The 56,604-nt window shown below is 65.2% G+C and carries 53 protein-coding genes and 1 pseudogene (1 of these 54 running past the window's edge); 22 read left to right on the forward strand and 32 right to left on the reverse strand.

Annotation, left to right across the window (positions count from 1 at the left end; all coding sequences use genetic code 11):
• Positions 1 to 136 precede the first annotated feature (136 nt).
• From THSYN_RS08535 to THSYN_RS33565, 5 genes and pseudogenes are all read left to right on the forward strand, one after another.
• Positions 137 to 427, forward strand: a complete 291-nt coding sequence (locus tag THSYN_RS08535) for a lytic murein transglycosylase (RefSeq protein ID WP_100918756.1) — start codon at positions 137 to 139, stop codon at positions 425 to 427.
• 80 nt (positions 428 to 507) lie between these two features.
• A complete protein-coding gene (locus tag THSYN_RS08540) occupies positions 508 to 786 on the forward strand; it encodes a type II toxin-antitoxin system ParD family antitoxin (protein WP_100918757.1) in 279 nt (92 codons plus the stop codon).
• Positions 787 to 808: 22 nt separating this feature from the next.
• On the forward strand, positions 809 to 1,096 hold the full coding sequence (locus THSYN_RS08545) for a type II toxin-antitoxin system RelE/ParE family toxin (RefSeq protein WP_100918758.1): 288 nt from the start codon (positions 809 to 811) through the stop codon (positions 1,094 to 1,096).
• A gap of 972 nt (positions 1,097 to 2,068) precedes the next feature.
• Positions 2,069 to 6,210: pseudogene (rpoB, locus tag THSYN_RS08550) on the forward strand (DNA-directed RNA polymerase subunit beta).
• A 111-nt stretch (positions 6,211 to 6,321) separates the two neighbouring features.
• Complete coding sequence (locus THSYN_RS33565; RefSeq protein ID WP_157817532.1) at positions 6,322 to 8,064, forward strand: hypothetical protein; 1,743 nt, start codon at positions 6,322 to 6,324, stop codon at positions 8,062 to 8,064.
• Positions 8,065 to 8,379: 315 nt separating this feature from the next.
• On the opposite strand, the gene THSYN_RS35760 is transcribed toward THSYN_RS33565, so the two are convergent.
• The 3 genes from THSYN_RS35760 to THSYN_RS08565 all read right to left on the reverse strand — a co-directional run bounded on the left by THSYN_RS35760 (position 8,380) and on the right by THSYN_RS08565 (position 10,259).
• Positions 8,380 to 8,892 (reverse strand): DUF6088 family protein, encoded by a 513-nt coding sequence (locus THSYN_RS35760; protein ID WP_236848828.1) that lies wholly within the window; start codon positions 8,890 to 8,892, stop codon positions 8,380 to 8,382.
• Between the two features lie 171 nt (positions 8,893 to 9,063).
• Positions 9,064 to 9,828, reverse strand: a complete 765-nt coding sequence (locus tag THSYN_RS08560; protein ID WP_100918759.1) for a DUF1294 domain-containing protein — start codon at positions 9,826 to 9,828, stop codon at positions 9,064 to 9,066.
• A gap of 5 nt (positions 9,829 to 9,833) precedes the next feature.
• A complete protein-coding gene (locus THSYN_RS08565; protein ID WP_100918760.1) occupies positions 9,834 to 10,259 on the reverse strand; it encodes a hypothetical protein in 426 nt (141 codons plus the stop codon).
• A 140-nt stretch (positions 10,260 to 10,399) separates the two neighbouring features.
• Here THSYN_RS08565 and THSYN_RS08570 point away from each other — a divergent pair, with 140 nt between their 5' ends.
• Positions 10,400 to 11,356, forward strand: coding sequence for an acetyl-CoA carboxylase carboxyl transferase subunit alpha (locus THSYN_RS08570; RefSeq protein WP_100918761.1), 957 nt, complete (start codon positions 10,400 to 10,402; stop codon positions 11,354 to 11,356).
• Positions 11,356 to 12,741: a tRNA lysidine(34) synthetase TilS gene (tilS, locus tag THSYN_RS08575; protein WP_100918762.1), complete on the forward strand. Its 1,386-nt coding sequence runs from the start codon at positions 11,356 to 11,358 to the stop codon at positions 12,739 to 12,741. Before THSYN_RS08570 ends, tilS begins: the two co-directional genes overlap by 1 nt.
• 1 nt (position 12,742) lies before the next feature.
• On the opposite strand, the gene trxA is transcribed toward tilS, so the two are convergent.
• Positions 12,743 to 13,606 carry a thioredoxin gene (trxA, locus tag THSYN_RS08580; RefSeq protein ID WP_100918763.1) on the reverse strand — a complete coding sequence of 288 codons (864 nt, stop codon included), beginning with the start codon at positions 13,604 to 13,606 and terminating at the stop codon, positions 12,743 to 12,745.
• Between the two features lie 122 nt (positions 13,607 to 13,728).
• Between trxA and trxC the strand changes: the two genes are divergently transcribed.
• From trxC to THSYN_RS08595, 3 genes are read left to right on the forward strand one after another with little or no spacing between them, the layout of a single operon-like run.
• Positions 13,729 to 14,163 carry a thioredoxin TrxC gene (trxC, locus tag THSYN_RS08585; RefSeq protein WP_100918764.1) on the forward strand — a complete coding sequence of 145 codons (435 nt, stop codon included), beginning with the start codon at positions 13,729 to 13,731 and terminating at the stop codon, positions 14,161 to 14,163.
• Positions 14,164 to 14,209: 46 nt separating this feature from the next.
• On the forward strand, positions 14,210 to 14,437 hold the full coding sequence (locus THSYN_RS08590) for a hypothetical protein (RefSeq protein ID WP_100918765.1): 228 nt from the start codon (positions 14,210 to 14,212) through the stop codon (positions 14,435 to 14,437).
• Complete coding sequence (locus THSYN_RS08595; RefSeq protein ID WP_100918766.1) at positions 14,437 to 14,829, forward strand: type II toxin-antitoxin system VapC family toxin; 393 nt, start codon at positions 14,437 to 14,439, stop codon at positions 14,827 to 14,829. The genes THSYN_RS08590 and THSYN_RS08595 overlap by 1 nt, the downstream gene beginning before the upstream one ends.
• Before the next feature lie 54 nt (positions 14,830 to 14,883).
• Here the strand turns inward: THSYN_RS08595 and THSYN_RS08600 are convergent, their stop codons facing one another.
• From THSYN_RS08600 to THSYN_RS08650, 10 genes are all read right to left on the reverse strand, one after another.
• A complete protein-coding gene (locus THSYN_RS08600; RefSeq protein WP_100918767.1) occupies positions 14,884 to 15,501 on the reverse strand; it encodes a Uma2 family endonuclease in 618 nt (205 codons plus the stop codon).
• 56 nt (positions 15,502 to 15,557) lie between these two features.
• On the reverse strand, positions 15,558 to 18,209 hold the full coding sequence (metH, locus tag THSYN_RS08605) for a methionine synthase (RefSeq protein ID WP_100918768.1): 2,652 nt from the start codon (positions 18,207 to 18,209) through the stop codon (positions 15,558 to 15,560).
• Entirely contained in the window at positions 18,206 to 18,634 is a 429-nt protein-coding gene (locus tag THSYN_RS08610; protein WP_100918769.1) for a PIN domain-containing protein, read from the reverse strand. Before THSYN_RS08610 ends, metH begins: the two co-directional genes overlap by 4 nt.
• A complete protein-coding gene (locus tag THSYN_RS08615) occupies positions 18,609 to 18,857 on the reverse strand; it encodes a hypothetical protein (protein ID WP_100918770.1) in 249 nt (82 codons plus the stop codon). The genes THSYN_RS08610 and THSYN_RS08615 overlap by 26 nt, the downstream gene beginning before the upstream one ends.
• A gap of 79 nt (positions 18,858 to 18,936) precedes the next feature.
• Entirely contained in the window at positions 18,937 to 19,602 is a 666-nt protein-coding gene (hflD, locus tag THSYN_RS08620) for a high frequency lysogenization protein HflD (RefSeq protein ID WP_100918771.1), read from the reverse strand.
• 423 nt (positions 19,603 to 20,025) lie between these two features.
• Positions 20,026 to 20,310, reverse strand: coding sequence for a hypothetical protein (locus THSYN_RS08630; RefSeq protein WP_100918773.1), 285 nt, complete (start codon positions 20,308 to 20,310; stop codon positions 20,026 to 20,028).
• Complete coding sequence (locus THSYN_RS08635) at positions 20,297 to 20,596, reverse strand: BrnT family toxin (protein WP_100918774.1); 300 nt, start codon at positions 20,594 to 20,596, stop codon at positions 20,297 to 20,299. The genes THSYN_RS08630 and THSYN_RS08635 overlap by 14 nt, the downstream gene beginning before the upstream one ends.
• 268 nt (positions 20,597 to 20,864) lie before the next feature.
• On the reverse strand, positions 20,865 to 21,941 hold the full coding sequence (mnmA, locus tag THSYN_RS08640) for a tRNA 2-thiouridine(34) synthase MnmA (protein ID WP_236848829.1): 1,077 nt from the start codon (positions 21,939 to 21,941) through the stop codon (positions 20,865 to 20,867).
• 118 nt (positions 21,942 to 22,059) lie between these two features.
• A complete protein-coding gene (locus THSYN_RS08645; RefSeq protein ID WP_100918776.1) occupies positions 22,060 to 22,974 on the reverse strand; it encodes a GIDE domain-containing protein in 915 nt (304 codons plus the stop codon).
• Positions 22,975 to 22,995: 21 nt separating this feature from the next.
• A complete protein-coding gene (locus tag THSYN_RS08650) occupies positions 22,996 to 23,565 on the reverse strand; it encodes a LemA family protein (protein WP_100918777.1) in 570 nt (189 codons plus the stop codon).
• 352 nt (positions 23,566 to 23,917) lie between these two features.
• On the opposite strand from THSYN_RS08650, the gene THSYN_RS08655 reads away from it, so the two are divergent.
• Positions 23,918 to 24,718 (forward strand): PEP-CTERM sorting domain-containing protein, encoded by an 801-nt coding sequence (locus THSYN_RS08655; protein WP_157817533.1) that lies wholly within the window; start codon positions 23,918 to 23,920, stop codon positions 24,716 to 24,718.
• 174 nt (positions 24,719 to 24,892) lie between these two features.
• On the opposite strand, the gene THSYN_RS08660 is transcribed toward THSYN_RS08655, so the two are convergent.
• The 10 genes from THSYN_RS08660 to bfr (THSYN_RS08700) all read right to left on the reverse strand — a co-directional run bounded on the left by THSYN_RS08660 (position 24,893) and on the right by bfr (THSYN_RS08700) (position 33,525).
• Positions 24,893 to 26,251 (reverse strand): DegQ family serine endoprotease, encoded by a 1,359-nt coding sequence (locus THSYN_RS08660; protein WP_100918779.1) that lies wholly within the window; start codon positions 26,249 to 26,251, stop codon positions 24,893 to 24,895.
• 108 nt (positions 26,252 to 26,359) lie between these two features.
• Complete coding sequence (locus tag THSYN_RS08665; protein WP_100918780.1) at positions 26,360 to 26,791, reverse strand: DUF29 domain-containing protein; 432 nt, start codon at positions 26,789 to 26,791, stop codon at positions 26,360 to 26,362.
• A 347-nt stretch (positions 26,792 to 27,138) separates the two neighbouring features.
• On the reverse strand, positions 27,139 to 28,740 hold the full coding sequence (gene tnpC, locus THSYN_RS08670) for an IS66 family transposase (RefSeq protein ID WP_100918781.1): 1,602 nt from the start codon (positions 28,738 to 28,740) through the stop codon (positions 27,139 to 27,141).
• Positions 28,741 to 29,015: 275 nt separating this feature from the next.
• Positions 29,016 to 30,407, reverse strand: a complete 1,392-nt coding sequence (locus tag THSYN_RS08675) for a sugar phosphate nucleotidyltransferase (protein ID WP_157818008.1) — start codon at positions 30,405 to 30,407, stop codon at positions 29,016 to 29,018.
• Between the two features lie 274 nt (positions 30,408 to 30,681).
• A complete protein-coding gene (locus THSYN_RS37210) occupies positions 30,682 to 30,861 on the reverse strand; it encodes a sugar phosphate nucleotidyltransferase (protein ID WP_157817534.1) in 180 nt (59 codons plus the stop codon).
• Positions 30,862 to 31,013: 152 nt separating this feature from the next.
• Complete coding sequence (locus THSYN_RS08680; RefSeq protein ID WP_472297475.1) at positions 31,014 to 31,424, reverse strand: helix-turn-helix domain-containing protein; 411 nt, start codon at positions 31,422 to 31,424, stop codon at positions 31,014 to 31,016.
• A complete protein-coding gene (locus tag THSYN_RS08685; RefSeq protein ID WP_100918784.1) occupies positions 31,396 to 31,701 on the reverse strand; it encodes a type II toxin-antitoxin system HigB family toxin in 306 nt (101 codons plus the stop codon). The genes THSYN_RS08680 and THSYN_RS08685 overlap by 29 nt, the downstream gene beginning before the upstream one ends.
• 148 nt (positions 31,702 to 31,849) lie before the next feature.
• On the reverse strand, positions 31,850 to 32,323 hold the full coding sequence (locus THSYN_RS08690) for an Hsp20 family protein (RefSeq protein ID WP_100918785.1): 474 nt from the start codon (positions 32,321 to 32,323) through the stop codon (positions 31,850 to 31,852).
• A gap of 231 nt (positions 32,324 to 32,554) precedes the next feature.
• Positions 32,555 to 33,028 (reverse strand): bacterioferritin, encoded by a 474-nt coding sequence (bfr, locus tag THSYN_RS08695; protein ID WP_100918786.1) that lies wholly within the window; start codon positions 33,026 to 33,028, stop codon positions 32,555 to 32,557.
• 32 nt (positions 33,029 to 33,060) lie between these two features.
• The gene (gene bfr / locus THSYN_RS08700; protein ID WP_100918787.1) at positions 33,061 to 33,525 is read right to left on the reverse strand and encodes a bacterioferritin; all 465 of its coding nucleotides are present in this window, start codon (positions 33,523 to 33,525) and stop codon (positions 33,061 to 33,063) included.
• Positions 33,526 to 33,701: 176 nt separating this feature from the next.
• Here bfr (THSYN_RS08700) and THSYN_RS08705 point away from each other — a divergent pair, with 176 nt between their 5' ends.
• Positions 33,702 to 33,923 carry a (2Fe-2S)-binding protein gene (locus tag THSYN_RS08705; RefSeq protein ID WP_100918788.1) on the forward strand — a complete coding sequence of 74 codons (222 nt, stop codon included), beginning with the start codon at positions 33,702 to 33,704 and terminating at the stop codon, positions 33,921 to 33,923.
• 188 nt (positions 33,924 to 34,111) lie between these two features.
• Here the strand turns inward: THSYN_RS08705 and THSYN_RS08710 are convergent, their stop codons facing one another.
• A complete protein-coding gene (locus THSYN_RS08710) occupies positions 34,112 to 34,714 on the reverse strand; it encodes a histidine phosphatase family protein (protein ID WP_100918789.1) in 603 nt (200 codons plus the stop codon).
• Between the two features lie 447 nt (positions 34,715 to 35,161).
• Here THSYN_RS08710 and THSYN_RS08715 point away from each other — a divergent pair, with 447 nt between their 5' ends.
• On the forward strand, positions 35,162 to 37,168 hold the full coding sequence (locus THSYN_RS08715; protein WP_100918790.1) for an EAL domain-containing response regulator: 2,007 nt from the start codon (positions 35,162 to 35,164) through the stop codon (positions 37,166 to 37,168).
• A 53-nt stretch (positions 37,169 to 37,221) separates the two neighbouring features.
• On the opposite strand, the gene THSYN_RS08720 is transcribed toward THSYN_RS08715, so the two are convergent.
• From THSYN_RS08720 to THSYN_RS08740, 5 genes are all read right to left on the reverse strand, one after another.
• Positions 37,222 to 38,325 (reverse strand): nucleotidyltransferase domain-containing protein, encoded by a 1,104-nt coding sequence (locus THSYN_RS08720; protein ID WP_100918791.1) that lies wholly within the window; start codon positions 38,323 to 38,325, stop codon positions 37,222 to 37,224.
• Positions 38,322 to 39,233 (reverse strand): HprK-related kinase A, encoded by a 912-nt coding sequence (locus THSYN_RS08725; RefSeq protein ID WP_100918792.1) that lies wholly within the window; start codon positions 39,231 to 39,233, stop codon positions 38,322 to 38,324. The genes THSYN_RS08720 and THSYN_RS08725 overlap by 4 nt, the downstream gene beginning before the upstream one ends.
• Entirely contained in the window at positions 39,223 to 39,534 is a 312-nt protein-coding gene (locus tag THSYN_RS08730; RefSeq protein ID WP_100918793.1) for an HPr-rel-A system PqqD family peptide chaperone, read from the reverse strand. Before THSYN_RS08730 ends, THSYN_RS08725 begins: the two co-directional genes overlap by 11 nt.
• Before the next feature lie 48 nt (positions 39,535 to 39,582).
• Positions 39,583 to 40,272 carry a hypothetical protein gene (locus tag THSYN_RS08735; protein ID WP_100918794.1) on the reverse strand — a complete coding sequence of 230 codons (690 nt, stop codon included), beginning with the start codon at positions 40,270 to 40,272 and terminating at the stop codon, positions 39,583 to 39,585.
• A gap of 450 nt (positions 40,273 to 40,722) precedes the next feature.
• Positions 40,723 to 43,311: a beta strand repeat-containing protein gene (locus THSYN_RS08740; protein WP_157817535.1), complete on the reverse strand. Its 2,589-nt coding sequence runs from the start codon at positions 43,309 to 43,311 to the stop codon at positions 40,723 to 40,725.
• A 531-nt stretch (positions 43,312 to 43,842) separates the two neighbouring features.
• Here THSYN_RS08740 and clpB point away from each other — a divergent pair.
• On the forward strand, positions 43,843 to 46,443 hold the full coding sequence (gene clpB, locus THSYN_RS08745) for an ATP-dependent chaperone ClpB (protein ID WP_100918796.1): 2,601 nt from the start codon (positions 43,843 to 43,845) through the stop codon (positions 46,441 to 46,443).
• Positions 46,444 to 46,468: 25 nt separating this feature from the next.
• Here clpB and THSYN_RS08750 read toward each other — a convergent pair whose 3' ends face one another.
• Complete coding sequence (locus THSYN_RS08750) at positions 46,469 to 47,140, reverse strand: prolipoprotein diacylglyceryl transferase (RefSeq protein WP_157817536.1); 672 nt, start codon at positions 47,138 to 47,140, stop codon at positions 46,469 to 46,471.
• A gap of 65 nt (positions 47,141 to 47,205) precedes the next feature.
• Entirely contained in the window at positions 47,206 to 47,922 is a 717-nt protein-coding gene (locus THSYN_RS08755) for a transposase (RefSeq protein WP_100922349.1), read from the reverse strand.
• A gap of 240 nt (positions 47,923 to 48,162) precedes the next feature.
• Here THSYN_RS08755 and THSYN_RS08760 point away from each other — a divergent pair, with 240 nt between their 5' ends.
• From THSYN_RS08760 to lysS, 8 genes are all read left to right on the forward strand, one after another.
• On the forward strand, positions 48,163 to 49,053 hold the full coding sequence (locus THSYN_RS08760; RefSeq protein WP_157817396.1) for a Druantia anti-phage system protein DruA: 891 nt from the start codon (positions 48,163 to 48,165) through the stop codon (positions 49,051 to 49,053).
• On the forward strand, positions 49,050 to 50,684 hold the full coding sequence (locus THSYN_RS08765) for a transposase family protein (protein ID WP_157817537.1): 1,635 nt from the start codon (positions 49,050 to 49,052) through the stop codon (positions 50,682 to 50,684). Before THSYN_RS08760 ends, THSYN_RS08765 begins: the two co-directional genes overlap by 4 nt.
• Positions 50,685 to 51,288: 604 nt before the next feature.
• Positions 51,289 to 51,654, forward strand: coding sequence for a hypothetical protein (locus tag THSYN_RS08770; protein ID WP_100918454.1), 366 nt, complete (start codon positions 51,289 to 51,291; stop codon positions 51,652 to 51,654).
• Complete coding sequence (gene istA, locus THSYN_RS08775) at positions 51,651 to 53,105, forward strand: IS21 family transposase (RefSeq protein WP_100918453.1); 1,455 nt, start codon at positions 51,651 to 51,653, stop codon at positions 53,103 to 53,105. Before THSYN_RS08770 ends, istA begins: the two co-directional genes overlap by 4 nt.
• A gap of 5 nt (positions 53,106 to 53,110) precedes the next feature.
• On the forward strand, positions 53,111 to 53,857 hold the full coding sequence (gene istB, locus THSYN_RS08780; RefSeq protein WP_100918452.1) for an IS21-like element helper ATPase IstB: 747 nt from the start codon (positions 53,111 to 53,113) through the stop codon (positions 53,855 to 53,857).
• A 504-nt stretch (positions 53,858 to 54,361) separates the two neighbouring features.
• A protein-coding gene (prfB, locus tag THSYN_RS08785; protein WP_100918799.1) for a peptide chain release factor 2 occupies positions 54,362 to 55,460 on the forward strand; the annotation gives its coding sequence in 2 pieces (ribosomal slippage) (positions 54,362 to 54,436 and positions 54,438 to 55,460; 1,098 coding nt in all).
• A 217-nt stretch (positions 55,461 to 55,677) separates the two neighbouring features.
• Entirely contained in the window at positions 55,678 to 55,896 is a 219-nt protein-coding gene (locus THSYN_RS08790; protein WP_100918800.1) for a hypothetical protein, read from the forward strand.
• 9 nt (positions 55,897 to 55,905) lie between these two features.
• Positions 55,906 to 56,604: the 5' end (the start) of a lysine--tRNA ligase gene (gene lysS, locus THSYN_RS08795; protein WP_100918801.1), read on the forward strand. 801 nt of this gene lie beyond the right edge of the window; only the first 699 of its 1,500 coding nucleotides appear in the window; the start codon lies at positions 55,906 to 55,908; its stop codon lies off the right edge, out of view.

The raw sequence follows: 56,604 nt of genomic DNA on the forward strand, positions 1-56,604 counted from the left end.
GACTCCGTAGGGTGCGCCGTGCGCACCTTGAGAGGCTGCGGCTGATCGCCGCGGCCAGGGTTTCGGTCGGCGCCTATTCTTGCGGAAAAGAACCCGAGCCTGGCCCCTTAACTGCTAACCTTAAACTGCTCAGTATTTGAGTGCCGCTGGCTGGAAGCCGGATGAAGGCTGGGGCCGGGAGGTCTTGCTGCCGCCGAATTTCCCGCTCTCCCAGGCGCGTCTGGGTCTCACCAAGGACATCGTTGAGTGGGACCTGCTGGGCGTCCTGGGTGCCGCCGGGGAGCCGCTGGCCGGCGGCGAAACCTTGGGCTCCATCGTCCTACCCGCCGGCGCCCGCGGGCCGGCCTTCCTGGTCCTGCCGAACTTCCAGGTCATCTATGCCTGGAGTCGTTCCCTCGTTAGCGTGGAATTTTTGGGTGATTCGTGATTTGGCCCCGCAGATCACGGGACGGTTTGATGGAAAAGAGCAGCAATATTTACTACCATCGGACCAGGAGGTACTGACCCATGGCAAACGTCGAGAAACTTAGCATCGCCCTCACCCCGGAGATGGCTGTCCTGGTCCGGGGCGCCGTCGAGAGCGGAGAGTATGCGACCACCAGCGAGGTGGTTCGCGAGGCACTGCGCGAGTGGAAACAACGGCGCATCCTCCAGCAAGGTGATATCGAGGAACTGCGGCGGTTGTGGGCCGAGGGGCTCGCCAGTGGTCCCGGCCGCTTCCTGGACATGGACGCGATCAAGGCGGAGGCCCGGCGCCGGTGGGACGAACAGCGGTGGCCTGGGTAGCCCTCTGGCATAGCCACGCACGATGCCTGTCATTCGTCGCACCGCCAGGGCAGAGGATGATCTGGTCGATATCTGGATCTACATCGCCCGCGACAATCCCGATGCCGCGGACCGACTCCTTGAAGAGATTGACCGCAAATGCGTCCTCCTTGCCGAAAATCCCCGGCTCGGACGCGCTCGTCCCGACATCGCCCCGGAGTTCCGCCACTGGCCCATTGGCAGTTACCTGATCCTCTACCGGTTGCTGCCAGATGGAATTGAGGTCGTGCGGGTCGTGCATGGCGCCCGACGACTCGACCGCCTACTGTGACACAGAGAATGATCGAAGTCGGAGTGCTCTCCCTATCTGGTATCGCTGTCGCGCTTATCCTGGTCTGGCTGAATCACGTCCTCACGAACACACGCGAGAAGGCAAAGGAGCGGCGAGCGGCTGGATTGGCTGTTGTCGCAGCGTTCCGACCAGAGCTAGACGCCCTCCGCCAAACGGGCGGGGATTGCCGCCTGATTCTCAATGACGACGCCTATCGGCGCCATGAGTCTGCCGTGCGTAATTTCTCGCCGCACTTATCGTGGTTCAAGCGCATACTGGTACGCTGCGCCTGGCATCAGTTGGCACACCATCCTAAGGACAAGGAGGGCCACATCCCGCTCTATGCACAATATGCAGACTATGGTTCGCTCACGACGAGGCGCCAGGTGCGACCAATCGTCATTGGGAGAATCGAGAAAATTACTTCATTCGCACGGAGATAGCAAGACACCGGACAAACTATATCGCTGAAGTCTGCGCTGAGCCCGTCTTTCAGGATGCGGTGCGCGGCTCTATTCTCGGTTTCTTGGCTGCCTTTTCAGACGTTAATGGCTGCCCGACGATGCGCGATGGCATTGCCGGAAAAGTTCAAAACGGACGACAAGACGGCGAATAGGGAGAAGGCCATTGGTGAATTTTATTGTTGTGGTTTGCCCGCACTGCGGGCGACATTATCCCGAGGTATCCGAGCGATACCTGGGGCAAACTGTCACTTGCTGGAAATGCGAACAGAGTTTCACCGTAGGACCTCAGCCGACCCCAAGTGAACCGCGTATTGCACAGTGCCCCACCTGTAAGAAACTCTACCGGATTCGCCTGGAGCACCTCGGTCGCCGCACGCAATGCAAGAACTGTGGTGAAAATTTCGTTATAAGGGAATTCGACGTTGCCGATCCGGATCACGACCAAGATGCCTGCGCAGTCCGACCCAAAGTCAGAGATCGGGCTTATTGCTTAAGCGAAAAGAAGCGCATCCGCAAAGATTTCAGTAAGCGCCGGGCGATCTTGGATCTGCCCTTCCTCTTGGCGCCCCAGATCGAGTCCTACCGTGAGTTCCTGCAGGCCGATGCGGCGCCTAAAAAGCGGCTGGACGAGGGCCTGCACGCGGCCTTCAAGACCGTGTTCCCGATCGAGAGCTACTCGGGCTACGCGGTGCTGGAGTACGTCAGCTACCGTCTGGGCGAGCCGCCCTTCGATGTGCGCGAATGTCACCTGCGCGGGGCGACCTATGCGGCGCCGCTGCGCGTACTGCTGCGCCTCGTAATCTATGACAAGGAGGCTCCGGCCGGCGCCAAAGTGTTGAAGGACCTCAAGGAGCAGGAGGTCTACATGGGCGAACTGCCGCTCATGACCGAGACCGGCACCTTCATCATCAACGGCACCGAGCGGGTCATCGTCTCCCAACTCCACCGCTCCCCGGGCGTCTTCTTCGACCACGACAAGGGCAAGACCCACTCCTCGGGCAAACTCCTGTTCTCGGCGCGGGTGATCCCCTATCGCGGGTCCTGGCTGGACTTTGAGTTCGACCCTAATGACAACGTCTTCCTGCGGATCGACCGGCGGCGCAAACTCCCCGCGACCATCCTCCTGCGCGCCCTGGGCTACGGGGTCGAGGACATCCTCGGGCACTTCTACCATACTGACACCTTTCACCTTTCGGACGGCATCGTATTCCTGGATCTGGTTCCTGAGCGCCTTCTTGGCGAGACCCTGGGCTTCGACCTGAGGATCGGCAATCAAGTGATCGCCGAGGCCGGTCGACGCGTCACCGCAGGCCACATGCACGAACTCCAGAAGGCCCGGGTGGCACGACTGAAGGTCCCCGCTGAGGTCCTGATTGGTCGCATCCTCGCGCGTACCGTAGTAAATATAGAAACCCGAGTAGTCATCGCCGGGGCCCACACTGTGCTGACCCGAGAACTGACAGCGCACCTGATCGGCCAGGGCGTCAATCGTGTGGAGACGCTGTTCGTCAATGACCTGAATCGGGGACCTTACATCTCCGAGACCCTGCGCATCGACCCGACCACGACCGAGCTCGAGGCGATGGTCGAGATCTACCGGATGATGCGCCCCGGGGAGCCGCCGACCAAGGACGCGGCCCAGAACCTCTTCCACAACCTGTTCTTTACCCCGGACCGCTATGACCTGTCCGCGGTCGGACGCATGAAGGTCAACCGCCGGTTTGGGCGTTCATCCGAGGAGGGCCCGGGCGTGCTCTACGACGGGCGCTACTTCAGCGGACGCACCGACGCCTTCTCCGTCGCCGTGCGCGCGGAGAACGGCGAGACCTCCGACATCATCGACGCGCTCAAGGTCCTGGTGGAACTGCGCAACGGCCGCGGTACCGTGGACGACATCGATCACCTGGGCAACCGGCGTATCCGCTGCGTGGGTGAGATGGCGGAAAACCAGTTCCGGGTTGGTCTGGTACGGGTCGAGCGCGCGGTCAAGGAGCGCCTGTCGCTCGCCGAGTCCGAGGGTCTGATGCCCCAGGAGTTGATCAACGCCAAGCCGGTGTCGGCCGCGATCAAGGAGTTCTTCGGCTCCAGCCAGCTCTCCCAGTTCATGGACCAGAACAACCCGCTCTCGGAGGTCACCCACAAGCGGCGCGTCTCGGCGCTTGGCCCCGGGGGGATCGCCACCGAGCGGGCTGGTTTCGAGGTACGGGACGTACACGCGACCCACTACGGGCGGCTGTGCCCCATCGAGACCCCTGAAGGCCCAAACGTCGGCCTGATCAATTCAATGGCGTTATACGCGCGGACCAATCGCTACGGCTTCCTGGAGACCCCCTACCGCAAGGTCGAAGGCGGTCGGGCCGGGATGGAGATCGATTATCTCTCCGCCATCGAGGAGGGCAACTTCGTCATCGCCCAGGCCAACGCGACCCTGGATCCGGACGGTCTACTGACGGATGCCCTGATGCTCTGTCGCTATAAGAATCACTTTACCCTGAAGCTCCCGCATTTAGTACAATATATGGACATCTCGCCGCTTCAGGTCTTCTCGGTGTCTGCGTCACTGATCCCCTTCCTGGAGCACAACGACGCCATGCGCGCGCTCATGGGCGCCAACATGCAGCGCCAGGCGGTGCCGACCGTGCGCCCCGAAAGGCCGCTGGTCGGTACCGGCATGGAGCGCCTGGTTGCCAGAGACTCAGGCACCTGTATCCTTGCGAGGCGAGGCGGCACCATCGAATCCGTGGATGCCGGGCGCATCGTGGTGCGAGTCAACGACACGGAGCCCGAACCGGGGGTGCCCGGTGTCGACATCTACACCCTAATCAAGTACACCCGTTCCAATCAGAACACCTGCATAGACCAGCGTCCACTGGTATGGCCGGGGAATGTCGTCGAGCGGGGCGATTGGCTTGCGGACGGCTCCGCTACGGATATGGGTGAATTGGCCTTGGGCCAGAATCTGCGCGTCGCCTTCATGTCCTGGAACGGCTATAATTTTGAGGACTCGATCCTGATCTCCGAGCGGGTTGTCCAAGAGGACCGCTTTACCAGCATCCATATAGAGGAACTGACCTGTCTCGCCCGGGACACCAAGCTTGGGCCGGAGGAAATCACGAGCGACAACCCCAACGTGGACGAGTGGGCACTTGACAAGCTCGACGAGTGCGGCATCGTCTACATCGGTGCCCAGGTGCGCGCTGGCGACATCCTGGTGGGCAAGGTGACGCCCATGGGTGAGACCCAACTCACCGCCGAAGAGAAATTACTGCGCGCGATATTTGGCGAGAAGGCGTCCGACGTGAAGGACACCTCGTTGCGGCTGCCAAGGGATATGAACGGCACCGTGATCGACGTGCAGGTCTTCACCCGCGACGGGGTGGAGCGCGACAAGCGTGCCCAGCAAATCCAGGACCAGGAACTCGACCGAGTACGCAAGGACTTCGCGTACCAGGCGCGCATCATGGAGAACGACACCTTCCAGCGCGTGGAGCGCATGCTCATCGGCAAGGTCGCCGACGGCGGCCCCGGCATCTCAAGCCCGGCTCCAAGATCACCAAGACCTACCTGCAGGAGATCACCGAGCGGGGGTCACGCGACCGCTGGTTCGAGATCCGGATGCACAGCGAGGAAGCGGCCGTGCAGCTCGCGGTGCTCGGCAACCAGATCAAGCTGCAGCGCGAGGATTTCCGCGACCGCTACGAGGTCAAGAAGCGCAAGATTGCGAGCGGCGACGACCTGGCCCCGGGCGTGCTCAAGATGGTCAAGGTCTATGTCGCCGTCAAGCGGCGCATCCAGCCGGGCGACAAGTTGGCCGGGCGCCACGGCAACAAGGGCGTTATCTCCAAGGTCGTGCCGGTGGAAGACATGCCCTTCTCCGCCGACGGTGAGCCGGTGGACATCGTGCTCAACCCGCTGGGTGTGCCTTCTCGTATGAACCTGGGCCAGATCCTGGAGACTCATTTAGGCTGGGCGGCCAATGGTCTGGGGGTGAAGATCGAGCGCATGTTGCATTCCCGGACCGCCGTTACAGAATTGCGGGAATTTCTGGAAAAGGTCTATAACAGTAGCGGTACGCGGGAGGACCTCGCGAGTTTCACCGACGATGAGATCCTGGAACTGAGCAGCAACCTGGTGAAAGGCGTACCGCTGGCAAGCCCCGTCTTCGACGGTGCCACCGCAGATGACATCGGTTACCTGACGGCGCTCGCTGATTGCGACAACAGCGGCCAAGGCATCCCGACCGGCCAGGCCATTCTCTACGATGGGCGGACCGGCGACCGCTTCGAGTGCCCGGTGACGATGGGCTACATTTACATGCTTAAGCTTAACCACTTGGTCGATGACAAGATGCACGCCCGCTCGACCGGCCCCTACAGCCTGATTACCGAGCAGCCCCTGGGCGGCAAGGCCCAGTTCGGCGGTCAACGCTTCGGCGAGATGGAGGTCTGGGCCTTGGAGGCTTACGGTGCTGCATTCACCCTTCAGGAGATGCTCACGGTCAAATCCGACGACGTGAACGGTCGCACGAAAACGTACAAGAACATCGTCGATGGTGACCACCGGATGGAGGCGGGAATGCCCGAGTCTTTCAATGTCTTGATCAAGGAGATTCGCTCGCTCGGGATCAACATCGAGCTAGAGCAAGACTGATGTCGTGCTGGAAAATTCCGTGTATGCTCGAACAAAGAGGCAGAGAAAATGACAACAGGCAGATTCAGGAAGTCGTGGATTGAACCGCGGATTGATTGGGACGCGCCAGGCATGCGCTTGATTGTCACGGTGAAACCTGAGAGCAGCGGATTGCTTGAAATGCTTGATGAACAAAGTATTGCGATCGATTATTGTCCTCAGGATATATGCGCTAGTTGGGCTTTCATAAGAAATATAGACCAAGAGTATGTGGAATATCGCTTGCTCGAAGGGGTCCAGCATCTGAATCCTCTGAAAGACTCGTGGGGTCCCGGAAAACCAATCAGACTATTCCTTTATCAAGTCCATTATCTCATCGATGATGACGCAATCGCTTTAGTTGCATCCCTAAATGAGCCTTCCGAATTCTCTCAGTGTCTTCCTCCCGAAGTCCTTGATGCTTGGAAGAAGAGCATGGCAAAGCGCAAGAGTGAGGAGAAAATACCCGGAGATAAATATCCGGAAAAACCTGGTCTCCTGCCTATCGAGGCAAAAAGCTTACGTGATTTATTGCCCAAGGCAAGGTATATGAAGTTTCTTCCACAGGACCAGAAAGCTAAGGAGCAAGCGATACAGCGTAGCATCGATTCCTCCGAGATGGGTCCATCGCGAGATGGGGCATACGCCGTCAGTCTTGGCTTGGATGTCGCGGGACAAGAGGTTGCTGTGATCGCCTGGGAGCCCGAGTCCGATCTGCCCGGCTATCCGGAACTGCGGGAGTGCCTGAGCAAAAGCCTTCCGTCCGCGTTTAAACGTCCGCGGCATAGCTCGGTAGCGCCGCCGATTCTTTTGGACACGGATTCAAGCGCTACCCTCAGCAATGCTGACCTATCCCCAGCCGATAACATCCTTGATCAAGATGAGTTTATAAGCGCGAGTGACTATCGACTGAGCGATAACAGCGAAACCGCGGCTAGGGTAAGGGCACTCATCCAGCAGGGCGGTTTTGAGGCGCTTGGGTGGTACCAAGGATTCCATTCTTGGGGTGAGCGCCATTGGGGAATCTATCTGCACGCCGACCGCATCTATGATTTCGCATGCGCCTTACACAAAGACCTGTCGCAGACAGGCAACCCTAACCCGGCTCTGGGTATCTTTCTGGCTGCTGGACTCGTATACCAACATGAACGCTTTCACGCTCGCGTTGAGGCAGCGGCAACCTGGATCGAAACGCTACGCAGAAAGCCACTTTACCGCCCCTACCACAAGAATGTTTATCAACGGGTAGAATCATCCGCGGACTGGCGTGAAGAAGCCTTGGCCAACTGGACAGCGATAGATTGGATGAGGCGTCGTTTGCCGGACTGGCACAAGCAGGGCCTAGCGCGTAATCCGGATGACATCGAACAGGTCGTTGCGGCATGGCTCGATCTCTCGCCGGCCGGATATCGAGATTGGAGAAAAGGCCAAGAACAGCAGACATGGCGAACGCTTGCGAGCGAACTTGTCACGGCGAAACAGGGAGGAGGCGTCCGGGGGAGGGCGCTCCCGGTAGAAGCACTGCTGCGAGGGCCTTTGCCATTTGACTGGCGCAGCGGTGATATCCCGACGCGGTTCATCGGCAGTTCGCTCGTATCGGATATCTTTTTCTCCAGTCCTTCTCGACGAGAGGCGATAAAAGTCCTAGCTCTCTATGAATATCAAGTGGATACCAAGCGAGGAAAAGGAAGTCACGAATTTTGGGAGGGTAAGGATGGACGTGGATTCCCTCTGCCCATGCGAGATCCCTTGTCCATCAAGGTATTCAGCAATCTACTGGATCATTTCGGTTTAACGAAGAAGGAGTATGTTAATAAAATTCGGCCGCGACTATAGCTTGTTCATCCCAAATCCAATTTTCGGAAAACGCCTGCATCAACTTTCTGGGCTTGACGGGCGCCGCGCAGTCTTGTGAATCATGATCCATTCCTTCAGCTTTCTGTGTCCCCAGCAAACCAACGTGCCGGGATTCTACGGGCCTGGCGGCCCTACTCCTACCCTGGGGTGGGTCAAAACTGTTGGCCGTAGGTGGGTCAGTTTACGTGGTCGCTAACAATCATCCTCCCGGCAAATTTGACGAATGGCCTCGTAAATCCATCCGGTTGCCGTTCGGGTATCGGCGAGGACCTTGAGACGCAGGGCGGGCGGCAGTCAATCGCGGATTCTCGCTATGACCGCGGCGCTGATTGTATCCTGCCCTATCGATTTCAGCCCTTGGACGATGGTGCGGCTCTCAGGCAGGTTGAATCCGGCCTCTTTTAGGGCTGTTCGCTTAAAGACGAGCTCCGTGGCTCCGACCCGATAGGATCGATCCGGCCCGTCGGACAGGTAGAGATACTGGGCCGGCACCTGGGTGGAAAGCCCCATCAGGTTCGGCGCGGAAGGGCCGTTCGGCAGGATGCGCCAACCGAGTTTGCGGGCGAGCGCCTGCGCGACCCGGTCGATGTCCGGACTCAAGGGCTCGCCCAAGAGGAGGCTGTACCGCGGGTAGTCGTAGATCCCCCTCAGGACGCGGCGAATGGCGCCCTGTGTCCACAGACGATGCAGGGCCACATCGAGTGCCGAACGGGTCCCCAGATCCGCCAGATCTGTCTGCGAGAAGGCCCAACCCCTGCCTTTGCCGTAGAGCCTGCTAAGGATTCTTTTGTCAGTCGGTTGAGACATGCAGATAGGTTAGAGCTTGTAAGAAAGAATGGCTATTTTTTCTTACAAAGTCGAGACCGACGCCAAAAAGCCGCGCGGAGGTGGCTGTTTTTCTCTAGGCCAGACGCGAAGCCGCGTACGACCCGCAGAGGGCTCACCGGCCAGCCCGCCCAGGACTGCCCGCGCGAGCCGTCAACGCCCAATCACCACCAGCACCCAGCTACGAAGCAACTCGGGGTCGAAGACCCACAGACCCCAAACGCCCGCATGGATCGCGATGATCAGCCAGAAGGTGATCTGATAGCTTTCCTTCACCGTCTTATGGCGCATGGTCTGTTGCGCGACATAGGCCCCAGGCCAGCCGCCGATCGCCTCGAGTACATGCAGGGATGACTCGGGTATCCGCCAGGTCCCATGGATGGCGCTGTATTTGTCTCGTGCGTAGGCCAGGAAGGCGACCAGGCTGAACAGCGGGTAGGCAAGCAGCGGGATCGGGGTGACCGGCAGGGCGGTCAGGGCGCCCCACAGGCAGAACAGGGTGATGGCGCCGACCGCCAGGGTGAGCGCGTTGAAGGGCAGCGTGCGCAGCGTCTCGTCGCGCCGCCTGGACCGGCCCGCGGTGGATCCTGGGTTTGATCCGGGGGCCGGCTCGGTCGAGCGGGTCGCCTGGCGTCTGGTGGGCCTCGGTGTCCTTGCGGGTTGCGGTGGGGCGGTGCCTGCCGCCCCATCATCAATGATCGCCTTGAGCGCGCGCTGTCCACGGCCCTGTGGATCGTCCACCGCGCTGAAGACGATGCGGGTCCCAATCTCCGGTGCCCAGCCCGGGGGGAGCGCGCTGATGTGCACGAAGACATCCTTGCCGCCCTCAGCCGGCCGGATGAAGCCGAATCCCTTGGCGGCGTCCCAACGGACCAACTGCCCCTCGCGTAACCGCGTCCGGTCGGTTTGAATGGCCATAATTCCTACCAGCAAGGCGTCATCACACTCGACATGATCCCCATGGCGTCCCCCGGCATGGGCATCGGCATCCCGCCCCAGCCGCCGCCCGCCTTGACCCGGATCAGGTACTCGGCCCACTGGAGCGGCCGCGGCAGGTAGCCGGTCTGGGCGGCGATGAGGTGCAGTTCATCGACGAAGGCGCGGTCGCAGGGGGTCTCGGACCAGGCGCCGGCGATGCAGAGGTCGTGACGCATGCAGGCGGCGTCGAAGGCGTCCACCGGCGGGAGTGCCACCGCGGACGGGTGGCCGGGGCCGCACCAGTTGCCGTAGAGGGGCACACATTTGAAGGCCTGGGCCGGGCCAGCCGGCAGCAGCAGGGCGGCGAGGACGCCGATCAGGGCGATGGCAGGGGCGCGCGCGGGCGCGGGAACCTTCTGTTGTTTGCACATGGGTCTGTATCCTGGGGATGGGTTCGGCTATTGTGCCCCACCGGGGCGCCGCGGCAAGTCTGCGGTGTCCTGCACACGGCGCCCCCCGGCGGTCCGAATCTCACCGGTATGCCCCTGATTTCGATGATGTGATTGCGGCTATGGATCTGAACTTTCTCGATTTTGAACAACCGATCGCCGAGCTCGAGGCGAAGATCGAAGAGTTGCGCCTGGTCGGGCACGACAATGAGATCAACATCGCCGAGGAGATCGAGCGCCTGGAGAAGAAGAGTCGGACCCTGACCGAGTCGGTGTTCGCGGGCCTCTCTCCCTGGCAGATATCCCAGCTCTCGCGCCACCCCCAGCGGCCCTATCTGCTGGACTACACCCGGCGCCTGTTCGACGAGTTCCACGAACTGCACGGGGATCGCGCCTACGCGGATGATCCGGCCATCGTCGGCGGTCTGGCGCGCATGGATGGGCGCCCGCTGATGGTGATCGGGCACCAGAAGGGGCGCGACACCAAGGAGAAGATCGTGCGCAACTTCGGGATGCCGCGTCCCGAGGGTTATCGCAAGGCCCTGCGCCTGATGCAGATGGCGGAGCGCTTCCGACTGCCGATCCTGACCTTCATCGACACCCCGGGGGCCTATCCGGGCGTGGGCGCGGAGGAGCGGGGCCAGAGCGAGGCGATTGCCCGCAACCTCCAGGTCATGTCGCGGCTGCGCACCCCCATCCTGTGCACGGTGGTGGGGGAGGGCGGCTCCGGCGGGGCCCTGGCCGTCGGCGTGGGCGACCGCCTGCTGATGCTGCAATACAGTACCTATTCGGTGATCTCCCCGGAGGGCTGCGCGTCCATCCTGTGGAAGAGCGCGGACAAGGCCCAGCTGGCGGCGGACGCCATGGCCATCACCTCCACCCGGCTCAAGGAGCAGGGCCTGGTGGACCTGATCATCCCGGAGCCCTTGGGCGGTGCCCATCGCGACCCGGACGCGGTGGCCCTGTCGCTCAAGCGCGCCCTGTCGGGGCAGTTGGACATGCTCCAGGAGATCGACCTGGATACGCTCATCGCCGAGCGCTACGCGCGCCTGATGGGCTACGGCAAGTTCAAAGAGTAATGCCCGGTTTCGATCCGCAATCCCTCGTTGCGACGCTGGCCCCCTTCGAGGCGGCGGGCCGGGTCTGGATCGCCTACAGCGGTGGGCTCGACTCCACCGTCCTTTTGCGCGCCGCCGCGGCGGTGCGTGAGCGCCTGCCCGGGCCGCTCTGGGCGGTGCATGTCGACCACGCGCTGCATCCGGATTCCGGACGCTGGGCCGAGCACTGCCGGGTGACCTGTGAGGACCTCGCCATTCCGCTGCGCGAGTGCCGTGCCGAGGTGAAGCCGGGGCGCGGCGAGAGTCTGGAGGCGGTGGCGCGGACCGCGCGCTATGCGGAGTTCTTCGCCCTGCTCGCCCCGGGCGATCTGCTGCTCACCGCCCACCACCTGGACGATCAGGCCGAGACCCTGATGCTGGCCCTGATCCGCGGCAGCGGTGTGCACGGCCTGGCCGCGATGCCGCTGGTGGCGGACCTGGGACTGGGCCGACTGGTGCGCCCCCTGCTCGGGCATCCACGCGCGGCCCTGGAGCAGTATGCCCGCACCCTGGGCCTGACCTGGCTGGAGGACCCCTCCAACCGGGAGCCCGCCATGGATCGCAACTACCTGCGTCAGTTGGTCCTGCCGCTGCTGCGCGAACGCTGGCCGACGGTCTCCGCCACCCTGGCGCGCAGCGCCGCGCACTGCGCGGACGCGGCGGCCCTGGTGGATCTCGCGGCCGGGCGTGAACTGGCGGGACTCGGCGGTGAGCGCCCGGGGACCCTGTCGATCCCGGGCCTGGCGCGGCTGGAGCGGACCCTGCGCAAGGCCGTATTGCGCCTGTGGCTGCGGCGGCGGGGCTTTCTCGGACCGGACAGCGCGCACCTCGGGCGCATCTTAGACGAGGTCCTGCCGGCGCGCCCGGACGCCGACCCCTTGGTCGCCTGGCGCGGTTGTGAGGTCCGGCGCTACCGCCAGGACCTCTTCGCGCTGCGCCCCCTGCCGCCGGTGCCGACGGGACCGGGGCTGCCGTGGGACCGGCCGGTGCTGGAACTGCCCCATGGCCTGGGCACCCTGGAGCGGGTCGCCGACGCTGAACAGATGGCCCTGATGGGTCCGGTGCGGGTGCGCTTCGGGGTGTCGGAACTCAGCTGCCGCCCGCCCGGGGGCGCCCACCAGCGTCCGCTCAAGAAGCTCTTTCAGGAGGCCGGGGTCCCGCCCTGGCTGCGGCCCTATGTGCCACTGGTGTTCGCGGGCGACGACCTGGTGGCGGTGGTCGGGGTCTGTGCCTGTGCGCAGACGCAGGGGGTGCCGGACCACGCAATGCTCACCGCCGCCGAGGTCCCCCTCACCGCGCTGGCGCCGACGGCGCCCCAGGTACGCTGGAGTGGGCACCCCTGGGAGTCGCTCGGCTATTTTCGGTGATCTAGTAAAGCACCGTCATCATCCGCGCCCGGAAGCGGGTCACCAGTTCGCCCTGGCCGCCCAGCAGGTCGAAGACGGCCACCATACCCTTGCGTGCGGCGTCGTCGCCATAGGTGCGGTCGCGCTTCATCAGGGCCAGCAGACCCTCCAGGGCGCCCTCGAAATCGCCGGCCAGCACCCGGTGGGCGGCGAGCAGATAGGCGGCCTCGCTGTCGTTGGGGTCGGCCGCCAGCCGCCGGGTCAGGTCCACGGGGGCGGGGGCGCCGACCAGGGCCTGCGCGAAGCGCAACTGCCCGCGCAGGGCCGCCACCTCCGGGTCCTGGGCGAGTTCGATCGGCAGGCGCTCCAGGAGCGCGGCGGCGCCGCTCAGGTCGCCTTGCGCCGCCGTGAGTTGCACCCGCGCCAGGGCTACCCGGGCGTTGGACGGGTCCTGCGCCTGCGCCTGCTCGATCAGGACCGCGGCGCGCTTCAGATCGCCGGCCGCCATCAGGTCCTGGGCCTGGGCCAGCAGCCCGTCCCCGGGTTGCGGCAGGTGCCGGTCCAGGAACTCGCGCACCTGCCCCTCGGGCAGGGCGCCCATGAACTGGTCCACCACCTGGCCGGACTTGAACAACTGCACCGTGGGCAGGTTGCGGATACCGAAATGGGCGGCCAGGGCCTGCTCCTCCTCGGTGTTGACCTTGGCCAGGATAAACTTGCCGGCGTAGGCGTCCGCCAGCTTGGCGAGCACCGGCATCAGTCCCTTGCAGGGGGCGCACCAGTCCGCCCAGAAGTCCACCAGGACCGGGCGGTCGAAGGAACCATCGATCACCACCGCTTCAAAGTTCGCGGCGGTGACTGTAACGATATAGGGGGATTGGGCCATGGGTGGGCTCCGGGGCTGGTGATTTGGTCTAATTGACGCAAAATAGGTGTCAGCGTCGGGGGAATCAAGCTCCAGCGCCCGGGCGCGCCACCCCGATCGACCCGTTACCCGAGGAACCACCCATGTCCGAGAGTCTCCACATCATCTGCCCCGCCTGTGACGCCATCAACCGGGTCCCCGGCGCGCGCCTGGGGGCGGACCCCAAGTGCGGTCAGTGTCACCGCCCGCTCTTCACCGGTGCCCCGGTCGCCCTGGACGAGGCCCGCTTCGCCCGCTTCCTGGCCCGCGACCAACTGCCCCTGCTGGTGGACTTCTGGGCGCCCTGGTGCGGCCCCTGCCGCGCCATGGCCCCCGCCTTCGAGTCCGCCGCCCGCGCTCTGGAGCCGGCCTTCCGGCTCGCCAAGGTCAATACTGAGGAGGCCCAGGGGCTGGGCGCCCGCCTGGGGATTCGCAGCATCCCCACACTCGCCCTGTTCCGCGGCGGCGCCGAGGTGGCGCGCACCGCCGGTGCCATGGATGCCCACAGCATCGTCACCTGGGCCAGGCAGCATGGGTGAAGCGGGCCGCCGGGCATTGAACGATCTATCTCAGGAGCGCTGACCCATGCAAGTAGAACGGCGGTTTGAGCAGGTTAAGAATCGGCGGGTGTCCATTGAGTTGCCGGACTGCTTCAATGATCGGCACGTCGAGATCATCGTTTTGGCGTTGGACGAGCCCCGCAATGAGACGCCGCGCGTGCAACGTTGCCCCCATCCCGATATCGCAGGCCAGGTCAGGATTTACGGTGATATTCTCAGTACGGTTCCGGAAAGCGACTGGAATTTGCCGTGATGGTCGTGCTCGACACCCATATCTGGTTGTGGTGGATCAATCGCGAGCAGGCCCGACTCAAGCCGGCGTGGACAGCGCGCATCGACAGCGCCGAGCAGGTCGGTGTCTCCGCGATTTCCTGTTTTGAGGTGGCTTGGCTGAACCACCACGGCCGCATCGAGCTGCCCGGTCCCCTGCACGACTGGTTCGAGAAGGCGCTGGACGGTTCCGGCATTGCGTTGTTGCCGATTACACCGGAGATCGCTCGCGTCGCGGTCGAGCTTCCCGAGCACCACCGTGATCCTCAAGACCGCCTGATCATCGCAACCGCCATTGCGCGCGACGCTATGCTCATCTCGGTGGATGAGAAGTTCCTCCTTTATTCGGAACTCGCCGGGCACTTAATGCAGTGATATCCGTGCCGGTCAGGATGCAATCGGATGCCTATGGCAGCACTGGCATGCAACTCAGCCCGCGGATGACTTCAGTGCCGTCCGCAACCCGCGTACCGCCTGGGTCTGGCTCGGGTAGGCCATGAAGCGGACGATGAGATCCGGGTCGAGATCCGGCAGGAGGCGGCTGCGCTGGGTCTGGGTATAGGCATCGCCCTCAAGGCAATAGATGCGCAGGGCGCCGTTTTGCCAGAACCACACCTCCGGGACGCCCAGGCCGCGGTAGACCTCCAGCTTATCGATTCCGCCCGAGCTCCAGATGACCTCGACTGCGAGATCCGGAATGGTCGGGGGGGCCGTCCAGACACCCAGCACGTAGCATTCATCGGCCTCGACGCCCCGGGCCTTGGCCTCTTTGCGCACGGTCCAGGAGCCGCAGCCCTGAAGCTCGAGGCCGCGCTCCTCGGCGTAGGTCTCGATGAGGCGTCCAAGCAGGGTCTTCTGCGTCTCATGGTCGATGGCGGGTGTCATCAGTTCCACTTCTCCGTCGAGATAGGTCAGGCGCGTGCCGCTACTCTCGCCGCGCATGGCGAGCAGCGCCTCGTAGTCCTGCCAGCGGATACCGTGCAATTGCACCCGCTGGTCCAGGGTCTCACCCGGCGTATTGCAGCGAGTCGGTGTGGTCGTACTCATGCCAGTTCTCCGGCGGTGGTCTGCGTCTTGGCGGTATTGGTCCCCACACCGGGCATTCATTCCACGTCATAGGCGAGATTGGGCCCCAGCCAGCGTTCGATCTCGGCCACCGGCATCCCTTTACGCTCGGCATAGTCGCTGACCTGGTCGCGGTTGATCTTGCCGACGGCGAAATAGCGGCTGTCGGGGTGGGAGAAATAGAGCCCGGAGACCGCGGCGGTGGGGACCATGGCCTTGGATTCGGTGAGCCAGATGCCGGTGTTGCGCTCGGCGTCGAGCAATTGCCAGAGCAGGTCCTTTTCGGTGTGGTCCGGGCAGGCGGGGTAGCCCAGCGCCGGGCGGATGCCCTGGTATTGCTCGTCGATCAGGGCGTCCGCGGCCAGGCGTTCATCCTCGGCGTAGCGCCAGTGGCGGGTGCGCACGCGCTGATGGAGCATCTCGGCCAGGGCCTCGGCGAGGCGGTCGGCCAGGGCCTTGAGCAGCAGGGCCGAATAGTCGTCGAGTGCGGCCTCGAAGCGCTTGACGTGGGCGTCGATGCCCTCGCCCGCGGTGCAGGCGAAGCCGCCGATGTAGTCCGGGATGCCGGTATCCGCCGGGGCGATGAAATCGGCCAGACACTCGTTGGGTCGACCCGCGGGCTGCTTGCCCTGCTTGCGCAGGCAGTGGAAGGTGACCAGGGGGTCGCCCCGGGACTCGTCCGCATAGACCAGGATGTCATCGCCCACCGCGTTGGCCGGGAAGAGCCCGATCACCGCGTGGGCCGCGAGCCACCGCTCCGAGATGATCCGGTGCAGCATGTCGAGTGCATCGGCGTGGAGTTTGCGGGCCTCCTCGCCCTTTTCCGGGTCGTCCAGGATCTGGGGGAAGCGGCCCTTGAGTTGCCAGGCATGGAAGAAGAAGGTCCAGTCGATATAGGCCGCGATCTCCGCGAGCGGGATGTCCTTGAAGACCTGGATGCCGGGCTCCGCCGGGGTCGGCGGCTGGTAATGCTCCCAGTCGATGGGGGTGCGGTTGGCCTGGGCCGCGGCGAGCGGGATGAGGTCCCGCGCCTCGTCGCGGGCGGCGCGGCGCACGCGGACCTCTTCATATTCGGTGCGGATGGCGGCCACGTAGTTCTCCTTCAGGTCTTTGGACAGAAGGCTGCCCACCACGCCGACGGCGCGGGAGGCGTCTTTCACATGCACGACCGGGTGCGCGTAGTGGGGCTCGATCTTGACCGCGGTATGGAGTTTGGAGGTGGTCGCGCCGCCGATCAGCAGCGGCACCGTGAACCCCTGGCGCTGCATCTCGCGCGCGACGTGGACCATCTCATCGAGTGACGGGGTGATGAGCCCGGAGAGCCCGATGATATCCGCCTTGACCTCGCGCGCCCGGGCCAGGATGCGGTCCGCCGGGACCATGACGCCCATATCCTCCACCGCATAATTGTTGCATTGCAGGACGACGCCGACGATGTTCTTGCCGATGTCGTGCACATCGCCCTTGACGGTGGCGAGCAGGATGCGGCCCTGGGTCTGCCCGGTGCTCTTCTCCTGCGCCAGGAAGGGCTCCAGATAGGCGACCGCGCGCTTCATGACACGGGCGGACTTGACCACCTGGGGCAGGAACATTTTGCCCTCACCGAAGAGGTCGCCCACGACATTCATGCCGTCCATGAGCGGGCCCTCGATCACATTGATCGGCCGGCCGAGCGTCTGGCGCGCCTCCTCCGTATCGGCCTCGATGAAGTCGGTAATGCCCTTGATCAGGGCGTGCTCGATACGCTTGGCGACCGGTCTATCCCGCCAGGACAGGTCCTGTTTGTTCTCCATCCCCGAGCCGTCGCCCTTGTATTTGGGGGCCAGGTCGATCAGGCGTTCGGTGGCGTCCGGGCGGCGATTCAGGATCACGTCCTCCACCGCCGTGCGCAACTCCGCCGGCAGGTCGTCATAGACGGCCAACTGGCCGGCGTTGACGATGCCCATATCCATGCCGGCACGCACCGCGTGATAGAGGAATACGGAATGGATCGCCTCGCGTACCGGGTTGTTGCCGCGGAACGAGAAGGAGACATTGGAGACGCCGCCGGAGACCCGGGCATGGGGCAGGTGGGCCTTGATGCGGCGGGTCGCCTCGATGAAGTCCACCGCGTAGTTGTTGTGCTCCTCGATCCCGGTGGCGACGGCGAAGATGTTGGGGTCGAAACAGATGTCCTCGGGCGGGAAGTCGAGTTCGTCGACCAGGATACGGTAGGCGCGTTCACAGATGGCGAACTTGCGCTCCTGGGTGTCGGCCTGGCCCTGCTCGTCGAAGGCCATGACGACGATGGCCGCCCCGTAGCGCCGGCACTTGCGCGCCTGGCGGCGGAACGCCTCCTCGCCCTCCTTCATGCTGATCGAATTGACGATCGCCTTGCCCTGGACACATTTGAGTCCGGCCTCGATCACCTCCCATTTGGAGGAGTCGATCATGATCGGCACCCGGGCGATGTCCGGCTCCGCGGCGATCAGGTTCAGAAACCTGGTCATGGCCGCCTTGGAGTCCAGCATCGCCTCGTCCATATTGATGTCGATGACCTGGGCGCCGTTTTCCACCTGGGCCCGCGCCACGGCCAGTGCGGCATCGAACTTGCCGTCCAGGATCAGGCGCTTGAAGACGGCGGAGCCGGTGACATTGCTGCGCTCACCGACGTTGATGAAGGTGGCGGTGGGACGGGCTTGAGTGGTCATGGCAGCTCGCGAAAGGGGTTTTCGACCATCAGGCCGTCGAAGTCGCGGCCGTGTTGGAGGTCTTCGGTATAGAGGATGCGGGCCTTGGCGCGACGGGCGGCTTCGACGATCAGCGCGTCCCAAAAGGCGATCTGATCCTGGCGACCGCGCGCGATCGCGGCGAGAATCAGGGGGGGGTCCTCCACCACCAAGGGGTAGCGGGCAAACTCCCGCACGGCCATTTCAGCCACCTTCGAGGGTAATGGCGGGTTCAGCCGCCGCGTCGTGACCCAATAGAATTCCTTGAGGACCTGGGTACTGACAGCCAATTCAGCCGCTCCGCCGGCCCTGTCGATCAGGGCCATGGCCCGGGTTCGCTTGACCCCGGCGTCCTTATCGTAGGCATAGATAAAGACGTTGCTATCGGCGAAAAACCGGACGGTCATAGATTTCCTCGCGAGTCCAGGTGCGCCCTTCGGGACCGGAGCCGGCCTCCGATTGGCTTGCCAGTTCCAGGATGCGGTCGGTGGCCTCGCGGGCGGCCGAGCGGTGGTCCGCGTAGGCGTCCAAAAAGTCACGCACGACGGCGTTGACCGAGGTGTTCTCGGTCAAGGCGCGCAGCCGTGCCCGTTTCAGGGTCTGTTCTGCGATGGTTACGGTCAGATTCATTGACGGGTCTCCGGGGTCGACACGAGATCAGTGTAGCACGGCAATCGCGCGGCATTGCCGCCCGGCGGGTCCCGCCGACTCAATCCGTATCCGTCGGGGGTCCGCAATCCGCCGGTTGTCGATTGCTGGCCTGATCCAGATAGCGGCGCGCCTGCATCAGCAGGTGTTTGTGCCCCAACAGGATCTGCCAACGACTGCCGCCCAACTGGCGCCACAGCCGGGCGGAGCGGATGGCGGCGAGCAGCAGGGCGCGGATACGCACCTGGTTGTCCGGGTTCTGGAGGTGATTGGAGGCGCCGCGGACCAGGATGCGGGGTTTGAGGTGGCTCAGGGTCTCGCTGTAGAGGTCGGCGAACCGGGCCAGGACGTCGGGGTGCAGCAAGGGGCAGCGTTCATGCAGCACCGCGGCCCCCGCGATCCCCTCGCCGATGCGCTCCAGCAGCTCGGGCTGGGCGGACAGTTTACGCTCCAGCCGGATGACCGAGGCGGCATAGCGGGTCAGCTCCAGATCGCGCTCGGGCCTGCCGGTGAGCTGGGCGACGAGTTGGCGCGCCCCGTTGGCCATGGCCCCGGGGGGGCCGTAGACCGCCGCGGTGTCCACTGCGTCGATTTGCAACAGGCTGTAGATGCAGGGCTCCATGGCCGCGGTGTCGGCGCTGCCGGTGCGGGCGATACGCATCACACAGGCGACCGCCTGGTAGATGCCGGCGAGTGCGGTCACGCGGTCCTGATCGTCGTGGGCCATGGGGTGCTGCGGCTCCGGTCCGGGAAGGTCTTTGAAGGTGCGACAGGATACCAGCGACGCCGGGCGCGCGCCCGGGGTCGCGGGGGCGCGGGTGCGATCAGATCTGATGTGTTAACGCATATCTCGTAGGGTACGCATCGCGTACCTTACAGCTACCGGACGTTCCCACGGACCGGGCGTCGTTGTCGTTGTCGTTGTCGTGATCGTGGTCGGATTGTTCGATTACGACAACGACAACGACAACGACCAGGACAGCGTACCCGGGATCTTGGTCACCGGGCGGGACGGGGTTTGCAACCCCGTCCCGAACGTTTCGAGGCCGGCGCCCATAGCGGATGCGGCCGCAGCTTCAAACGATTACGGGCGGGGCGAATGCCCCGCCCGGCCCGAGATCGACGGCGGGAGCATGGGTGACTCCGGACGCTAGGCCCCGACCTCCCGCGCCGCCTCGTCCAGCAGGGCCTCCGGCACGCCCCGGCGCTTCAGCGCCGCGACCAGCCGCGCCGCGGGTCCGAAGTGCAACTGTGCCTCGTCGCGTCGCAGCCCCTCGCTGACATAAGACTTCAGCAGCGCTTGGTAACCGGAAAAACCCTTGCGGGGCGCGACCTCCTTGAGCGACTCCACCACGTCCACGGGGATGCGCAGCGTAATGGTCGTCATCGGCCGGTCCGTCGCCAGCCGGGTCTTGATCAGTTCAGGAATGCTCATGTTTGCGCCGCTCCTCGTTGGTCGCCCGACGGGCGGAAATGATGCGGATATGGTCGCCCTTGATCACGATATGCACCACGAACAGCAGGCGGCCGGTCTCGTCATACCCGATGATCGCATCGCGCGCTTGCGCGTTGCGGTCGGCCGGGACCAGCCGAAATAGTGGGTCGAAAAACACGGTCGCCGCCTGCTTGAAGGTGACCCCGTCGTGGCGACCGGGGTTGAGCGCAGCCTTGTCGCTGTCCCAGACGAAGGTCGCCCCATGGTGCTCGTAGAGGAAATCCATGGGACCCAGTGTATGTGGTGTCTTTAATTTGTCAATACAGGCGGAGGGCATCGCGCTACCGCCCAGGCGTGCCGTGAACGTCGCGCAGCGACGCCGTGGGAGCGGCTTCAGCCGCGACGGGCCGCGCGGAGAACGCGGCTTCGGAGTTCGCCGCAGCGCCCGGGGCGGGACGGGGCATTCGCCCCGTCCCGAACCTTTACTGCGTCGCCGATTCGTACCCTGGGCTGGGAGGTTGGGCCGCCCGGACCGCTAGCGCGCTCGATCCGGGCTACGGGGACATCGCCCGCTCCACCGTCGCCCCGCCCAGGCAGGTATCGCCGGCGTAGAAGACCACCGCCTGCCCGGGCGCCACCGCGCGCTGCGGCTCGACAAAACGCACCTCGCACCCCTGGTCGCTGATCATTGTGATAATGCACGCCTGTAAGGGCTGGCGATGGCGCAGCCGGGCCTCGCAGGGGAAGGGCAGGGGGCCGGGCGGCAACCCGCGAATCCAGTGCAAGTGGTCCGCGGCGAGTGACTGGGACTGCAACAGCGGGTGGTCTCCCCCCTGAACCAGGATCAGCGCATTGCGTCCCGGGTCCTTGGCCGCGACGAACCAGGGGGCATCGGTTCCGCCCAGCACCCCGCCGACCCCTAGCCCCTGGCGCTGGCCGATGGTGTAATAGGTGAGCCCCTGGTGCTCCCCCAGCCGGCGGCCGTCCGGGGTCTCGATCGGCCCGGGTTCGCGCGGCAGGTAGCGGGCGAGGAAGTCGCGGAAGCGGCGCTCGCCGATGAAGCAGATCCCGGTGCTGTCGCGTTTCTCGGCGTTGTCGAGTCCAAGGCCGCGGGCGATGGTGCGCACCTGGGGCTTGGTGAGGTCGGCGAGCGGAAACAGCGCATGGCCCAATTGGGATTGGTCCAGCAGGTAGAGGAAATAGGTCTGGTCCTTGTTGGGGTCGGCGCACAGGCGCAACCGGCAGCCGTCCGAGTCGCGGGTGATGCGGGCATAGTGACCGGTCGCGATCCAGTCCGCCCCCAGCCCCAGGGCATGGTCCAGGAAGGCGCGGAACTTGATCTCGCGGTTGCACAGCACGTCCGGGTTGGGGGTGCGTAGCGCACGATAGTCCGCCAGGAACGACTCGAATACCTGGTCCCAATACTCGGTCGCGAAGTTGACCGTGCGCAACGCGATGCCGAGCCGTTGCGCGACCGCCGTGGCGTCCGCCAGGTCCTGGGCGGCGGCGCAGTAACCGGGCGCGTCGTCCTCCTCCCAGTTCTTCATGAACAGGGCCTCGACCCGGTAGCCCTGCTCGATCAGCCGGTGGGCGGCGACCGCGGAGTCGACCCCGCCGGAGAGACCGATCATGACCCGGTCGCCGGGTGCGGGCTGCCGCGCAGTTGCCTGAGGCTGATGCGTCATGCTGGAAGAGAAGGAGATTTGCGTTCATTTGCGTTCATTTGCGGCTCAACTATCTTTGGTTGGATCATCCGCCGAACCGCGCCAGTCCGCTCAAGACCGCCGCCACCGCCGCTGCTACGAACGCCGCGTTATATCCCAGGGCCTGCCACCGCAAGGTGGCGGCCAGGTCCTCCTCGGCGAAGGTGGAGATCACGAAGGGCTGGCGTTCGTCGCCGGTGGCTGCCAGCCGGGCCAGCACCGGGGTCGCACTGAGCTTGATCTCAGCGCGCTCGGCCAGGGCGGCAGCGGCACTGCGAGCCTGCTCCCACTCCTGCGGGCTGATGGTGCCGTCGCCGTTCGTGTCGATGCGGGCCAGGCGCGCCGGGTCCTGCTTCCAGACCCTGAGCAGGGCGCGCTGCAACTGGTCGCGCTCGGCGGGGCCGCGTAGCGGGGTCGCGAAGCGGCCCAGGCAATAGAGCGGGTCGCCGTCATCGATGCGCTCCTCGACATAGCGATACCGGTCGCTGGCCTGATACCACCTGGTCGGCTCCACGCTGCGCGGGCTGCGGTGCGGGCCGGTCCACCGGTCCGCCCGGCGCAGGCGGACATAGGCGCCGGTCGGGTCGACGATACACTGTCCGCTGCCGTCGTCGAGCAGGAAGGGCGCGGGGGACTCGCCGCCCTCAATGCGGTGCCACCCTTTGTTGCGCCCGCTGCCGCGCTCCTCGATGCGGTAGCGGTACCAGACGCAGGGCCGGCCGGTCAGTGGACCCTGGACCTGACCCAGGTGGGGGCGCGCCAGGCCGGCGAGTTCGACATAGCCCTGGGGTGCGGATTGGATGCGGGCAGTGGGGGTATCGGTGATGGTGCGCAGCCGCCAAAAGGCCTGGCTGCCCCGGTACAGCAGGAAGGGCGCGCCGACCGCCAGGGCGCCGAACAGGAACCAGAACTGCGCCGGCTCCAGGCCGACCACCAGGTCATGGACCCACTGGGGCGCCATCGCCGCGGCCCGCGCCCGGCCTCAGCCGAACAGGGCCTTGAGGTCCAGATCCGCGCGTTCCTGAGCGAACTCCAGGAGTTCGCGGGGCCGGGCGCCCATGACGCGGGCGACCAGCAGGTCCGGGAACTGCTCGATGCGGACGTTGTTGAGGTTCACGCTGTCGTTGTACAGCTCACGGCGGTCGGCGATGGTGTCCTCCAGATGGGAGACACGCTGCGAGAGCTGCTGGAAGCCCTCGTTGGCCTTGAGCTGCGGGTAATTCTCCGCCAGGGCGAACAACTGCCCGAGCCCGGCGCGGAGATCCGTCTCCGCCGCCCCCAGGGCGCGCATGTCCTGGCGGCGGCTCGCCTCCGCCACCGACCCGCGGGCGCGCACCACGCGCTCCAGCGTCTCGCGCTCATAGCCCATGTACTGTTTGCAGACCTCAACGAGCTTCGGGATCTCGTCGTGGCGCTGCTTCAACGCCACGTCGATATTGGACCAGGCGAGCGTCACTGCGTGCTTGAGGCGCACCAGGTTGTTGTAGATCTGGATCGTGTAGACCACCGCCGCCAGGAGCAGCGCAAGAAGGATCAGGGCGGTGATTCCCATGGGGGTCTCCGGTGGGCGATTGGGGGTGGGCGGGGGTGCCGAGTCGGGTTATTGTACCCGAGCCGTCCGTGCGGGTCGGTGCCGTCAGTCCGGCCGCCCGACTTGCAGGCGGGCCCGGTGCCCGATCCCCAGTGCCCGGTCCGGTTGCGGCGGCCGCAGGCAGCCCCGTCCGGTGCCCGGCGCAGCGGCCAGGATCGGTCAGACGCCGCTGACGGACGGGGGCGTTCCCGCCTGCATGGCCTGCGCCTGATGTTTCTGCACCGTGGCCTTTTACTGCTGAGCCAAAGAGGGTCGATCAGACATGCGAAACCGAAAGAGAATCTCATGGCGGCACGGGCTCGCGACCCTGGCGTTGCTGCTGACGATCGCCGCGCCGTCCCACGCCACGAGGATGCTGGTGTCCGGAAACGCGATGGACGGGTCCAATACGAATTTGACGAATGCCATCACCGGCGTTGCGTTGCAGGCGGTGTTTGTTGCGCCCAGCGGCTTCGCCGCCACGGACCTGGCCGGTTTCGATGCGGTATGGCTCGATGGTTTCAGCAAATATCATTGGTCATCGGGGGACGACCTGTCAGCGAAACTCGGGACCTTCATGGCGGCCGGGGGCAACGTCTTCGTGCAAAACCCAGGGTTCGGTTCCGAAGAGCTTGCGCTTTATCCGTTAGGGGCGCAACTGGCCGCCAGTTTCACCTATCCGCCCGGTATTGAAGGGATATCCATTGTCGATACCACCGGCCCATTGGGTGCCAATCACGCGATAAACCAAGGGTTGGTTGATGCCGGGCTCAGCGACTGGGATGTATCGGCCTATGGCTATTTCACCAGCATCGGCGCCTTTACCGGCCTGACCGACACCGGTACGGCTGGGCAATGGATCACGATCGCGAGCCAAGTCGGCAGCGGCTACCTGGTCTACACCCAACAAGGGGTCAGCCAGTTTCTCGGCACCGGCAGTGACACCGGGGCCGGGGGCCGCGACCAAGCGGCACGCTTTCTGAGTAATGTGGTGACGCTCAGTGCGGCGGCGCCGGAGCCCTCCATCGTCAGCCTGGTTCTTTTCGGCCTGGGGCTGACCGGGCTGCTTGGCGCCAAGCGGCATGAGCGGGTTACTCCAAGAGGGGCGCGGCCGGGATTGCCGGTTCGTCCTTAATCCGCGGCGATCACCTGCGCGAGGCCCGGCTCGACACTGCCGATGTCGCGGACCTCAACGCCTGGCTGGCCGGTCACAGGCACCGCCAAGCGCAATGGCTCGGACCCTTGGCGTAGGGTGCGCCGTGCGCACCTGCGTTTTGCCCATCCTAGCGATCGTTTGCGTCGCCGCCGCTCAGGGCTGCGCCAATAGGATCAACTGCTCGCCCCGCTGGATCTGGAGCCGGAAGAGCCCGCGCGACTGGCGCAGCACCAGCGTCAGGTCGCGCACCGTTCCGACCCGCACCCCGTTGACCTCGCGGATCAGGTCGCCCTCGCGCAGGCCCGACTGCCAGGCCGCGCTGTCCTTGGTCACGGGCCCCACCAGCACGGCGCCGCCGCGCCCCCGCGGGTCCCCGAGCAGGGCGCCGGCCAGGCTGGGGGCGAGTTTGTCGGCCGGTAAGAAGCCCCGGTAGGGGTCGGCGATCTCGCCCTTGAGCGTCATGGCCCGGCCGTCGCGCAGGATGGCGAGTTCCACCCGGGCGCCCACCCGCAGCAGCCCGAAGCGGTTGCGCACGTCGGCCCCGTTGGTTACCGGCCGACCGTCCAGGCGCAGGATCACGTCGCCTTCGCGCAGCCCGGCCGCCGCTGCCGCCGAGTCCGGGTCCACGGCCGAGACCAGGGCCCCGGCCTGGGAGTCGAGCTTCAGGGCCGTCACCAGGTCCGGGGTCAGGTCCTGCACCGCCACCCCGAAGGCACCGCGGCGCACCGCCCCATGGTCCACGATCTGGTCCATGATGGCGCGGGCCATGTTTACCGGGATGGCGAAGCCGATGCCGATGTTGCCGCCGCCCGGGGCCAGGATGGCGGTGTTGATCCCCACCAGTTCGCCGCGCAGGTTCACGAGCGGCCCGCCCGAGTTGCCCGGGTTGATGGAGGCATCGGTCTGGATGAAGTTCTCGTAGCCCTCGATTCCGAGCCCGGTGCGCCCGAGCCCGCTGACGATGCCGGAGGTGACGGTGCGGCTGAGTCCGAAGGGGTTGCCGATCGCGACTACGAAGTCACCGACCTTGAGCCGGTCGGAGTCGGCGAGCGTCAGGGCGGTCAGCCCCGGTGTCGGCACCCGCAGCACCGCCACGTCCGTCGCCGGGTCGGCCCCCACCAGGTCCGCCTTCAGGGTCCGGCCGTCACCCAGGGTCACGCGGATCGCATCCGCCTTGGCGATCACATGGTGGTTGGTGAGCACCAGCCCGCGCCGCGCGTCCACCAGTACCCCCGAGCCCAGGCTGTTGCTCTCGCGCTCCTGCTGCCGCGGGACCGCGAAGAAGTGGCGGAAAAAGGGGTCGCGCAGCAGCGGATTGTCCGCCGCGTCGATCCGGGTGACGGTGGAGATGTTGACCACGGCCGGCATCACCTGCTCCAGCATGGGCGCCAGGCTCGGCAGGGGCTGGCCGTCCGCCGTGGCCGGCAGTCCGGCCAGAGTTGGCGTTGGCGCCGCCGACAGGGCGGCCAGGAGCACCAGCGGGCAGAGGAGGTATTTGGTTCGACACTTCATGGGATGAGACTCCGCAATCACCTGCGGCGCAAGGTGGTGTCCGCGGGTGCGCAAGGCAACCCGGGGGGCGGATCAGGGAGTCCCGGGGACGTCGTGACGGGTTCCCGGCTAGTCGCGGTCCAAGACATAGACGGTATCGAAAACCTCCTGCCAGGTGAGCCCCTCGGCGGACAAGCGCTTTCCCATCTCCGCCTCGGCATTGCGCTTGGCCATCACGAAGGCCTTGGCCCAGAGGTCCTTGATGACTTGCTCATTCAGACTCGGAGTCTCGTCGCGGATGTCGCCGATCTCGTCCCGGGCATCCTCGATGCTCGCGATCCAACTGAGCGATCGGCGTTCCGGCTGGCCGTGCCACTTGATGATATGCAGCATCAGACGGACCAGTTGGCTTTTCAGGGCACGCTTTTCCGACTTGGACAAGGCGTCGATCAACTCCGCGAGGCCGCTGGCCGCCTCGGCGACGCGGCCTTCCTGCAATTCATGTTGGATAGCAACGGCCGTCTTGTAGGGCGAATCGGTGGACAGGGTCTGCCAGTTCATGGTCGGGAGAGGCTCAGGGTTGGATTCAAAGGCTAGCCGCCAATGCGTGGTGGATAAGCGCAGCGCAACCATCCCCCAGCCCGGGATCAATAACTGCGGCCCCGGTTGGCCCCGCGCCCTTCCGGAGTCGTGGTGCGCGTAATCCCCCCAAGTGCTGAAATCCTGTTTCATTGAGTTACCAACACCCCGCCCCGGTCGGGCTGTGGACGCGCTGACTAAATCGACCCCGGCGCCCCAAGGTTCTAATTTGCCGAGTGTCGATTCTGTCTTTAGGGATTTAATCAGCGTTTCCCTAGCGCAGAAGATAACGCAGATTCTTGGCAAGATAGGTTACGGAACGTAGCCGTTCAGAGACCCAGCATTGGAGCCGGCAGCGGAGCGGCGGCGCGACCGGCGCGGCGCTCAGCGATCACGCCGGCCAGATAGGACCACGGCACATGGCCGCGCTGGCGACAGGTTTCAATCACGCTGGCGAGCAGGGTGAAGGTGCGCGACCCGGCATCACAACGCGTGCCCATCATGATCCGCCGCGCGATTACCCAATGGCGCAGCGCCCGCTCGGCGGCGTTGTTGGTGAGCGGCCACTGGGGATTCTCCAGCACCCGAAAGATGGCGTCCCAGTCGTTCCACAACTCGACGGCCAAGGCGCGCGTCTTGACGTGCCGGTGCCCGAGCAGCTGCACGCAGGCCGCATGCAACTCGGCCAGCAACTTGGCGTGGATGTGCGGCAGCTCGGCCGGCGGCCCCGCGCGCGCCGCATGGATGGCGCCAATCAGGGTGTCGAAAGTGGTTTGGACTTGGTGCCCAAAGGCTTGCCCCTCGCGATCGAAACTCTCGATCAACCCCTGCGCCTTGCGCGTGAGGTGTGCCCAACAGCGCAGCCGTTGCGGCAGGTGGCGATACGCCTGCCAGCCGTCGCTCATCAGCCAGCCGGCGAAGCCCGGCAGGAGGCGATCAAGCACCTCACGCCCGCGCTTGGCCACCACGAACAAGGTGACGGTGGCACTGGTGAACACCCACAGCCACAGCAAGTCGGCGCCTTGCGGCCAGGAGGTTTCATCGGCGTGCAGCAGGTCGCTGGCCACCACCGCCGCGATCAATTCTTGTTCCAGCGGGAGCGCCGCGGCGGCGGCCTCGCGTAGGGTGCGATCCAGGGTGCCGACGCTCAGGCTCAACCCCAGCCAGTCGTGCAGAAACTCCCGTATCCGTCGGTACGACATCCGAAAGCGCAGATGCAGCGCCACGATCAGGGTCGCCAGCCCCGCCCCGACCACCCGCCATTCGCTCAAGGCCACCGGATCTAACGTTGAGTCATCCACCAGACCTTCGCCGGGACGCGCGCGCGTGTGATGACCGCAGCCGCACAGACTGTCATAAAAACGATGGTCGGTGACCCGCAGGTGCAGGCCCGGTTGCGCGGGATCACCCCACACCAGATCGACCGACTGGAAGCCGGCGTAGGCGACACTGGGCGCGTCTCCCGCCAGCGCTTGGGCGCAGGCCGCACAGGCGCTGGGACGGTGGTGGAGCGTCTCCTGCGCCTTGAACACCTGGGTGCGCCCGCAGCCTGGCGCGCCGGGTTGCTTGCCGGCGTTGCGTTTAGGCTTCTCGGTCGCGCGCCCAGCGCGCGCTGGCGCGGGCGTCTCGGGGGTGCCGGGCGAATCTTCCGGGGGCGTGCTCGCCTCGTCCGGCGACTCGTCGTCCTGCCTCGCCGTGAGCGCGTCGGCGTCCGCCGCCTCGATCGCCTCCGCGTCCCCCGCCGACGGGCGCTCCCAGGGCGCACGGCTGCTGGGCGGACGAGAACTGTTGGTCGGATTCTGCCGCAACCGCTCGCGCGCTTCCTTCAGATCCTCCAACAGCCGCAGCGACAGACCACGCAACGCACCCTCGTCCAGGGTCTGGACATAGGCTTCGTCAAGCTGGTCAAGGCTGTGGTCGCTCAGGTGCATCGGTCAGTGGCGCGGTATCATCGGGCAACGTAGGGGGACATCCTGATCGGGCTGGAGGCAGCGGTCAAGGGGTCTCTGAACGGCTACTACGGAACTAGTAAGAAAAAGGGAAGGCACGCTCACGCGGAAATTCGAGAACATTCCGGTGGTCCCGTCGCCCGCTGCCCAGATTTCTACGGAATGGGTTTGGGACTGATTAAGGTATTGAAGTATCGCCTGTGCATTTAGGCTTCCGGTCAATTGCTCATAGTACCTTCGGAGTTCTTCGGCCTCGATCATAATTGGCGCCCGGCCGAAGCCGTCTCCATCGACAATTCCGCGGATGCGCCCCACTTGATTGCGTGCCCGCTCGCGATCACCCTGCCTCGGCAGGGTCCCCGTAATACGAGTGATGTCTCCTTGGCAGAGGATACGCAGTTCCAGGGTGTTATTCTCGGCATCCGGTATCGCGACGAAGTGCTGCCGGACGTATTCCTTATACGGTATTCGATACTCCCGCTGACCGGGTTTTTTCTGCCTAAATAAATCTCAATCTGGCAGCTACCCATTTCCGCGGGCGGAGGGACGGTGTAGACCGAGTAGTTCTCGATTATGCCCGTGTCCTCCAACCCCAACCCATCCAGTGCTCTGCCAATTTCCGATTGCAGGATGCCCGGGATTTGAACCTTATTCTTGATAATATGTTCCAGTAGGTCCGCCCGTCGATCGGAATAAGAATCCAATTGCGGACAGTAGATGCGAGTCTTGTAGGTGTCCGACTCCCGCCCGAAAAAAACGAACTCTTCCATAAGCTCATCACTGCATACCTGACGAAAGTCTAAGTCGTCGATCCGCCCGGCCGGGGTCGTGAATCTACGGGCGTCTGTTGCGGAGCCGATATCTTTCTCTAGAAGCGGGATCAAAACTCTGGTCTTAAATAGCCCAGCGTTATCGGAATCCAAGAGGAAGACTCCGCCGGAGAGCAGAATTGGAGCGTGCGCGTCGGGCGCCTGAATCTCCGCCTCGCTGTCGACCCAATTAAACGGCAAATCCCCACTGTTCAGACTAGATTCAATCCTTTCCCATAACGCGTTATCCTTGCCAGCCTTGATCTCGGCAACTGTCTTGAGTCCTCTACCGGCCTTCCTCAGAGAGCACAGTTCATCTGATGTCTCGAAGAAAAACCGCAATGTTCTTATCCCCGCTTGGGAGTTTGGCGAGACACTTACTCGGCGGCAGACCAAGTAGCTCTTGTCGTCCACTCTGCGTGTGGCTCGTGCGACGATCAGATCCTCGACCGTCCGGAGTTGGCCGAGGACAACGTTGGTGTACCAGAAATAGGCTATTTTCAGATCCGTGGGGTTTCCGATGTCGAACCACTCGCCGATGATTTCGTACCCTTTGACGCCCTCAACGCGATGTTGCTGAAACCCGGCTGCGGGCTTGAGTTGATCGACTAACCAACTTAGAAAAGCGCCGGGCGAAGCCTCCTTTTTCGAGGCATCCAAGGACTCCGGAACAGCAGCGGAGTATTGTGCAAGCCGCTGGAAGTGCGTGTAAGGAAAGTTATAAAGGCCGATGGACGCGATGCGGTTGCTTGACCCGACCGTATCCGGTTTCTCCTGAATTTTAGCGATCCATTCACGGTCGGCTGTTTCAAATGAGATACAGCCAAATTTGCCACGAATTTTTTCTGGGTCCTTAGATCCTTGTAACCGTTGAAGGTGACGAGTGGTTCGCTTTCTCCCAGTTTGAAGAACGCGTCTAGTTCATCAGTGGGGAGGTAGTTGTCCGCCGCGGCGACGATAACTCGAGAGCCTGGGGGTACCATTAGGCTTGCGCCGCTCGGCTCCACCGTTTGGGTACTTTGCGGCTGGCTCAAAGCGTCTTCAGTGCTGTTTGTGGCGGCAAGAATTCTAAGTAGCCCGGCAATCGGTCCCGAGACAGTAACGTCTTGCGGTGTCAAGTCATCTTCGTAGACCGTTTCCACGCGCGTCTCGACCGTAGAGCGAGGAGCTTGTCGACGATGGTATTAATAATAGGAACATCACCTACACGGGTCAGTGGTTTCGGGAGCTGCCGGCCGATTTTGCCGAGGCGACTGCCTTGGCCGCCGGATAGGAGTATGGCGATCGTGGACATGATGTAGCTCCAAGATATGCGCGCGCAGCCAAGGGAAGAATCGGAGTCCGGAGTATTCGGGAACGGCGCATGCTTTCCATTCTTGCGTCGCAATTATCGGAAGATCAATGATCGGCTTGCTCATGCCGAATCGCTTCTGCCGCTATCAGCATTCAACTGGTCCGAGCATCACTCAACGGCCTGATCAGGCTCTCCGCCGGGATTCCCAACCGATCGTGGAGTTTGCGGATCATGGGGAGCGTAAGCGGGCGTTTGCGGTTGAGGATTTCATACACGCGATTGGATCGTCCGATCATGGGCTCCAGGTCTTTCACAGTAAGGCCGGCCTGTTCCATGCGAAACCTGATGGCTTCCACCGGGTCGGGTGGGTCGATCGGAAAGTTTTTCGTCTCATAGGCTTGCGCGAGTGTCAGCAGAATCTCAAAGCGCTCGCCTTCAGGTGTGTTCGGTTCCGGTTCATCATCAAAGAAGATGGAGATTTCGCGCATGGCGGCGCGGTAGTCGTCTTGTGTGCGGATCGGTCGGATGTTCATGTCATAACTGCGTTTCGATGCTTTGTGCATCAATGGTATCGTATTTTGCGTGGGTGCCGATGAACTTGATGTAAAGCGCACCGTAGCGATAAGCTACCGCGACGATCAGGCGGTACGCGTTGCCCCCGATATTGAACACCACTCGTCGGTTCTTGAGGACGCTCGCACTGCGAAATTGGGCTTTGATGTCTGCCGGTTGTCGCCAGTCCGCCTTGCTTGCCTCATCCACCCAAGCTTCCAGAGGACCCTTGGCGTCCGGGTGCCGTGCCCAGAAGTCGCGCAGCACCTTGGTGGCTACGATTCTCATGCGGGCATGTTAGTCCCGTGATGGGACCATCGCAAGGGTTCCGTGCGCGAAGTCGTCGCCCGGCGCAACGCGCACCCCAGACGCAAACAGGCCGGGCGGGTGCCCGGCCTGCGTGTTACCTGTCACTCGATCCGATCAGGATGCCTGATCAGGCCGCGGCCTTGACCTCGGTCGCGTTGACCAGGCGTTCCTGGGGTTGACCTCCGCGGATCTCGATCTTGCGGGGCTTCATGGCCTCGGGGATCTCGCGCCGCAGTTGCACATGCAGCAGGCCGTTCTCCAGATGGGCCTCCACCACCCGCACATAATCCGCGAGCTGGAACTTGCGCTCGAAGCTGCGGTTGGCGATGCCGCGGTAGAGGAAGCGGGTATCCTGCTGTTCCTCGTCCTCGGTACGGCTGCCGGAGACGGTCAGGATGTTCTCCTTGGCCTCGATGGACAGGTCTTTCTCCGAGAAGCCGGCTACGGCCATGGTGACGCGGTAGTCATTCTCACCGCTCACCTCGACGTTGTAGGGCGGATAGCCGCCGGGCTCGGTGCGATAGGCGGTCTCCAAGGCGTTGGAGAGCCGGTCAAACCCGATCATGGACCGGAGCAGAGGCGAAAAGTCGATGGTCGTCATGGTCATATCCTCAAGTTGAGCAATATGGATTGGCGCGTTCTGATGAACCGCTGACCCTGTAGACCTCAGGATGAGCGTCTACATTATGTAAAGTAGACCCCTTGAGCACGGCTGTCAAGGGTGGTCGGGAAAAATATTATGTCAAGTCGGTGGGGCGGGCAAGGAGGGCGGCGGGCGAGCAGGGGGGCGTTGCGCCCCCGCGGGCATCGCCGGGGCGGGACGCCCCGGCTCCTATGGGTTCAGCTGCGCCTGGAGGTAGTTCTGGAGTCCGATCTTCTCGATCAACCCCAACTGCCGCTCCAGCCAGTAGGCGTGGTCCTCTTCGGTGTCTCTCAGGTTCTGTTCCAGGATGGTCCTGGTCTGGAAGTCGCGCTCCTGCTCGCAGATGGCGATGGCCTGCTTGAGTCCGGCGGCGACGGCGTACTCCAGTTGCAGGTCGTTGTCCAGCATGGAGGGCACGTCGGTGCCGACCTGGAGCCCCTCGCGGTGCGTCATGTCCGGGGTCGCCTCCAGGAACAGGATGCGCCGGATCAGCGCGGTGGCGTGCTCCTTCTCTTCCTCGGACTCGTGGTTGATCCGCTCGAAGAGCCGGGTGAGACCCCAGTCCTCATACATGCGCGAGTGGATGAAATACTGGTCGATGGCGGCCAGTTCGTTGGCGAGCAAGGACTGGAGTTGCTCGATGACCTTGGGTGAGCCTTGCATTGTCGGTCTCCGGCGGGCAGATTCGGTCGGCGTCAGATGGCGGATTGCAGGTAATTTTCCAGGCCCAGGGCGGCGATCAGGGCGAGCTGGGTCTCCAGCCAGTCGATGCGCTCCTCGCTCTCCTCCTGGATCTCCTCCAGTTCGTGGCGACTCACATAGTCCTTGTGGGTCTCGCAGTGGCCGATGGCCGCGGCCAGGGCGTCGCGGTAGGCGCGCTCGGCGGTGAGGTCGTGTTGGATGATTTCGGGTACGTCCTCGCCGATCAGGAGCTTACCCAGATTTTGGAGGTTTGGCAGGCCTTCCAGAAAGAGCACCCGGGCGATGACTTCATCCGCCTCCTTCATGACCGCGACCGAGGCGCGGAAGGCGTGCCCCTCCAGGGTTTTGAAGCCCCAGTGGCCCAACATGCGGGCATGCAGGAAGTACTGGTTGATGTTGGTCAGGGCCAACTTGAGCACCGCGTTGTGGTGCTGATGGATACTCGGGTCGGTCTTCATGGGCACGGCCTGTCGGTGAACCTAATGAGGAAGGTTGGGTTCGGCGTGCGGCGGTACAAGCAGTGCCGGGTCTGGGGTGTTGCTCAGCTGGGGGCGGTCGGGGGATTGACACGAACGAGAAGCGTTCTTATTATCAGCCTCAGGTGAACAACTCGCGTCCAAGACCGGAGCCGACCATGTATGTCTGTGTCTGTAATGCCGTGACCGACCGGCAAATCCGTGCGGCCGTGCGCGCGGGCGCCAGTTCCCTGAACGACCTGCGCGAGGGGCTCGGGCTCGGCGGCACCTGCGGTACCTGCCTGCCGTGCGCTGCTGAGGTGTTGCGGGCGGCACTACGCGAAGACCCGGGCACCGCCGCCGGTGCGGGACAGGGCGGTACTGTCCCCGCCTTCGCCTGAGCACTCAGGCGATTTCCGGTAAGGCCTGGTGCCACGAAGGCTCGACCTCCGGTGACCGAGGCGACTCGATCGGAGGTAGACGCTTTAGCGGGCGGCGGTCCGCGTCCGGCTGAAGCCTCGACCTCCGGTCTGTCGTATGGGTACAAAGTTATCCGGGGTTGGTCCGGCGCGCGGGGTCTGGCCGGCGCTCAGCCGGGCAGGGTCGGCGCGTTGACACACTCGATGGCGGCCCCGAAGCGCCCGTGGCGCACCCGCACCAGCCCCGCGTAGTCGATCCGCAGCCGATACCACCGCGCGTCGGCGGCCCCCAGCAGGTATCCCACCACCGCGCGCATCACCCCGCTGTGGCAGACGATCAGGAGGTGCCGGCCCGGGTAGAGCGCCGCCTGCCGGTCGTAGGCCGTCGCGACGCGGGTGGTGAAGGCCGCCAAGGGCTCGCCCCCCGGCGGGCGATGGGCGGCCGGGTCCCGGTACAGTGCCGCGAAGGCGGCGGGGTCGTGCGCCGCCAGGTCAGCAGGCGTGCGGCGCTCCCAGTCGCCCATGCCGATCTCTCGGAGCGCCGGTTCGATCGCCAGCGGCAGGCCGTGGCGAGCGGCCACTTCCATGGCAAAGGGGCGACAGCGGGCCATGGGCGAGCTGATGACCTGATCCCAGGGGCAGGCCTCCCCCAGGGCCGCGCGCAACTGCGCCCAGCCGGCCGCGGACAGCGGGTCATCCACGCTGTCGCCGCGGAACTGTCGCCCGCCCACGGGCTCCCCGTGCCGGATCAGGTCTATCAGTGTGTCGGACAAGGTGCTGTTATCCTGAGGATGGGGAGGGCGGCGGGGATCGATGCCGACCATAGGCCCGCGGGGCGAAGCAAGCTCGGCTGAGGTCGTGCGCGGATGGGGTGGGCGTCCGCATTCTACCTGACCACTTTGGTGCGTGCGTCAACACCTTCGGCGGCATCTGGTGCGATCAGAACTGATGTAGTGACCGAGATCCCGGGTACGTTGTCGTTGTCGTAATCGAATAATCCGACCACGACCACGACCACGACCACGACAACGACAACGACAACGACGCCCGGTCCGTAAGAACTTCCGGTAGCTGTAGCCACCCGGCGACATCCGTCCCTGCCGCGCACCGAGTCACGTCGCGTCTTTGGTCTAGAATAAGGCTTGCAGGGCCCGCCCAGGGCCGGTGCGGTCCCGTCGGCGGGGCCGCGAACCCATGGATCCACGATAGGATTCAACAGAATGAGCCTGACGAACCCGAGGCGGCCAAGCCGCGGCAGCATCCTCTTTCTCGGTACCGACGAGGCCCTTGGCACTGCCATAGATCCACATCTCGCTGGCTTCGGGCTCGCCCTGGAGACCTTCCAGGTCCCCGCCGAGCTGGACCGGCGCCTTGTGACCCCGGAGAACCCGCCGCCCCTGCTGGTGCTGGTCGATCTGCGGGCCTTCGCGAATTTCGTCCCCGCCGCGGACCCCGGACCGGGGCCGTCGTTGCCCCTGGTCGGCCTCGGGGACCCGGGCGATCTCCAGCAGCGACTGGCGGCGCTGCACGCCGGGGCGGCGGCCTGCCTGTCGCCGGACCTGCCGGCCGCTGACCTCGCCGCCCGGCTGGCGGCCCTGGTCGGGCCGGCCGATGGGCCTGCGGCGCGCATCCTGGTGGTGGACGATCAGCCGGTGGCAGCCCTCTTTGCCGAACGGGTGCTGCAACAGGCCGGCATGGTCACGCAGCGGGTGTCCGACCCGCTTGAGGTCCTGGCGGCCCTGGATCGCTTCATGCCGGACCTGGTCCTGATGGATCTCCACATGCCCGGGGTCAGCGGGATCGAGTTGACCGGGGTCATCCGCGCCCAAGAGCGCTATGCCGACCTGCTGATCGTCTTCCTCTCCGCGGAACTGGACCCGGCACGCCAGTTGGAGGCCCTGCGCATCGGCGGCGACGACTTCCTGGCCAAGCCGGTACCCCCGGCGCAGTTGGTGGCCTGCGTGCGGCGGCGCCTGTTGCAGGTGCGCCAGCGCGACGCGGCACGGCGGGCGGCGGCGGTGCCGGACGCACCGCCTGGCCTCGCCGGCCGGGAACGCCTGCTCGCCCGGCTCGACCGCCTGATCCGTTCCACGTCCGGTGAGGACTGGGCCCTGGCATATCTCGAACAGGAGGGGGACGAGGCCGCCCTGACACGGCTTGCTGCGGCCGTGACCGCGCGCGCCGGGGCCGAGGCCCTGGCGGCACGGGTGGGCGAGCAGGGGATCGGCGTGCTGCTGCGCAGCGGCGCCGGGCGTCCCTTCAGCGCCGCCGCGCAGGCCCTGGGGCAGTGCGTGCGCGCCGATCTGGCGGCGGCGGCGGGCGCCGCCCCGGTGCCGCCCTTCGGAGTCGGCTGGTGTGCGGTCGCGGAGAGTGGCGGGGAGTCCGTCACCCTGGTTTCGCGTGCCCGCAAGGCCGCCCGCATCAGCCTACAGGCCACGCAGGGCCGCGCCCAGGGCTACGTGAGGGCGTCCTCCCGGGACGCCGCCGCGGCGCGCGACCCGCTGTTGGCCGCCATCGCGGCCGGACAGTTCCAGATCCTGTTTCAGCCCATCGTGCCGCTGCACGCGGCGGCGGCGGAGCGCTACGAGGCCACGCTGCGCCTCACCGGCCCCCAGGGCGAACTGCTCGCCCCGGGCGTCTTCGTCCCGGTGGCCCTGCGGGCGGGCCAGACCGCCCGGATCGACCGCTGGCTGCTCACTGCCGGTCTTGACGCTCTGCGCGAGCGCCGCGCCGCGGGGCGGCCGGTGGAACTCTTCCTGCATCAATCCATCGCCGCTGCCGCGGACGACGCCTGGGTCGAGTGGGTGCGTGACGAGATCGCCGCCCGCGACCTGATCCAATGCCGCCCGATCATCCAACTGCAGTTGGCCGACGCGGACCGCCACCTGGACCTGGCCGCCCGGCGGGCCGAGCAGTTGCACCGCTTGCGCATCCGCCTGTGCCTCAACGGATTCATGGTCGGCGAGCGGGGCGAGCGGGTGCTCGCCCGCCTGCCCGTCGCCTATGTGCGGCTGGCCCGGGAGGCGGCCCAGGGGTTGTCGGATGGGCGCTTGCTGTCCCTGTTCGGCGACCCGCGCGGTCGCAAGACCCTGGTGATCGCCACCGGGGTCGAGGGACCTGAGGCCATCACCCCGCTCTACTGCGCCGGGGTCGATCTGGTGCAAGGGTCCTATGTCCAGCCGCCGACGGAGGCCATGGACTTTGATTTTGCGGATGCGGGGGCTTAGGCGGCCGGTGCCTGCCGACGCCGCTTCAGTAATGCAATACCTGCGACAGGCGCTCAAGGCGGGGGCCAGTCGGCAGCGGGGCTGTCCGGCGCGAAGCGGCGCAGGCCCTTCCGTCCCAAGTGCCGGGCCAGCAAGCCGGGCGGCATTCGCAGCCAATGGGAACGCAAATAGAGCAGCCAAGCGGACACCGGGGCGGCACGGGCAGTGCGTGGCCGCGGCGGTAGTACCCGCGTGACCAGGCGCTCCATGACCGGCCTGACCAGGGCGCCGGGGGCAAACCGCGCGCGGGCCTCCTCCAGCGTTGCCGTGGGAATCGGGGTAGCCAGTATCCGCCGGGCAAAGTACAGGGCGTAGTAGAGCGGGCGGCCGAGTTCGAGTGAGGCCGCCCGCTCCAAGAGGTGCGACCAATAGTCCGGCGCTATGGCATGGATGTCAATGAGTGAGTCGATATCGAGCAGGTCTCTGAATCCATCAAGGATTGCGCCGTCGTAGAACAGGTGGGTCGCCGTGTGCAGCAGCATATCCGGCGGACTGAGGATCGCGACGCCCGGGGTTGCGGGCAGTGCGATGGCGTCCGCCCACATGATCTCGGGCGCTGGATTCAGGCGGCTGGTCAACGGGAGTATGCGATGGTGCACGTCGACCTCGACGCCCCGCTCGGGATGGTGCAGCGGCGGGATCTCATGCATCCAGGTCCGATAGTAGTGTTGATCGTAGTCATTGAGGGTGGCGGTGACCAGGCCGCCCGCCCGCAGGGCCGCCTCCGCTTCGCCGAGGGCGGACTTGCGCACCATGAGGTCCAGGTCATTCATACCGCGGCCGCGGGCGAAGGGGAACCCGGCGCTGAGGTAGGCGCCACCCTTCAACAGGAGGAAATCGATCCCGCGGGCGCGCAGAATCCGATGCAGATGCCGGATCTCCCGGGCGACTCGCACCTGCAGGAAACTGGGGTAGTACCTGGCCGACGTCAGCAGGTCCCAGGCGGGCTCGGGGCAGGCGTCGGCGCAGCCGGCATCCTCGATCCGATAGCTCAGGCGGGCCAGACAGCGGTGCTGGCCGGCACCCCAGAGGGCGTCCGTCCACTGCTCGGTCGTGAACCGGCGGACGCTGGTCGGCTGTCGCCAGGCGGTGAGGGCCGCCGATTCGTGGTCGCTCATGTGCTGGACGCCAGGTCTTCGATCACCGCGACCGCCTGATCGAGGTCGCTGAAGTCGAGCGAAAAGCACGCGCAGGCACGCACCAGGGCCGCGAGATCCAGAAAGCCGCGCTCGCCGAGCAATCGGTAATTGAAGGAGTTCTGAGCCAGACGGGTGAAGGCCTCGCTACGGGCCAAGGTGCGAACCGCGGTGGTGGCGTTGGCCCTGAAGCGGGGAAAAACAATCCAACCTGGCGCGGCGCCCTCCAGTTGCCGGGCCAGGCTGTCGTGCGGGGGGCGCACATGTGCCACATCGCCCTTGCGTGTCTTCTCGAAGACGGGTCCCATGACGGCCTCCGGTGCGAAGTCGCGGATCACCTGGATCGATCGATTTTTCAGTGGAATAGCCCGCGGCAAGGGGACGACCGTCGCGGCCCCCGGGAGGATCACCCCGAATTCGTCCGAGAGGAAGCGCCAGCCGCGGAAGGCGAGTGCGGTGGACAGGGTGCTTTTTCCCGAGCCCGGCATGGCCGGCAGGAGCAGGGCGCGCCCGCCGCGCTCGAGCGCGCCCGCGTGCAGGAGCAGGTACCGGTGGGCGCGGGTGCCGATGCACCAATTGATGCCCCATTCCAGGAGCGGAAAGGCATGGGTACGGGGATAGGGCTCGAAGGGGGGGATATCATCGATCCAGAACTGCGATTGCGCCCCCCAGGGGCGCCGCAGTGGGGAACTGGCGGTGACGCGGACGCAGAAATGGGGAAGCTGCGGGTCCTGGAGGACCTCGGTGCCCAGATAAATCCGCGCGAAGGTGTCAGTCACCTCCCTGAGCCTGGTCTGAAGCCGGATGATGAAGGGCCCGGTGCGGTAGAGCAATCCCCGTGCGGCCAGCCGGTGCAATTCTGCCCCGTCACCGATGCGCTCAGTCCTCATCGTCTCGCCGATCGACGATCTCCAGTGCCATCAGGTCGCCAAGGATGCGACCCAGTTTGTCCTGCCAGTCGGCAGAATCGGGCGTTTCGCAGACCCCGGCCAGCACCGCCGCTAACTCGGTCAGGGTCAGTGGCCCGCGTTCCAGGGTTCGGACGATCTCAGTGGGTAGCGGGCTCAGGAGATGGGTCTCCCCGGTACCGCGATGGTAGAGGCTGCTGTCGGCTTCCCAATGGGCCCAAACAAGTTTGTCGGCCGGACAGACCTCGTAGAGCGGCGGGCGGTTGCTTGCGCTACTCAGCATCGGGGGCTGATCATCCCGACCGGGAGCGCCTTTGCCATGGCGCTCGGGCTACTGCGGGCAACTCCGGCCGGAAGAGATCGGATGGACTGACGTGAGACAACTGGTGGTGAGCCCCATGTTGTTGCCGGGGTTCTGTCCCGGCGCGTCGGGCGGTCCGATCTGCGACACCGGAAAAATACACCGGGATTGCGGGTCGGTGGAGGCGGGCAGGCAGTCCACGGCGCAGGTCGGATTGCTGTCGGCGTCTCCCGTATCGCTTGCGGCGCGATAGAGTTTCAACAATTGGACCGCGTCCGGGCCGACCGTCATAGTCCAAACGCTTGCGGCAAACGTCGCCGGGTCGAAGACCTCTCCCACTGTGTAGGAGTAGCTGCCGATGGAGCCGCTCGAGCCGAAATAGTAAGGAGGGTTAGCGCTAGCGCCGATGGAGAAAACGATCAGAGTCACCGGGGGCCGTTCGGTTCCCTTGCGAAATGTGTATTGATAGCCTTGGACGCGGGCAAATCCGTCGGGTGAGGCGGTACCGCCAAGTGCGGGATTAAAGTCCACCGCTTGGCTGTTGGACCGGTCATCCTTGATGCACTGCGAGGTGCTGCCCAAGGCATAGGCGGCGCCGCTCGGCAGGGTGGCGACCAGCGGGGCCGCTGCGGCGGCCGCACGCAGCAGGCGCCGCCGTGTCTCCTGGATTTCGTCAGCGCCGCCTTGCCCGACGCTTGCGATTTTTCGGCTGCTGTTCATCGGTGTTCCTCGAAGGGGTAGGCGTTCTTGCCGGGGACGATCAGCGACAATGCATCCACCACGACAAGGCAGCGGACCCTTGTCGGCGTGGGGCGGCAGGGAATCCCTGGCGATGGTCCGGTATGATGGGCGGGCGGCTTCAATCACGTTAACATATTGTGTCAAAATAGATCCGCTTTCCACGCGCCCATTGTTAGGACCCTGGTCTTATGGCAAATACTACGCAGTACGCTGAAGGTCCGCAAGACATGCCGATCGGATTTCAGTCGCGTTCGGCGCTTGGTGAGACCTGACGCACGCGCAAGCGATCGAACTTGGCGCCCCCGCCCTACCGCGGCGCTTGCCCCGCCGTACCCGCGGGTTCCTCGGGAATAATGAAGAGGTCCGGATGCCACGTGCCCTGGGTCCCAACGCGGTTCAAGCGCACCACGGCTGGCCCCAGGAGGAAGACTAGGCCGCCTGGCGTCTTCCCAGGCGAACCGCGGCAAGACCCAAGGCCAGCAGCGCCAGGGTGCCGGGCGCCGGTGCGTCGGACCAGGCCGCCGTGATATCGAACAGGAACTGCCTGCCCCCGCTTTCGGCGCCGAGGGTGGTGCTGGCGTCCGTCAGCAGGTACAGGGTGGCAACGAAGCCCATACCCGGCGCCGTACTGACGAAGTTCAGACCTGCGGTGACCGAATTCGAGCCCCCGCCGATCGGGTCTAACCGCGTACCCTTGAGGATGCTGGCAAGCGAGAAGAGCCCGGTCCCGACTGGGGCGCTTTGGCTGTAACCCGGGCCGAAGCCCACATTGATCAGGGTGAGGTCGGCAAGGTCACCCAAGCCGTTAAGGGTTACCGCGTTGAACAGGTTAGCGATGGTCAGAACCGTGGTGGTGCGGCTGGGGTCGAGTGTGCCCAAGTCGACGGTTCCGCAGACCGCATTGCCGCTGGGTCCGAGGATGTTGCAGGGACTGCCGTCTTGGAAATTGACATTGTTGCCGGAGAAATTGAAGACGGGGCCCACCGCGTCGCCGGTCAGGGTTCGGGTGACGTCCGGGGCCTCGGTCGAACTGACGGTGACGGTCCCGGTCACCGTTTGCTTGCTGGTGGACGGTGCCATGGTCGCCGCCGCCGTCATGCTGTAGCCGGTGCTCCCCGTCGCGCCATTGGCGAGCGTTCCGACGTTGGCGCCGCCGCTGAAGGTGGCATTCGGCGTCGAACTCGTGGCTGGGCCAAAGGTGACCGCGTGGAGGTCATAACCGCCCCCGGTCTGGTTGCTGACGCTGACCGCCTGGGCCGGCGTGGAGGCTGCCCCGCCGATCCGGGCGTAACCGAGCTGGATGGCCGTGCTGTCCGTGCTCAGGGTGGCTTCGAACGCCTGGCCCTGGAGGGCGCGGTCGATGGTCTGACCGCTGCCCGCGAGTCCGGTCGCGCTAGCTACGTCCGTGTTGAAGTGCATGGTGGCGGTCTTGGTCCCCGCGGAATCCGCAGCGAAGGTGAGATCGAAGGTCTGGGTGCCGTTGTTTGCCTGGATCGAGGTGTTGGTGGGACCACCGGAGAAATTCGATGGATTGGCGCCGTCCTTCGAGGTGCTGTTCACCGTCAGCCCGGTCAGGTTCAGACTTGTGTCTCCCGCTCCGATATAGGTGTTGGTGATCGTTACCGACCGAGTGACCGAAGGGCTGAGGTCGGTCTTGGTGATTAGGACCTTGCCGAAGTCGACCGCGGTGTCGGCAGGGTCGGTGCCCGCCTTGGTCTGGAACCTGGGGCCGACCCCGGTGGCCTGGAACGTGACAACTTTGGTGGTATTGGCCGTGGTCCCGGTGTAGGCGGTGCCGTCGGCGTTGACGCCGGTGATCGCCCCGACCGTTGCGGCACCGGTGTTCGTGCCGAAGTCGGCCGCCCGATAGGCGTAGCCGCTCGATGCGCTCACCCCCTCCCCCAGATTGCCGCCGTCGGCGGCGCCGGTGCGTGAGAAGGCACCCAGACCGATGCTGTCGGTCGTTGCCTGGCCGAACGCCACGTTGTAGAGCGTGGTCGCTCCGGTCGTGGACACCTTGGTGTTGGTGGCGGTCGCATTGCCTGCGGCAGTGGCGGTGCCCGCCGTTTGGCCGACGCGCGCCAGACCCAGGTTGAGGGATGCGGGATCGTTGACGCCAAGGATCGAAGCGACGTAGTTACCGACGAGTTGGACGTTGGTGCTGGCAAGCATCGCGGAAGGGCCGACGCCCCCGGCGTAGGAATTGTTTACGGCCTGCTCACTCAGAATCAATTCGACGCTGTCGCCGGCTTTGAGCTCTTTCCCGCTGCTACCACCGATCTCAAACGCCTGGCTCACCGGCATCTGGACATAGGCAACGATGCTCGGACTGCCGCCGTCAACCGGCCCCGCCGCTCGCATGATCCAGGGGGTATTAGGGTCGACCGGCGGGCTCTGAGCCAGGCTGGGAGTCACTTGGAAAGGAGAGGTGGCTCCCAGGCCCGCCGGGCGGCTGGTTTCGATCTGGCTGCCGTCGACTCCCACAAGTCCGCCATTTGCCTTGATGGTGATCAGAGCATTGTTGATCGGGGTGCCATCCGAAAGTAAGTTTCCGCTTACCCCCCCGGTGCCGTTGTCCACGGGCCAAGTCCCCGTGAGACCGGTGCCGATCAGGCGTGTCCCGATGGCGGTGCTGCCGTCCGGCGTGTACTGAGTCCCCCGCGTCCCTGCCTGGCCGGTGGAGGTCAGTGCGACATACTGCAGGTTCAGCGGTTGGGCGTACAGCAGGGCCGTGGTGCTGTAGAACCAGGTGGTTTGGCTGTTGGTCGCTGCGCCCTCTTTGCCCCAGAAAAACAGGATATCGCTGTTGGCCGAAATGGTGGGGACGGTGGGGCTGCCGCAAGACGTGACATTGCATCCCTGTGCGTAGCTTTGATACTTAGCGGTATCGGATGACCAGGTGAAGCTGGAGGCCACATTACCGATCTCGGTACCATCAATGACGATAGCGTCCGCCGGCCAGTGCCCCATAGCGAGCGCCGTGCCAACGGTAAGAGACAATAAATGCCGGTTTCTCATAACTTCGCCTGTACGCGGCTTAGGGTCGGGTGCCTTGAGTCGAACCACCCAGGGGTTGTCTGGATCGCTTGGTGCCGGCGTTGCGGTCCGGCGCCACTGCGAACGGGTGATTCCCTGCGCCTGTCGGCCGGAGACTGTCACCGGCCTGGGCCTCAGCGTTGGTGCTGAGTTCCCACAAGCATTTCTTGCGCCACATCTATCTTATCTTTATATTTCAATATATTAAATTCAAAGGTTATGCTAGAACCCGGTCTGCCAGCCTAGAACTGTAAAAAATCCTGACAGTCGAGGTAGGCTGCAGAACACGTCTTCCCCCCTAATGCTACCGACCCGGCGGCGCTGGGTCAAACCGACGTGTGCCCCTAGAGCCGTCAGCGCTGACGGGCGCGTCTTCCCGACTGATTGAGCCTCCCCCGGGGGGGCAGCCGCGGCGCAGCCTGGCACACGCCGACTCGATGAGGGCGCCCTTGAAGCCGCAGCCTGCGCGCACCATTTGGGGGAAAACCACACCACGCGGCGGAGTTATAGCTCATGCGAATGGACAAACTGACGGCCAAGTTCCAACAGGCCCTGGCCGATGCCCAGAGCCTGGCCCTGGGCCGCGATCACCAGTTCATCGAGCCCGTCCATCTCATGACAGCCCTGCTGGACCAGGAGGGCGGGACCGTCCGGCACCTCCTGGTGCAGGCCGACGTGAACGCCAACCGGTTGCGCTCGGCGCTCGGCGAGGCCCTGGACCGGCTGGCCACGGTGCAGGGCGGGGCGGCGGGTGATGTGCACCTCGGCAATGACCTGAACCGGCTGCTCAATCACACCGACAAGCTGGCGCAGCAGCGCGGCGACCAGTATATCTCCTCTGAACTCTTCGTCCTGGCCGCCCTGGAGGACAAGGGCGTGCTGGGCACGGCGCTGCGTGAGGCGGGCGCCACCAAGGGTTCCATCGAGCGCGCGATCGGGGCGGTGCGCGGCGGCCAGCCGGTCAACGATCCCAATGCCGAGGAGCAGCGCCAGGCGCTGGAAAAGTACACCATCGATCTGACCGAGCGGGCGGAACAGGGCAAGCTCGATCCGGTCATCGGCCGCGACGACGAGATCCGCCGCACCATCCAGGTCCTGGGTCGGCGGACCAAGAACAACCCGGTGCTGATCGGCGAGCCCGGGGTGGGTAAGACCGCGATCGTGGAGGGGCTGGCGCAGCGGATCGTCAACGGGGAGGTGCCGGAGGGGCTCAAGACCAAGCGGCTCTTGTCGCTCGATATGGCCGGCCTGATCGCCGGGGCCAAGTTCCGCGGGGAGTTCGAGGAGCGGCTCAAGGCCGTCTTGAACGATGTGGCGCGCCAGGAGGGCAACATCATCCTCTTCATCGACGAGCTGCACACCATGGTCGGTGCCGGCAAGGCCGAGGGTGCCATGGACGCGGGCAACATGCTCAAGCCCGCGCTCGCCCGCGGCGAGCTGCACTGCATCGGCGCCACCACGCTCGACGAGTACCGCAAGTATGTGGAGAAGGACGCGGCCCTGGAGCGGCGCTTCCAGAAGGTGCTGGTGAACGAGCCCAACGTGGCGGACACCATCGCCATCCTGCGCGGACTCAAGGAGCGTTACGAGGTCCACCACGCGGTGGAGATCACCGACCCGGCCATCGTGGCGGCGGCCACCCTGTCGCACCGCTACATCGCGGATCGCCAGTTGCCGGACAAGGCGATCGACCTGATCGACGAGGCGGCCTCGCAGTTGCGCATGGAGATCGACTCCATGCCGGAGGAGATGGACAAGCTGGACCGGCGCCTGATCCAACTCAAGATCGAGCGCGAGGCGCTCAAGAAGGAGTCGGACGAGGCCTCCAAGAAACGCCTGGCGGACCTGGAGGGTCAGGTCGAGCGACTGGAGCGCGAGTTCGCGGATCTGAACGAGGTCTGGAAGGGCGAGAAGGCGGCGGTCCAGGGCGCGGCCCACATCAAGGAGGAACTGGAGCGGGCGCGCACCGAGATGGAGACTGCCCGGCGTGCCGGTGACCTGGCGCGCATGTCGGAGTTGGCCTATGGGCGTATCCCGGAGCTGGAAAAGCAACTGGCGGCGGCCGCCGAGGCGGAGCCAGGGGAGACCCGGCTACTGCGCAATAAGGTCACTGAAGAGGAAATCGCGGACATCGTCTCCAAGTGGACCGGTATCCCGGTCTCGCGGATGCTGGAAGGGGAGCGGGCCAAGCTCCTGCGCATGGAGGAGGAACTGGGCCGACGCGTGGTGGGTCAGGGCGAGGCGGTGCGGGCCGTGAGCGACGCCATCCGCCGCTCCCGCGCCGGGCTCTCGGACCCCAACCGGCCGATCGGTTCCTTCCTCTTCCTGGGGCCCACCGGGGTGGGTAAGACCGAGCTGTGTAAGGCCCTGGCCTCCTTCCTCTTCGACACCGAGGAGGCGATGGTGCGCATCGACATGTCCGAGTTCATGGAGAAGCACTCGGTGGCGCGCCTGATCGGTGCGCCCCCGGGCTATGTGGGTTATGACGAGGGCGGCTATCTCACCGAGGCGGTGCGCCGCCGGCCCTACAGCGTGATCCTGTTCGATGAGGTGGAGAAGGCCCACCCGGACGTGTTCAATGTCCTGCTGCAGGTGCTGGACGACGGGCGTCTGACCGACGGTCAGGGCCGCACGGTGGACTTTCGCAACACCGTGATCGTCATGACCAGCAACCTGGGCTCGGACATCATCCAGCAGCGGGCGGGGGAGGCCAACTATGCCGCCATGAAGGAGGCGGTGATGGAGACGGTGCGCCACGCCTTCCGGCCCGAGTTCATCAACCGGCTCGACGAGATCGTGGTCTTCCACTCCCTGACCGCGACCCAGATCCGGGCCATTGCCGGGATTCAAATCCAGTATCTCCAACAGCGCCTCGCGGATCGGGACATGCAACTGACCCTGAGCGACGCGGCCCTGGACCACTTGGGGGAGGCGGGATTCGATCCGGTCTATGGTGCCCGGCCCCTGCGGCGCGCCATCCGCGCCCAGTTGGAGAATCCGCTTGCCCAGGAGATCCTGGCCGGCAAGTTCGGCCCCGGGGACCTGATCGAGGTCGGGTACGCGGACGGGTCCTTGATCTTCGAGCGCGTGATCGCCGGTGAGTTGGTCGACTAGGCGAGGCCGGTCGTGGCCCCCCCGACTATCTCGCCTGGCCCCGGAGCCGCTTCCCCGGATCGACCGGCGACAGGTCATGGAGTTCTCCTGAATGGTGGGCGGATGGGCCCTCCTGGACCGGTGCGGGGGCCCAATCCGGGTCGCTCGTAGCGAATCCCTCGGCTGGTTTCGCTGCCTCCCCCGCCGTTCCTGAATGGTCCGGCGCGCTTTCCGGCTCGGCCAGTCGCGGATCGGCCGCGACCTCGCGCGGGTCGATCTTGAGATAGCCGTCGCCCACGTCTTCCAGGTACCTGGAACCGAAGTCCCCGGTCGCTTTCGACTGCGCTGACTCGCCGCCCGCTGTCTCGGCCGCGGGCGTGCTCGCGTCTGCTCTACCTCGCGGCGCCTTGCGGCTGACCGGGTTGCGTTCATCGTTCTGCGTCTGAGCGGGCGGTGCGCCGGCCCCGCGGGCCGGTTCGGCGGCCTCGGTGCCGACATCGAGCAGGTTCCCCAGGGCATCGGTGTAGAGCCCGCCGCCGATCGCGCTATAGGTGGAACCATAGGCGTCCATGTAGCCGCCGTTGGGTTGTGGGTAATAGTAGTGGCCGCTGGAATCGACCAGACTGTCGTCACCGTAACCGGAATCGTGCAATTCCGTGGCCGCCGCCGTGAGGCACAGCAGGACCGGGGGCAGTAGGGTCAGTGCTCTGATGATCATCGTTGCCGTCGTCTGCATGGTTGGGTTGTGCGTGGGGTTTGCGTGGGTCGCCCGGACCGGGGCGCTCAGGGACGCCCGGCGGCCATCCGGTAAGCGGCCGAACGCCGGTCGCCGCCGCGCGCCCGCGGCGAGGTGCGCCGGTTGAGCCGTTCCTCGACCATGGCGCAGAAGGCGGCGTCGCCGAGCACCCAGGCCTTGTTCGTCGCGTCGCGGATGCGGGTCAACCGCGCCTCGTCCGGGGGGGTGGCGAACCCCTTGGCATAGGCCGCCTGGCGGGTCTTTGGGCCGCGGCCCAGACGCTCATAGTCGGCGGACGCCGTGACCAGCCGGTCCGGTGCCCCGGTCGCGTTGGCGGCGAAGCTGGACCAGGCATAGTCGGCGGGGGTGCTCACCAGACCGGCGCGGACGGGGTTGCCTTCCACGTACCGACTAACCGGGATCATCCAGTCGGCCGGGTCCAGCAGGGTGGCGCGATAGCGGCCGTCCCACAGGGTGCCGGTGCGGTCGTTGCCGCTGTTGAAGTACTGGACATAGTAGCGCCCGACATACTGCATCAACTTGCCGATGCCGTCCTCGTGCAGCGGGGTCAGCAGCAGATGTAAATGGTTGGGCATCAGGCAGTAGGCGTGGATCCGACACGCGAACCTCTCCGCGGCGGTGCCGATCTTCTCCCACAGGAACCAATAGTCCTCCTCCCTGAACAGGATCTGCCGGCGATTGTTGCCGCGCTGCAGCACATGTTGCGGAACGCCGGGCAGGATAAAGCGGGGTAGGCGTGCCATGAGCGGGGTCGGGTGCGGTTGATTGGCTTGCGGCAAAGTATAGCCGACCGCCGGGCGGTGTCGGCCCATCCGGCGGCCAGCCCTGAAGCATAACCGCGCCACCCCAGTCACGGCGCGGGCTGGCGGGGGTTAGAGAAAGTTAATGTTCGCACAAGGGGGTAGACACCGCGCGGCGACTCTGGCAGGATTAATGGCAGGGTAATCGGTCTGCCGTTCCGCCGGGGGGTGGCGATGGGTGCGATGAGTCCAGGACCGTGGGTGCACTGTGGTCGCGTCTTCAGCGTCGAGGAGATCGCCGGTATCCGCCAGACGGTGGCGTGGCTGCCGCGGTTGGGGCGGCGCGAGTTGGCGGCGACGCTGTGCGAGCATTTGCAGTGGTATACCGTGACGGGGGCGGCGAAGGTTCACGCCTGTCGGGAGTTTCTGGAACGTCTGGAGGCGGCCGGGTTGGTGGCGCTGCCCCCGTTGCAGGTCGCGCGGCGTCCCCGCCCGGTCCCCCCGGCGCCGGTGGTGGCGGCGCCGATGCCGATTCACGGCCCCTTGGCCGCGCTCGGCCCGGTGCGCCTGGCGCCGGTGCGCGCCGACGCCGCGGCGGTGGCGCAATGGAATGCGGCGGTCGCGCGTTGGCACCCCTTGGGCTACAAGGGTGCCTTCGGCTACCGGCTGCGCTACTTCATCACCGCGGGCGAGCAGCACCTGGGCTGCCTCCTGCTGGCGGGCGCGGCGCGCGCGCTGGCGGTGCGTGACCACTGGATCGGGTGGGACGCCCAGACGCGCCGGGCCAACCAGGTGCGGGTGCTCAACAACAGCCGCTTTCTGATCTTTCCCCACGTCCAGGTGCCGCACCTGGCCAGCCATGTGCTGGGACAACTGGCGCGGCGGGTGCGCGCCGATTGGCTCGAACACTGGGGGTTTGCGCCGCTGTTGCTGGAGACCTTCGTCGACCCGCGCCACTACGCCGGCACCTGTTACCGTGCCGCCGGGTGGGAACTGCTGGGGGAGACCAGCGGGAGCGGGCTGGCGCGACCGGGCCGGACCTATCACAGCGCCCCGCGCCAAGTCTGGGTCAAGCCCTTGAGTGCACAGTGGCGCGAGCGCTTGTGCGCCGCGTCCGGGGGGACGACGCCATGAGCAAACCCTGCCGCCGCCTGTCACGCGCGGCCATCAAGGAGCAACGCGCGCACAAGAAACAGCAGGAACAGGCGCTACGCCAACAGCAGCGCCAGGACGGACTGATCCCCCGCGTACCCGCGCCGTTACCCAATCGCTGCTCGGCGTACGCCACGCTCGCCGAGGAACAGCAGGCCCGCGAGGCGGCGGTCAGCGGCCAGGTGCGCGTCCTGCGCCGGGAACTGCCCGCGTTGCTCGCCGCCCTGGGACAGATTCCCGAGCCCCGCAACCCCAAGAAGTGTCGGCATCGGCTCACCGTGCTGCTGCTCTACGGGCTGCTGATGTTCGTCTTTCAGTTCGCCTCCCGGCGCGCGGTCAACCGCGAACTGACGCACCCCCAGTTCGAGGCCAACCTACGGCTCCTGTTCCCCGAACTGGAGACCCTCCCGCACGCCGACACCCTGTTTCGGCTGCTGCGCGACATCGACGTGACCCACCTCGAACAGGCGCACATCGACCTGGTACGCCGCCTGATCCGCGCCAAGACCTTCCGCCGCTACCTGATCAACCACGCCTATCCCATCGCCATCGACGGCTCCCAGAAATTCACCCGTGACCACCTCTGGGATGAGAATCTCCTGGAACGTCAGGTCGGGGCCGAGGACGCGCGCCACACCCAGTACTTCGTCTACGTCCTGGAGGCCAGTCTGGCCTTTCACAACGGGCTGGTGATCCCCTTGCTGAGCGAATTCCTCGAATATGCCAAGGGCGATACCAAGGCCGACAAACAAGACTGCGAACGGCGCGCCTTCACGCGGCTCAGCGCCCGGATCAAGACGCTGTTCCCGCGCCTGCCGATCTTGCTGTTGCTCGACGGTCTCTATGCCGACGGACCGGTGATGCAGTGCTGCCATCAGTACCACTGGCAGTTCATGATCGTTTTCAAGGACAAGGACTTGCCTACGGTCTGGGAGGAATTCCACGCGCTGCACGCGGTGCAGCCAGCGGGTTGTCAGCGCGACTGGGGGGAGCGCCACCAGCGCTTTTCCTGGGTCAACGCGATCGACTATGCCTTCTCAAACAACACGCGCCGCCACCTCAGTCTGCATGTGGTGGTCTGTGAGGAGACCTGGGAGACGATCGATGAACAAGGCGCGCGCCTGACCAAGACCGCGCGCCATGCCTGGCTCTCCAGCCAACCACTCAGCCGCGCTAATGCGCATGAGCGCTGCAACCTAGGGGCCCGTTACCGCTGGGGCATCGAGGCCGGCTTCCTGGTGGAGAAACATCAGGGTTACCACTACGAGCACGCCTTTGCCCTGAACTGGAACGCCATGAAGGGCTATCACTACCTGATGCGCCTGGCGCACCTGTTCAACACCCTGGCACGCTTTGCCCGCCATCTGCGCGAGCTTTATCGCACCCTGGGCGTGCGTGGCGCCATCGCCTTCATCCGCGCGTCCTGTGCCGGCCCCTGGCTCGACCCCGCGCGGATGCGCCGCCTGCTTGTCGCGGCCGACCTGAAACCGGTCGGAACTTGCCGACCTGAAACCGGCTCTTCTTCCCCGTCTTCTTCCTGGTTAAGAAATAATCAGGCTGGTGTTTTCTTGCTGTGGGCTCTTCTTCGGTCTTCTTCCGCGCGCGTGTCATAGCTGGATCGGTGATCTGGCGAGAGACACAACATGGGGCGGGAACAAGGGCGGACGTGTGCGCATTGCGGCGAGAATTTCACCCCGGACGCGCGCAATGCCCGTCACCAGCGCTACTGCTCGCAGGCGGCGTGCCGGACCGCCAGTAAGCGCGCCAGCCAGGCCAAGTGGCTGTCCAAGGAGGACAATCGCCACTACCACTGCGGTCCCGCCGCGGTCGCCCGGGTGCAGGCGTGGCGGCACGCCCATCCTGGCTACAGTCAGCGCAACGCCCGTGCGCCGGGCGCGCTCGCCCAGTTGCCCGCAGTCGCCGCCCCGGACCCAGTCACCGCGTCCCTGCCGATCCCGGCATCGGCCGCGTCCGTGTCTGCCGCGCCGCGCGCTGCTCACGCGCCGGACCCCACCGCGCACGCACCGTTACAGGAGCACTTGGGCACCCCGTTACAAGATGTCTTAGGGTCCCCGTTACAAGATATCTTGGCTACTCAACCTGCTGTCCTGATTGGCTTAATCGCGCATCTGTGGGACAGTGCGTTACAAGAGGACATCGCCACCGCGCTGACCCGGTTGATACAACTGGGCCACGATATCCGCGGCGGAGGCGAGCATGACCATCATCAAGCGGGTCTTGAACCCGGACCGGTTGCGCCAGGTACCCGAGCACTTCAGTTGGCTCGATCATCGCCTGGTGCGTGAGCACTACATCGAGCGGGCTGACGTGTGCGCCTGGGCGCTGTATCTGTTTCTGCTCAGCGTCGCCGACGTGCATGGCCTGAGCTATTACAGTGACGCCACCCTGTCACAGCGCCTGCGGTTGCCGGCGCCCCGGCTGGCGCAGGCGCGCTGCGAGTTGATCGCCCTGGATCTGATCGCCTTCGAGCCACCGCTCTATCAGGTGCTCAGTCTCCCCGGGACGGTCCCGACCAGCGTCCACCTCCAGCGACTGCACGCGGTCTTGGAGCGGCGGTCATGATCGACTACGCCACCTGGTGTGCAATTCGCGACGGCAACGCCAAGCACCTCACGGCGCGGCAAATAGCCCGGGACCTGGGGCTGAACGTCAAGACCGTGCGGCGCTGGCGGGCGCGCCCCTATGAGCAGCGGGCCACCGCGGCACGCCCCAGCAAGCTCGATCCCTTCAAAGGGCGCATCGTCGGTTGGCTCGAGGCCCATCCGCTCAGCGCCCAGCAGGTCTTTCAGCGCCTCGGCGAGGCCGGGTATGACGGTGGGATCAGCATCGTCAAGGAGTATGTACACACCATTCGCCCACGTCCGCGGGAGGCGTTCCTGACCTTGGCCTTTGCCCCCGGCGAGGTGGCGCAGGTCGACTGGGGCGAATGGGGCACCATCGCCGTCGGGGAGACGCGTCGGCGCCTGTCCTTCTTCGTCATGGTCCTGGCCTACAGCCGGCAACTGTACGTGGAGTTCACCCTGGCCCAGACCATGGAGCACTTTCTGGCCGCGCACATCAACGCTTTCAACGCTCTGGGCGTACCCCAGAAGGTGATGGTCGATAATCTGCGCACCGCGGTGCTGGCGCATGTGCGCGGCGAGCCGCCCCGGTTCAATCCCCGGTATCTCGATTTCGCCCGGCACTACGGCTTCGAGGTCGTGGCCTGTAACGTCGCCAAAGGCAACGAGAAAGGGCGCGTGGAGCGCGGCGTGGGGTACGTCAAAGCGAACTTCCTCAACGGCCTGGAGTTACCGGATTTTACCGCCCTCAACCCGGCGCTGCGGGTCTGGCTGGAGACGGTGGCCAATGTCCGACTGCACCGCGAAACCCAGCGCCGGCCGGTCGATCTGTGGGCCGAAGAGCAGACTCATCTGCAATCGGTCAATCCGCGCCCCTTCGATGTCGGTCGGGTCCTGGCGGTGCGGGCCAATCGCCAGTTCCGGGTGACCTTCGAGGCCAACCGCTATTCGGTGCCGGCGCGCTTTGCCGGCGTTCAGGTGACGCTCAAGGCGTATCCCGATTACCTGTGTGTGTATCACGATCAAGCGCTGATCGCCCGCCATGTCCGCTCCTACGAGCGGCACCGCGATATCGCCGATCCCGATCATGCCAAAGCACTGGTGGCGCAACGCCGCCATGCCCAGGACGCCCACGTCCTCCAGCGGTTCCTGGCCCTGTCACCGCTGGCGGCGAACTACCACACCGGCTTGCTGGAGCGGCGCGGCAACGCCTTGTCCCACGTGCGCAAAATCGTGGCCCTGGCGGACATCCACGGCGAGGAGGCGGTCGCCCGCGCCCTAGCCGATGCCCTGACGTTCGAGGCCTTCAGTAGCGAGTACATCGCCCATCTGATCCAGGCGCGGGGCCGCCAACTCCCAGCGCCCAGCCCGCTTCAATTGCTGCGGCGCCAGGATGTCCTGGACCTGGAACTCCCGCCGCCGGACTTATCGCCCTATGGGAGCGAGGGGTAAGCAGCATGTCGATCACCGAGCAGGTCCTGGTGCAGCAACTCGAACGGCTGCAATTACGCTATTTCCTCCAGCACTATCCGGACCTGGTGGCGCAGGCGGCGCGCGAGTCCTGGACCCATGGCCACTTTCTCGAACAACTGGTCGCCGGTGAGGCGGCCCGCCGCGACGAGGCCCGGGTAGCGCGGCGAGTGAAGGCCGCCCACTTGCCCGGCCTCAAGACCCTGGATGGCTTCGACTGGAGTTGGCCAAAGAAGATCAACCGCACCCAGGTGCAGCACCTCTTCCGCTTGGAATTCCTGCCCCAACAGGGCAACGTCATCCTGCTGGGCGGAGTCGGCGTGGGCAAGACCCATCTGGCCATCGCCCTCGCGCACACCGCCTGCCTGCAAGGACACGCCGTGCTCTTTACCCGCGCGGTCGATATCGTCACTGCCCTGGCCGCCGCCCAGGCCACCGGCGGGCTCAAGCGGGAACTGGCGCGGTTGCTGAAACCTACACTGCTCGTGATCGATGAGCTAGGCTACTTGCCGATCGACAAGTTCGGCGCCGACGGTCTGTTCCAGGTCATCAGCCAGCGCTATGAGCGCGGCTCCACCGTCATCACCACCAACCGGGCCTTCAAGCAGTGGCCGGAAATCTTCAACAACGATAGTACCCTGACGTCAGCCTTGCTCGACCGGCTGCTCCATCATGCCGAGTCCGTGGTCATCGAAGGTCGCAGCTATCGCATGCGCGATCAGACCGACGCCTGAGTCCCGCTCCCCCCAGCGCTCCCCCATGACCGCCGCCAGTCACCCTGCGTGACCGGCGGCGACCCTGTTCTTGCCCCGCCATCGTTCCGCCGATGCCTTTTGTGGTCCGTTTTGTTGTCGGCTGTTTTGTACCGCTTTCACGGTGGCGCCGACACCTGCTCGCCCAGCCGCTGCAGCTTCAGCTCGAATAACCGCCGCCGGGAACGGCGCCCGACCCCGGCACGCCGGCGACCACCGGTGCTGGCAACCGCTGGCCTGGCGAGCGTGACGCATGCCCGAGTACCGGTCCGACAACCCTCCCGGCACCTGCCAAACCTTCTGCCGCAACCCCCGGTCAGGGCCAACGCACCCCGCAGCGGCCAACGCCAGCGCCCAACGGCGCCGACGCCGCCCAATGTCAGCCGGCGGCAGGGTTATGCTTCAGGGCTGTCCGGCGGCGCCGGTCGTGGCGCCGGGTGGCCCGCTGCGCCTATACTTGTCGGTTCGACCAACGCGGAGTGAATCATGCTCGACTTCAACCCTATCGCCCACCAGATCAATGACCTGAAGGGGCGCGTCGCGTCCCTTAGGGGGTATCTTTGACTACGAGGAGCGTCAGGAGCGCTTAACCGAGGTCTTGCGTGAGCTTGAAGACCCGCAGGTCTGGAACGACCCCGAGCGTGCCCAGACCCTGGGCCGTGAGCGCGCCGGCCTGGAGGCCGTGGTGCTGACCGTGGACGACATGACCGCTGCCTTGGCCGACGCCGACGGCCTGCTGGCCCTGGCTGCCGAGGAGGATGACGAGGCGACCGCCACCGATCTCCTGCGCGATCTTGGCCGCTGCGAGGAGCGGGTGGCGGGCCTGGAGTTCCGCCGTATGTTCTCCAACCCCATGGACGACAAGAACGCCTTTCTCGATGTGCAGGCCGGCTCCGGCGGGACCGAGGCCCAGGACTGGGCCGAGATGCTGCTGCGCATGTACCTGCGCTGGGGCGAGCGGCGCGGCTTCAAGACCGAGCTGATGGAGGTCTCCCCCGGCGACGTGGCCGGCATCAAGTCCGCCACGGTGCACTTCCAGGGCGAGTATTGCTTCGGCTGGCTGCGCACCGAGATCGGGGTCCACCGGCTGGTGCGCAAGTCCCCCTTCGACTCCGGCAATCGCCGCCACACATCTTTTGCGGCGGTGTTCGTCTCCCCGGAGATCGACGACACGGTGGTGGTGGAGATCAACCCCGCGGACCTGCGCATCGATGTCTACCGCGCGAGCGGGGCCGGCGGTCAGCACGTCAACCGCACCGAATCGGCCGTGCGCATCACCCACAATCCTACGGGGATCGTGGTCCAGTGCCAGAACGAGCGCTCCCAGCACAAGAACAAGGACCAGGCCATGAAGCAACTCAAGGCCAAGCTCTATGAGCTGGAGATGCAGAAGCGCGCGGCCACCCAGCAGGCGGTGGAGGACACCAAGTCCGACATCGGCTGGGGCAGCCAGATCCGCTCCTATGTCCTGGATCAGTCGCGGATCAAGGATCTCCGCACCAATATCGAGATCGCCAACACCCAGGGGGTGCTCGATGGCAATCTCGATCCCTTCATCGAGGCGAGCCTCAAGAGCGGGTTATGACGTCGCCCTTGGGCCGAACGCCCGCGCTCAACCTGGCGGCGTCGCGATCACCGCCGCCGCCACCCTACTTTACGCGGGTGAAGCTGACGAACTACCGCAGTATTGTGTCATGCGATGTGCGGCTGTCGGCCCCGCGAAGTCGTCCGGTCCGGTTTGTATACGCCGGGGGAGTTGCTGCGGCTGGATCAGATCGCGCCCAGCGTCGATCTTTACGAGCGTGGCCGGCTTTCGCGGTCTGCCCGCAGACTTGATTGCGCCCGCTGATCCGGAGCGCGGCCGTGACGCCAAAGGATGGATCGGCCAACGCATGGGCAACTACGATTCGCGTGTCGATCAGCCGGCGCTGACGTCACGATTCGATATTACGCTGGCCGCGACGCGCTCCCGCTCTTTTCGCAAGTTCTGCTCCGACTTCAGATTGCTACTGGATGCCTAAAGCTACACCATGACAGATACCACACCCCAAGACGACAACAAGCTGATCACCCAGCGGCGCGAGAAGCTCGCCCAATTGCGCACCGCCGGCGAGGCCTTTCCCAACGACTTCCGGCGCGATGCACTCGCCGGTGATCTGCTCACGAACTACGGCGGCTGGGAGTCCGCGGCCCTGGCCGAGCCGCCCCTGCGGGTGGTCATCGCCGGCCGCCTCATGAGCCGCCGGGTGATGGGCAAGGCGAGCTTCTCCCACCTCCAGGACATGTCCGGTCGCATCCAACTCTTCGTGAGCCGCGATGCCTTGGGCGAGGCCGGCTACGCCGCCTACAAGCATGATCTCGACATCGGCGACATCATCGGCTGCGCCGGCACCCTGTTCAAGACCAAGACCGGCGAGTTGTCGGTGCGCTGCGAGTCCATTCGCCTCCTCACCAAGGCCCTACGCCCCCTGCCCGAGAAGTGGCACGGGCTCGCCGACATGGAGACCCGCTACCGCCAGCGCTATGTCGACCTCATCGTCAACGAGTCCACCCGCGCCACCTTTCGCACCCGCATCAGTATCATCGCCTACATCCGTGCCTATCTGAATGAGCGGGCCTTCCTGGAGGTCGAGACGCCGATGATGCATGTGATCCCGGGCGGCGCCGTCGCGCGCCCCTTCGTCACCCATCACAACGCGCTCGACATGAAGCTGTACCTGCGCATCGCC

The sequence above is a fragment of the Candidatus Thiodictyon syntrophicum genome (assembly GCF_002813775.1).
In the GTDB taxonomy this organism is placed as follows: Bacteria; Pseudomonadota; Gammaproteobacteria; order Chromatiales; family Chromatiaceae; genus Thiodictyon; species Thiodictyon syntrophicum.

Coding starts and splice junctions, on each gene's coding strand:
- THSYN_RS08685 (WP_100918784.1), bottom strand. CDS start 31,701: ATGAGAATCGTAGCCACCAAGGTGCTGCGCGACTTCTGGGCACGGCAC.
- bfr (WP_100918787.1), bottom strand. CDS start 33,525: ATGAAGACCGACCCGAGTATCCATCAGCACCACAACGCGGTGCTCAAG.
- THSYN_RS08690 (WP_100918785.1), bottom strand. CDS start 32,323: ATGACGACCATCGACTTTTCGCCTCTGCTCCGGTCCATGATCGGGTTT.
- THSYN_RS33565 (WP_157817532.1), top strand. CDS start 6,322: ATGCGCTTGATTGTCACGGTGAAACCTGAGAGCAGCGGATTGCTTGAA.
- THSYN_RS08765 (WP_157817537.1), top strand. CDS start 49,050: ATGAGCAAACCCTGCCGCCGCCTGTCACGCGCGGCCATCAAGGAGCAA.
- THSYN_RS08770 (WP_100918454.1), top strand. CDS start 51,289: ATGACCATCATCAAGCGGGTCTTGAACCCGGACCGGTTGCGCCAGGTA.
- THSYN_RS08750 (WP_157817536.1), bottom strand. CDS start 47,140: ATGATCATCAGAGCACTGACCCTACTGCCCCCGGTCCTGCTGTGCCTC.
- THSYN_RS08635 (WP_100918774.1), bottom strand. CDS start 20,596: ATGGATTTCCTCTACGAGCACCATGGGGCGACCTTCGTCTGGGACAGC.
- THSYN_RS08760 (WP_157817396.1), top strand. CDS start 48,163: ATGAGTCCAGGACCGTGGGTGCACTGTGGTCGCGTCTTCAGCGTCGAG.
- THSYN_RS08705 (WP_100918788.1), top strand. CDS start 33,702: ATGTATGTCTGTGTCTGTAATGCCGTGACCGACCGGCAAATCCGTGCG.
- THSYN_RS08660 (WP_100918779.1), bottom strand. CDS start 26,251: ATGAAGTGTCGAACCAAATACCTCCTCTGCCCGCTGGTGCTCCTGGCC.
- mnmA (WP_236848829.1), bottom strand. CDS start 21,941: ATGATCGGTCTCTCCGGCGGGGTCGACTCCGCGGTCGCCGCCCACCGG.
- THSYN_RS08610 (WP_100918769.1), bottom strand. CDS start 18,634: ATGACCGTCCGGTTTTTCGCCGATAGCAACGTCTTTATCTATGCCTAC.
- THSYN_RS08540 (WP_100918757.1), top strand. CDS start 508: ATGGCAAACGTCGAGAAACTTAGCATCGCCCTCACCCCGGAGATGGCT.
- THSYN_RS08715 (WP_100918790.1), top strand. CDS start 35,162: ATGAGCCTGACGAACCCGAGGCGGCCAAGCCGCGGCAGCATCCTCTTT.
- THSYN_RS08665 (WP_100918780.1), bottom strand. CDS start 26,791: ATGAACTGGCAGACCCTGTCCACCGATTCGCCCTACAAGACGGCCGTT.
- THSYN_RS08725 (WP_100918792.1), bottom strand. CDS start 39,233: ATGAGGACTGAGCGCATCGGTGACGGGGCAGAATTGCACCGGCTGGCC.
- THSYN_RS08590 (WP_100918765.1), top strand. CDS start 14,210: ATGCAAGTAGAACGGCGGTTTGAGCAGGTTAAGAATCGGCGGGTGTCC.
- bfr (WP_100918786.1), bottom strand. CDS start 33,028: ATGCAAGGCTCACCCAAGGTCATCGAGCAACTCCAGTCCTTGCTCGCC.
- THSYN_RS08595 (WP_100918766.1), top strand. CDS start 14,437: ATGGTCGTGCTCGACACCCATATCTGGTTGTGGTGGATCAATCGCGAG.
- THSYN_RS08755 (WP_100922349.1), bottom strand. CDS start 47,922: ATGGCACGCCTACCCCGCTTTATCCTGCCCGGCGTTCCGCAACATGTG.
- THSYN_RS08615 (WP_100918770.1), bottom strand. CDS start 18,857: ATGAATCTGACCGTAACCATCGCAGAACAGACCCTGAAACGGGCACGG.
- clpB (WP_100918796.1), top strand. CDS start 43,843: ATGCGAATGGACAAACTGACGGCCAAGTTCCAACAGGCCCTGGCCGAT.
- trxC (WP_100918764.1), top strand. CDS start 13,729: ATGTCCGAGAGTCTCCACATCATCTGCCCCGCCTGTGACGCCATCAAC.
- THSYN_RS08600 (WP_100918767.1), bottom strand. CDS start 15,501: ATGAGTACGACCACACCGACTCGCTGCAATACGCCGGGTGAGACCCTG.
- THSYN_RS37210 (WP_157817534.1), bottom strand. CDS start 30,861: ATGTCCACGATCGCCATACTCCTATCCGGCGGCCAAGGCAGTCGCCTC.
- THSYN_RS08720 (WP_100918791.1), bottom strand. CDS start 38,325: ATGAGCGACCACGAATCGGCGGCCCTCACCGCCTGGCGACAGCCGACC.
- trxA (WP_100918763.1), bottom strand. CDS start 13,606: ATGGCCCAATCCCCCTATATCGTTACAGTCACCGCCGCGAACTTTGAA.
- THSYN_RS08565 (WP_100918760.1), bottom strand. CDS start 10,259: ATGTGCAAACAACAGAAGGTTCCCGCGCCCGCGCGCGCCCCTGCCATC.
- tnpC (WP_100918781.1), bottom strand. CDS start 28,740: ATGCACCTGAGCGACCACAGCCTTGACCAGCTTGACGAAGCCTATGTC.
- istA (WP_100918453.1), top strand. CDS start 51,651: ATGATCGACTACGCCACCTGGTGTGCAATTCGCGACGGCAACGCCAAG.
- THSYN_RS08730 (WP_100918793.1), bottom strand. CDS start 39,534: ATGCTGAGTAGCGCAAGCAACCGCCCGCCGCTCTACGAGGTCTGTCCG.
- THSYN_RS08630 (WP_100918773.1), bottom strand. CDS start 20,310: ATGAGCATTCCTGAACTGATCAAGACCCGGCTGGCGACGGACCGGCCG.
- THSYN_RS08650 (WP_100918777.1), bottom strand. CDS start 23,565: ATGGGAATCACCGCCCTGATCCTTCTTGCGCTGCTCCTGGCGGCGGTG.
- THSYN_RS08570 (WP_100918761.1), top strand. CDS start 10,400: ATGGATCTGAACTTTCTCGATTTTGAACAACCGATCGCCGAGCTCGAG.
- THSYN_RS35760 (WP_236848828.1), bottom strand. CDS start 8,892: ATGTCTCAACCGACTGACAAAAGAATCCTTAGCAGGCTCTACGGCAAA.
- metH (WP_100918768.1), bottom strand. CDS start 18,209: ATGACCACTCAAGCCCGTCCCACCGCCACCTTCATCAACGTCGGTGAG.
- istB (WP_100918452.1), top strand. CDS start 53,111: ATGTCGATCACCGAGCAGGTCCTGGTGCAGCAACTCGAACGGCTGCAA.
- THSYN_RS08645 (WP_100918776.1), bottom strand. CDS start 22,974: ATGGCGCCCCAGTGGGTCCATGACCTGGTGGTCGGCCTGGAGCCGGCG.
- THSYN_RS08545 (WP_100918758.1), top strand. CDS start 809: ATGCCTGTCATTCGTCGCACCGCCAGGGCAGAGGATGATCTGGTCGAT.
- hflD (WP_100918771.1), bottom strand. CDS start 19,602: ATGGCCCACGACGATCAGGACCGCGTGACCGCACTCGCCGGCATCTAC.
- THSYN_RS08680 (WP_472297475.1), bottom strand. CDS start 31,424: ATGCACAAAGCATCGAAACGCAGTTATGACATGAACATCCGACCGATC.
- THSYN_RS08735 (WP_100918794.1), bottom strand. CDS start 40,272: ATGAACAGCAGCCGAAAAATCGCAAGCGTCGGGCAAGGCGGCGCTGAC.
- tilS (WP_100918762.1), top strand. CDS start 11,356: ATGCCCGGTTTCGATCCGCAATCCCTCGTTGCGACGCTGGCCCCCTTC.
- THSYN_RS08740 (WP_157817535.1), bottom strand. CDS start 43,311: ATGAGAAACCGGCATTTATTGTCTCTTACCGTTGGCACGGCGCTCGCT.
- THSYN_RS08560 (WP_100918759.1), bottom strand. CDS start 9,828: ATGGCCATTCAAACCGACCGGACGCGGTTACGCGAGGGGCAGTTGGTC.